Genomic DNA, 56,432 nt, shown 5'->3' on the forward strand with positions numbered 1-56,432 from the left:
CGTTGGCCTTCGCGAACGCCGTGCGGATGGTGTCGAGCAGCCCGGTGTAGGTCGCCGGGTTCGAACGGCGCGAACCGCGGATCGGCGCCTGGTCGACGACCACGACGTTGTCGAACTTCGGCACGTTGCCGTGGATGAGCGACGACTTGCCCGACCCCGCCACGCCGGTGACGACGGTGAGCACGCCGAGCGGCAGGTCGACGTCGACCCCGGTGAGGTTGTGCTGACGGGCGTCACGGATCTGCAGGTGGCCGGATGCCTCGCGCACGGTCTCGCGCAAGGTGGCGCGATGATCGAGGTGGCGCCCGGTGAGCGTGCCGGAGGCACGGAGCCCCGCGACGTCGCCTTCGAAGCAGATCGTGCCGCCGGCGCGGCCGGCACCGGGGCCGAGGTCGACGACGTGATCGGCGATCTCGATGACCTCGGGCTTGTGCTCGACGACGAGCACCGTGTTGCCCTTGTCGCGCAAGCGGATGAGCAGTTCGTTCATGCGCTGGATGTCGTGCGGGTGCAGGCCGACCGTCGGCTCGTCGAAGACGTAGGTGATGTCGGTCAGGCTCGAGCCGAGGTGCCGGATCATCTTCACGCGCTGCCCCTCGCCGCCCGAGAGGGTGCCGGAGGTTCGGTCGAGGCTGAGGTAGCCGAGGCCGATCTCGACGAAGGAGTCGATCGTCTCCTTGAGGGTCTCGACGAGCGGGCCGATCGCCGGATCGTGCAGGTCGTCGAGCCACACGGCCAGGTCGGAGATCTGCATCGCCGCTGCATCCGCGATGTTGATGCCCTTGATCTTCGACGCCAGTGCCGCCTGGTTGAGTCGCGAGCCGCCGCACTCGGGGCACGCGGTGAAGGTGACGGCGCGGTCGACGAAGGCCCGGATGTGCGGCTGCATCGCGTCGCGGTCTTTGGAGAGCAGGCTCTTCTGCACCTTGTTCACGAGCCCCTCGTAGCTCATGTTGATGCCCTGCACCTTGACCTTGACGCCCTCTTTGTAGAGGAAGTCGTGCAGTTCTTGCTCGGTGTAGTCGCGGATCTTCTTCTCGGCGTCGAGGAAGCCGCTCGCTGAGTAGATGCGCACCATCCAGCCGTCGGCGGTGTAGCCGGGAATGGTGATCGCGCCCTCGGCGAGGGACTTCTCGCGGTCGAAGAGCTGGTCGAGGTCGATGTCGTTCACCTCGCCCATGCCCTCGCACCGCGGGCACATGCCCGCCGGCACGTTGAAGCTGAAGTGGAAGCTCGGGCCGACGTAGGGCTGGCCGAGTCGCGAGAAGATGATGCGCAGCATCGCGTGGGCGTCGGTCGCGGTGCCGACGGTCGAGCGGGAGTTCGCGCCCATGCGCTCTTGATCGACGATGATCGCGGCCGAGATGTTGCGCAGGCTGTCGACCTCGGGCCGCGACGGCGAGGCCATGAAGGACTGCAGGAAGGCCGAGTAGGTCTCATTGATGAGGCGCTGCGACTCGGCGGCGATCGTGCCGAACACGAGGCTCGACTTGCCGGACCCCGAGACGCCCGTGAAGACCGAGAGGCGGCGCTTGGGGATGTCGAGCGAGACGTTCTGCAGGTTGTTCTCGCGTGCACCGCGCACCTCGATGAGGTCGTGCGCGTCGGCGATGTGGTCGGTCGTGGCGTGGTCGGTCATGGGCTGTTCGGTCGCGGTCATTCGGCAGCTCCCCTCGGCGCGGGCCGGCGCGCCCGCAACTCACGATTCTGACACGGGGGTGCGACATCCGGGCGAGCGGATGTCGGGCGCTCGAGATCTTACGGAGCGGGGAACGTCGCCCGCGATCGGGCCCGGGTGCCGGGCCGCGCGTCTACGCTGGGCACATGCCCGAGACGAGCGGCCCCGCGCGCGGGTGGGTGCTGCCCGCGGCTGCGGGTGTGGCTTCGGTCGCCCTCGGGGTCGGCGTCGGCGAGCTCGCAGCGGCCGTACTCGCCCCGGCATCGAGCCCGTTCGTGGTCGTCGGCGCGCTGCTCATCGATATCGCGCCGTCGTGGGCGAAGGACGCCGCGATCGGTCTGTTCGGCACGGCCGACAAGGCGGCCCTGCTCGTGGGCATCGGTCTCGTGCTGCTCGCCGTCGCGGGCGCCGCAGGAGTGCTCGAGGCGCGGCGGCCGCCACTCGGACGCGTGCTCATCGCCCTCGTCGGCGTGGTCGGCGCCGTCGCCGCCTCAACCCGTGCGAACTCCTCGATGCTCGCGATCGCGCCGTCGGCACTCGCGGCGATCGCCGCGGTGGTGACGCTGATGTTCCTGCTCCGGCGGCTCTCTGCGGTGAGCGACGACGCCGACGCCGACGATGCCGACAACGCGGGCATCGACCGGCGCCGCTTCCTCGGGTGGGCGGGCGGCGCGGTGGTGCTCGGGGCCCTCACGGCGGCCGGCGGGTACGCGCTGCAGGCCGGCACGCGCGCCGTGACGGCGGTGCGCGATGCGATCACGCTGCCGAAGGCCGTCACCACGGCCACCGTGCCCCCGGGCGCCGAGCTCGGCATCGACGGCCTCGCCCCGGTGATCACCCCGAACGGGGAGTTCTACCGCATCGATACCGCACTCGCGGTGCCCGCGGTGGATCCGGCAACGTGGAGCCTGCGCATCCACGGCATGGTCGACCGCGAGGTCACCCTCACCTGGGACGAGCTGCTCGCCCTCCCCCTCGACGAGAGCATCACGACCCTCGCGTGCGTCTCGAACGAGGTCGGCGGCGAGCTCATCGGCAACGCGGTGTGGCTCGGGTACCCCGTTCGCGAGCTGCTCGCGCGAGCTGCGCCCACCGCCGACGCCGACATGGTGCTCTCCCGCAGCGTCGACGGGTTCACGGCGTCGACGCCGCTCGCGGTGCTCACCGACGATCGCGACGCGATCCTCGCGGTCGGCATGAACGGCGAGCCGCTGCCCGCCGAGCACGGCTTCCCGGTGCGCATGGTCGTGCCCGGGCTCTACGGCTACGTCTCGGCGACGAAGTGGGTCGTCGATCTCGAGGTGACGCGGTTCGACGCGGCATCCGCCTATTGGACCGACCGCGGCTGGAGCGAGCGCGGCCCCATCAAGCTCTCCTCGCGCATCGACGTGCCCCGCCAAGGGCAGGCGGTCGACGCCGGCGCCGCGATGATCGCCGGCGTCGCCTGGCACCAGCACGTCGGCGTCGAGGGCGTCGAGGTGCAGGTCGACGACGGCGACTGGCGGGCCGCCGAACTCGCGACCGCGATCTCGGACGACACCTGGGTGCAGTGGCGATACCAGTGGGCGGATGCCGCTGCGGGCAGGCACACCGTGCGCGTGCGTGCCATCGGCGCCGACGGCGAGGTGCAGACCTCCGCACGTCAGGGCGTCGTGCCCGACGGCGCCACGGGCCTGCACGAGCGCACGGTCGAGGTGCGCTGAGCGGTCGCCGCGGCCGCCTGGCTGTCCGGCACGCCCACCCGGCCTGGCCGCCCGGCCCGGTCACCCGGCGCGCCCGCCCGGCCCGACAGCGGCGCCAGCGCCGAGTCGTCCTCCACAACCCAATCGCACGGCGAGTTCGCCACCACGAGCTGGCGCCACCCCTGCGATGGTCCAGGCGCGTGCTGCAGTTGGTGTCCGTCCGCAGAACGTCGGTACTTCGGTACTTCGGTACCGGATTTTCCCGCGAACGTTGTCTCCGACGCGGCACACGGAACCACCGACACGATCAGGAGGAGCGCCATCACCGAGAAGCCGATCAAAGTCGACGCGCAGACCGATCGTCTCGTGTCGGAGCTCGCGTACTTGCTCGGTTGCACGAAGAAGTCCGTGGTGCGCGATGCCGTCGCCGACCTCGCCGAGGCCAGCCGCGGCGGTGACGGGTGGAAGGCAGGCGAGCGCCCGAGATTCGACCGGCTGCCACTGCTCGAGCGACTATCGCTCCGTCGCCGCCGACTCATCCGCGAGTTCGCCGAGCTCGGCGCTTCGAACATCAGAGTCCTCGGCCCGCTGGCGTTCGGAGAGCATGCCGACGAGATCGAGCTCCTCGCCGACACCGATCTGCTCCGGGGAAGCGCGTCGGTGCCCGAACTGCAGGCGGTCGCGGTCAGGCTCCTCGCGGCGATGTCGACCGTCATCTCGACGACGGAACTCGCTCTGTTCAGCCCCGAGCGTCTGCGCCGATTGATGGAGGAGTCCCGGCCACTCTGACCGATCCATCCGCTTGGCGGCGCTCGAACAACTCGATGTTCGCTCGGATCGTTGCTTTACTGTGTGCGGCTATGTACTGTGATCTACATGGTAGCCAGCCCTCCCGAGCAGTCGGGCAAGTTCGAGCAGGACCTGCGCAAGGGTGTGCTCGTGCTCGCCGTGCTCTCGCAGCTGCGCACGCCGCAATACGGCTACTCGCTGCGCCAAGGACTCGCCGAGCGTGGCATGCCGATCGAGGAGGGCACCCTCTACCCGTTGCTTCGACGCCTCGAGGCGCAGGGGCTGCTCGCCTCGGAATGGCGCATCGACGACGGACCGCCCCGCCGCTACTACACGCTCAGTGACGGCGGAACTGAAACCTACCGGCATCTGGCCGCGGCCTGGGGCTCACTGGCCTCGGTCGTCGACCGCCTGTTGAACGAGGAGATCTGAGATGGATCCGAGCAGCATCATCGAGAGCTACGTGGGCGACGTCACCGGGCGACTGCCGCGGCGGCAGCGAGCCGATGTCGGCTTCGAGCTCCGCTCCCTGCTGCGCGAGGAGCTCGCGGGCCGGGCAGAAGACGTCGGACGCCCAGCAGATGAGGCGATGGTGATGGAACTGCTCGCCGCATTCGGCCGCCCTCAAGACGTGGCCGATCGCTACCGGCCGGCGGGCTTCACCGTCATCCGCCCGGCCGACGCGCCCGGCTTCGCCTGGATCGCCCTCGGCGGCGTCGCCCTGCAGTGGGCGATCACCCTGCCGGCGGTGTACCTCGGCCCGGCCGCGAGTGATTTGGCGGCCGCAACCGGATCGACAGACTGGTTGACGCTGCTCGCCGGCTGGTGGCTCTCCTGGGGACTCGGTTCGTTCTGGTGGCCCGGGTTCCTGATCAGCGTCACCCTGATCGCCGCAATGATCCGCCATCGTCGCGATGCAACCGCGGTTGCCGACGCGGATGCCGGTACGGACTCAAGCGCCGGCACGGGCTCCGGCACACGTCCGATCGCACGCTCCGTGCTCGACCGCGACCGCGTCAACCGGCTCGGACTCGTGCTCGCCCTGGCGTTCTGGATGCTCGGCGCGAGCGTCCTGATCGCACTCCCATGGCTCGCGGTGCTCGCCCCCGGCCTTCCGCAACCGGTCCTCGACGCCTTCGTGTTCGATCCCGAGTTCCTGCAGTGGCGAGCGCCGTGGGTGCTCGTGATCTGGGCTGTGAGTTTCGCAGTCGTGTTCGCAGTACTCATCGCCGGGCGGTACAGCCGCGCCACGCGGCTGATCTCGCTGGTGAGCGACGTCGCGTTGCTGGCCCTGCTCGCCTGGTGCCTCGCGGCCGGCCCGGTCTTCGCGGCACCGACGACCGACGACGTCGTTCGTGTGTGCCTCATCGGCATCATGGTGATCACGGTGATCGGCATCGTCATCACGCTGCGGCGCGGGGTCTTGCCGATGCGCGCGCCGGCCGCACGAGCCTGACCGCCGGCGCGCTCAGTCGGGCAACTCCTCGGCTACGGGGAAGCGCAGGGCGAGGGCGGCACCGATCTCGTAGTGCCGGATCAGGAACGCCCGTTCGTCGAGCTTCTTGCGACGCAGCCACGAGGTGACCTCGTCGTTCGACTTGCTCGCGTTGCACGAGCCGCACGCCGGCACGACGTTGCCGAGCGTGTAGCGGCCACCGCGCGAGATCGGCTGCACGCAGTCGCGCTGCAGCGGTCGATCGCTCGCTCCGCAGTACGCGCATCCCTGCCACTCGATCATGAGCTCGGCCCACTGCTCGTCGCTGAGGTCGTGCGTATTGAGCGCCATGCGGCGCTTCCGCCGCCTCGCGTACACGGCCGTACGGCTCCGACTCACCGCCATGGCGCCAGACTAGCTCGCGCGGCGGTGCGCGCCGGGTCGCCGCGCCCGGTCAGCGTCGCGGTGTGCGTGGCGGCGGGGTGCGGCGCTCGCCGGTCGCCTCGAAGGCAGCCGCGAGCGCGAGCAGTGCGGTGTCGTCGTAGGCGCGTCCGGCGAAGGTGAGGCCGACGGGCATGCCGATGTCACGCATCGTGCCCATGGGCACCGTGACGGTCGGGATGCCGAGGTGCCGGGGCACGAGATTGCCGTTCGCGACCCACACGCCGTTGCGCCAGCCGAGGGCGGCGGATGCCTCGTTCACGTCCATGTCGGCGGGGCCGACGTCGGCGACGGCGGGGAAGACCACGGCGTCGAGGCCGAGCGCGTCCATCCACTGCTCGAGGTCGACGCGGCGGGTCTCCTCCAGACCGCGGATACCCGACTCCAGGTACGGGATGTCGGTGAGCGCGGCACCCGGGTGCGAGCGAGCCCACCCGGGGTACTCGGCGATCTCGTCTTCGAAGCCGGTGTAGCGATCGGGCAGCGCACCCTCGGGGTGCGGGAAGATCCGCGCGCCGTCGACGTCGGCGAGTGCGTGCAGAGCCGGGTCGCCGTTGGCGGCGAGGAAGTCGTTCCACGCCCATGCCGAGAGATCGACGATCTCGTGGTGCAGGTACTCGGCGCTCACGAGGCCCCGCGTCGCGATCGTCGGCGCACCCGCGCGATCGCCCTCGTAGTTCGAGACGACGGGGAAGTCGACGAACACGACCTCGGCGCCGGCGGCCTCGAGGTCGCGGCGAGCCGCCTCCCAGAGCTCGATGACGGATTCACGGGTGTCGATGCGCTGCCCGGTCGAGCCGCCGATGCCGGGCGTGAGCCCGGGCTCCGCGGTGCCGGCCTCGTGGTCGGCGTTCACGTACATGCGCGGCACCCCGAAGCGCTTGCCGCGGAGCGAGCTGCGTGCGCTCGCGGCATCCGTCGCTTGAAGCGCACTGTACGACGACGGGCGAACCGCGGATGCCGCGGGGATCTCGACCCACGGCTGCACCCGCCAGAAGTCGCCGCGCGTCTCGGGGTCGTCGGCGACGATGACGTCGAGCACCTCGAGCAGGTCGGCCATGGTTCGGGTGTGCGGCACGACGACGTCCATCGTGGGCACGAGCGGCCAGTTTCCACGCACCGAGATGACCCCGCGCGAGGGCGTGTAGGCGCAGAGCGCGTTGTTCGACGCGGGCGCGCGGCCGCTCGACCAGGTCTCCTCACCGAGGCCGAACGCGGCGAACGAGGCGGCGGTCGCGGTGCCAGAGCCGTTCGACGATCCCGAGCCGAACGCGGCCGTGAGGTACTCGGCGTTGTAGGGGCTCTCTGCGCGACCGTAGACACCGCGCTGCATGCCGCCGTTGGCCATGGGCGGCATGTTCGTGAGGCCGAGGAGCACGGCGCCACCGGCGCGCAGCCGCTCGATCGCGAACGCGTCGTGCTGCGCGATGAGGTGCTCGAACGCAGGCGAACCGGCGGCGGCGGTGAGTCCGCGGGCGAGGTAACTGTCTTTGGCGGTGTACGGGATTCCGTCGAGCGGGCCGAGTGTCTCGCCGGCGGCGCGACGCTCGTCGGAGGCGCGAGCCGCGTCGAGCGCGTCGGGGTTCATCACGACGAGGGCGTTGAGCGCGGTCGACGTGCCTGGCCGGTCGTACGCCTCGATGCGGGCGAGGTATGCGTCGACGAGCTCGACGCTCGTGACGACATTCGTCTCGAGTGCCGCACGCAACTCGGCGATCGACGCTTCGACGACGTCGTACGCCTTCCCCGCCGGCCGAGAAGACCGCGACGAAGGAGCGGTCGTATCGAGACCCTCCCCTTGGTCTCGATACGCTCGCTGGCGCTCGCTACTCGACCGGCGGGGGGCGTCGCTACTCGACCGGCGGGGCTCGTCGCCCCTCGACCGGCTCACGATGCCACCGCCGGCTGCTGCTGCGTGATGCAGTGGATGCCGCCGCCGCGCGCGAAGATCGCCCGCGAGTCGACGGTCACGGCACGACGGCCGGGGTAGGCCGCTTCGAGGATCTCGCGCGCCGCGGCATCCGCTCGCTCTTCGCCGAAGCCGCACGCGATCACGCCGTCGTTGACGACGAGGTGGTTGACGTAGCTCCAGTCGACGAAGCCCTCGTCGTCGCGCAGCGTCTCGGGCGCGGGAAGGTCGACGATGTTCCAGCTGCGGCCCGCGGCATCCGTCGTCTGGGCGAGCAGCGAACGAAGCTCGCGCGTGACCTCGAAGTCGGGGTGCTCGGGGTTGCGCTGCTCGTGCAGCAGCAGGGTGCCGGGCGACGGGATGGTCGCCACGATGTCGACGTGTCCGTTGGTGCCGAAGTCGTCGTAGTCACGTGTGAGGCCGCGCGGCAGCCAGATCGCGTGCGTCGCTCCGATCGTGCGCGCGAACTCGGCCTCGACGCGCGCCCGGTCGGCGAAGGGGTTGCGGCGGGGATCGAGCTGCACCGTCTCGGTGAGGAGCACGGTGCCCTCGCCGTCGACGTGGATGCCGCCGCCCTCGTTCACGAGCACCGAACTCACGAGCTCGGCACCGACCCGGCCGGCGACGAAGCGGGCGATCTCGGCCGACTTCGTCCACTCGGCCCACTCGGGCGCGCCCCAGCCGTTGAAGATCCAGTCGACGGCGCCGAGCATGCCCGGCCGCTCGTCGTCGACGACGAAGGTGGGGCCGAAGTCGCGCATCCAGAACTCGTCGAGCGGCGCGATCTCGAGCTCGATCTCGGAGTTCAGCATGCGGCGCGCGCGCTCGACCTCGCTCGGGTCGACGACCATCGTCACGGGCTCGAACTCGGCGACGGCGTTGGCGACGGCGGTCCACGCCGCGTAGCCCTCTTCGCGTTCGGCGGCCTCGGCGCCGAGGGTCAGCCCCTCGCACGGGAACGCCATCCAGGTGCGTTCGTGCGGTGCGGTCTCTGCGGGCATGCGCCAGGTCATGCGGGAACCTCCAGGTTGCGGTGAGCGGATGCCGCGGCATCCGTCGTCTCATCATGGCCCGCGGATGTTCCGAGGTCACGGGCTTCGACCGTCGCAGACGGACGTGCCGCCGGGTCGCGGTACGGCCGCGTCGTCAGCCACAGCACTGCGTACAGGCCGCCGGCGACGAGCGGACCCACGATGGCCGAGAGATCGGCGCCGCCGAGCGCCGCGGCGATCGGGCCGACGTAGAGGGTGGTGTTGGCCGAGAGCGCGGCGACCGTCGTCGCGACGAGCATCGCGATGACCCCTGGCCAGAACGCTCCGCCGTGGTACCAGAACGGGCTGCCGCGACGCTCGTCGGTGAGCGCGCGGCCGTCGTAGCGGTTGCGTCGCAGCAGGATGTCGACGGCGTAGATCGAGACGAGCGGGCCGAGCACGGTCACCGCGAGCTCGAGTGAGGCGTTCAGCGTGTCGAGGAAGCTCGGGGCGATGAAGACGAACCAGCCGGCGGCGGCCGTCGCGACAACACCGGTGATGACGACCGTCGCCGCACGCGAGACGCGGAGTCCGAGGCCCTGCGCGTAGAGCCCGGTCGAGTAGGCGACGAGCACGTTGTTCGTGATGCTCGAGAGCACGATCATGGCGAGGAAGACCGGCGTGAACCATCCGGGCACGATCTCGGCGATCGTGAGCTGCGGATCGGTCATGTCGATCGCGGTGCCCGCGATGACGCCGAGCGTGCCGATCACGATCGCGGGAACGAAGCCGCCGAGCGCGGTCCACCAGGCGACGGCGCGCTTGGAGACATCCGCCGGCAGGTAGCGGGCGTAGTCGGCACCGGTGCCCCACGACAGCGGACTGGAGGCCACGATCGCGAAGCCGAGCAGGAGCATCGCCCAGTGCTCGGCGGGCGCGAGCGGCACCGGCTCGTAGCTGAAGTCGGCCGCGCCGAACACGAAGACGGCGAGCACGATGAAGACCACGGCGAGCGCGGCGGAGAAGTACGGTGCGAGCTTCAGGATCGTCGCGTGCCCGTAGACGCCGATGACGAAGCTGAGCCCGGCGACGACGACGAGCACGGCCCACTCCGCGCCCGCCGGCAGTGCGATGCCGAACTGGGCGAGGAGCGCGAGCGCCGCGAGCGTCGCGAAGGCGATGTTGATGATCTCGTAGAAGATGCCGATCGCGACGCCGAGGCCGGCGCCGAAGACGCGGCTGCCGCGCACGCCGAACATCGCGCGCATCACCGCGACGCTCGGCGTGCCCGAGGCCGGGCCGCTGATCGCGAGCAGGCCGACGACCGCCCACCAGAGGTTGCCGAGCACCGTGATGACGAGCGCCTCCCACAGTGAGAGGCCGAGGAGCATGAGCACCCCGCCGATGACGAAGTAGAGGTAGATGACGTTCGCCGACATCCACACCCAGAAGAGCTCGCGCGGGCGGCCGTGGCGCTCGGACGGCGGGATGTAGTCGGCGCCGTGGGTCTCGACGTGGCCGGCGCGGTCGGTCGTGGGGCTCGTGACACCGGTGTGGCCGGCGGTGGGGTGCGGGGTGGCTGGTGGTGCGGCCCGGTTGGCTTCATTGCTCATGTGGGGGTCTCATTTCGTGGCGACCGGGGACTCGATCACTATTGATCAACTGATCAACAACTGCAGCGAATGTACATAGACTGAGGCCACGATGTCAAGACCTCCTCGCAAGAAGGCCGAGCGCAAGAGCCCGGCCGAGCGCTCGGCCGAGATCGCGGATGCCGCGCGATCGCTCGCGCTCGAGCACGGCCTCGCCGCGGTGACGCTGCGCAGCATCGCCGCGCGCATCGACGTGGCACCGGCACTCGTCGCCCACTACGAACCCAACATGGAGGCGCTCATCGCCTCCACGTTCGCCGGCGTCGTCAGCGCCGAGATCGACGAGGTCGTCGCACTGCTCGCCGCGCATCCGACCCCGCGCGAACGCCTCGCACTGCTCCTCTCCACGCTGCTCGATCGCACGCGAGACGACGTCACCGTCGTGTGGGTCGAGGCGTGGGGGCTCGGGCGACGCAACGACGCGCTCGCCGCGAGCGTGCGCCAGCAGATGGATGCCTGGCAGGCCGTCGTGCAGGGCGTCATCGAGGCGGGCGTCGCCGCCGGGGAATTCGAGACGGATGACACGGCATCCGTCGCCTGGCAATTGCTCGGCATGGTCGACGGACTCAACGCGCAGGCCCTCGTGCTCTGGGGCGAGGCCACCGAGCGCGGCTCGCTCATCAGCCACGCCGTCGAGGGCATGCTCGGCATGACGCGCGGGGCGCTGCTCTTCACGGCGCCATCCGCCGGCTGAGCCCTCCATCCGCCGGTCGAGCCCGCTGATGCTCACGATGTCGGCCGCCGCCGATACGGTGAGAGCCTGACGACGGAAGGGGCCCCGATGTACCTGGTCGACGGTTCCGTCGTCACGAGCGCGAGCGACCTGAAGAAGGCGTCCGAGTGCGAGTTCGCCTTCCTCCGGGCGCTCGACGCGAAACTCGGCCGCATCGAGAAGGTGCCAGACCCCGAAGACGCGATGCTCGAGCGCTCGGGCCGGCTCGGCGACCAGCACGAACTCCGGGTGCTCGAGTCCTATCGAGCCGAGCTCGGCGCCGGCGTCGTCGAGATCGAACGCCCCGACGTGCGCGACCCCGCTGCGGTCGCTGCCGCCGTCGAGGCCACCCAGGCGGCGTTCGCCGCCGGAGCGCCCGTCGTCTTCCAGGCGACGTTCGCCGACGAGGGGTTCATCGGCTTCGCCGACTTCATCGTGCGCCAGCCCGACGGCCGCTACCTCGTGCAAGACTCCAAGCTCGCACGCCGGGCACGGGTCACCGCGCTGCTGCAACTCGCCGCCTACGCCGAACAGCTCCAGCGCACCCGCGTGCCCTGCGCCGACACGGTCGAACTGCTGCTCGGCGACGGCTCGACGAGCGTGCACCGTCTCGACGACATCGCCCCCGTCTACCGCCTGCGCCGCGAGCGGCTCGAGCAGATCGTGGCCGACCGACTGGCCGAGACCGGCCCTGTCGTGTGGGGCGATCCGCGCTACGCCCTCGACGGGCGCTGCCCGACGTGCGATCTCGAGGTGCAGGGGCACCGCGACGTGCTGCTCGTCGCGGGGCTCCGGGTCACCCAGCGCGCCGCCCTGTTCGACGCGGGCATCACGACGATCGATGCGCTCGCGGCATCCGTCGGGCCGGTACCCGGCGTACTCGACGCGACCATCGAGAACCTCCGCGTGCAGGCGCGACTGCAGCTCGAGGCCGAGGCGGCCGAGCGGGCCGCGGATGCCGCGGGGCTCCGCTCCCCCGACGACCCGCCGCTGCCCCCGCCCGTCGTCGTGCGCGACGCGGCATCGCTCGCCGCGATTCCCGAGCCCGATGCCGGCGACCTCTTCTTCGACTTCGAGGGCGATCCGCTCTACACCGAGGGCGCGGCCGACGACTGGGGGCTCGACTACCTCTTCGGCATGGTCGACACCGCCGAGCAGTTCACGCCGCTGTGGGCGCACTCCTTCGCCGAAGAACGGGTGGCGCTCGAGCGGTTCCTCGCGCTCGTGGCGCTGCGCCGAGCCGCTCACCCGAACATGCACATCTACCACTACGCGAGCTACGAGCGCACCCACCTGCTCACGATGGCGGCCCGCCACGGCGTCGGTGAGGCCGCGGTCGATCAGCTACTCGCCGACGGCGTGTTCGTCGACCTCTACCCCGTCGTGAAACGTGCCGTGCGAGTCGGCAGCCGTTCGTACTCGATCAAGAAGCTCGAACCTCTCTACATGGGCACCGAACTGCGCGAGGCCGACGTGAAGTCGGGCGGCGACTCGATCCTCGAGTACGTTCGCGCCCGAGAACTCGCCGCCACGGGCGGCACCGATCCCGCCACCGGCCTCACCGGCGCGGCCGCGGCACAGCACGTGCTCGACGATCTCGCCGACTACAACCGCTACGACTGCGTATCGACTCTGCGCCTGCGCGACTGGCTGCAGGGCCTCGCCCGCGACGCCGGCGTCGAGCCCGTGCCCGAGTCGTTGCTCGTGCAAGCCGCGAAGGCCGCGGGCAAGGTCTACGAGCCCTCGCCCCTGGCACTGCATCTGCAGGGCATCGCCGGGCCGCCCGACGACCCCGATCGCGACGCAGACCACACGGCGCTGGCCCTTGCGGCCGCGGCCATCGACTACCACGACCGCGAGGCGAAGAGCTTCTGGTGGTCGCACTTCTTCCGGGTCGAGCAGCCGCTCGAGGCATGGGAAGACCATCGAGACGTGCTCGTCGTCGACCCCGAAGCATCCGCCGTCACCCAGCGCTGGTACCGCGAAGACCACCACCGCGTCGACCGGCGCGAAGTGACGCTGCACGGGCGCATCGCGCCGGGCTCGCGGTTCAGCGTCGGCTCCGAGTTGTTCGCGCTCTACGAGCCGCCGGCGCCGTTCGCGCGGCAGGGCCTGCGGCCGGGCTCGCGCGGGCAGAACTCGGTTCGGGTGCTCGAGGTGCTCGACGACGGCCTCGTCGTCGAAGAGCGCGCCATCGCCGGCGCGACCTGGCACGAGCTGCCGATGGCGGTGGTACCCGGCACGCCGCCGCCGGCGGGCCGCCAGCAGGGCGCGATCTTCGAGTGGGCCGAGGGAGTCGCCCGGGCATATCCGGCCTGGCCGAAGAACCCGGCCATCGATGTGCTGCGACGAGTGCCGCCGCGCACCCGTGGCGGGGTGCCGCTCGCGCCGCTGTCCGCCGATCACGACTACGTCGCGGCGGTCGTCGCTTCGGCGCGAACCCTCGACGGCTCCTACCTCGCCGTGCAGGGGCCTCCCGGCACCGGCAAGACCTATCTCGCCTCGCACGTCATCGCCGAGCTCGTCGGCCACCACGCCTGGAAGGTCGGCGTCGTCGCCCAGTCCCACGCCGTCGTCGAGAACGTGCTCGACACGGTCATCGGCGCGGGGCTCGACCCCGAACTCGTCGCCAAGGCACCGAAAGACGCCAGCGAGGCGAGCGCCCATGCCTACACGGCGATCGCGAAGAACGGGGTGGCCGAGTTCACGGCGGCGCACCAGTCATCGGGTTTCGTGATCGGCGGCACCGCGTGGGACTTCTCCAACACCGACCGGGTAGCCCGCGGCTCGCTCGACCTGCTCGTCATCGACGAGGCCGGCCAGTTCTCGCTCGCCTCGACCATCGCCACCGCGGTGGCCGCCCGCAACCTGCTGCTGCTCGGCGACCCGCAGCAGCTGCCGCAGGTGAGCCAGGGCAACCACCCAGAGCCCATCGACACCTCGGCGCTGGGCTGGATCGCCGACGGCCACGACGTGCTGCCAGCCGAGTTCGGGTACTTTCTCGCCGAGAGCCGACGCATGCACCCCGCCGTGGCGCGACCGGTCTCGGAGCTGTCGTACGAGGGCGAGCTGCACTCGCACCCGGTGGCATCCGAGCGCCGACTCGAGGGCGTCGCGCCCGGGCTGACGGCGCTGCCGATCGAGCACGCCGGCAACACCACGGCCTCGACCGAAGAGGCGTCCGCCGTCGTGGAGCTGGCGTTGTCACTGCTCGGGCGCGACTGGATCGAGGGGCCGGGCGCAGCCGAGTCGGCGGATGCCGCGGCATCCGCTCGCTCGCGACCGCTCGCCCAGAGCGACCTCATCGTCGTGACGCCGTACAACGCGCAGCTTACCGTCGTGCGCGCCGCGCTCGACGCCGCCGGACTCACCGAAGTGCCCGTCGGCACGGTCGACAAGTTCCAGGGCCAAGAGGCGGTCGTCGCGATCGTCTCGCTCGCTGCATCGTCGGCTGCTGCTGCGCCGCGCGGCGTCGAGTTCCTGCTGCTCAAGAACCGACTGAACGTCGCGATCTCACGGGCGAAGTGGGCGGCGTACCTGCTCTACTCGCCCGGCCTCCTCGACGCACTGCCGTACACGCCCGAGGGCGTTGCGCAGCTCAGTGCGTTCATCCGACTCGTCGGCGTGCGCTGAGCCGCGGCAGGCATCGAAGCGACCACGTGCAGAGACGTCAGGCATCCGAGAGCTTCGCCGCGATGCCGTCGATACGGCGCTGCCGCGTCTCGGCGGCTTTCGCGCCTTCGACCGCCGTGACGTGCGCCTTCTTCGCGCTCGGCGACAGCCGATCGAACGCGGAGCGAGCCCCTGGCGCCCTGTCGAGTGCGGTCGCGAGATCGGCGGGCACCTCGACCGTGCGCGGCGCCGTGTCGACCTCGAGGTCGACGACGATCGGGTCGCCGCCGCCGATGCCGGTCGCCGCCCGCTTGTCGGAGCTGAACGAGATCATGAACTTGCCGCCCATGACCGCGACCGTGCTGCGGTACTCGTAGCCGTTGACGTTGACGGTGACGGGCGGCTTCTTTCCCGCGCCGAGCGCCTCGATCACCTCGGGTGGCACCTCGATGCCCGTGTTGTTGCCGGTCTGGGTCATCGTCGTCTCGAACCGCATGGCGTCGAGTCTGGCACCGCGGCCTGGTTGCTGGGAATACTGCACAGGGTACCTACGTAGGTTATGGGTATGACTTCCCCTGCATCCGATCTGAACCCTGCCCGCGTCACGATGTACGGCGCGGAGTGGTGCATCGACTGCCGCCGCTCGAAGGCGCTGCTCGACCGCCGCGGCGTCGAGTACGACTACGTCGACCTCGAGACCGTGCTCGACGGCGCCGACCGCGCGAAGGCGATCAGCGGTCGCACGCAGATCCCCGTGGTGGTCTTCCCCGACGGCACGCACTTCACCGAGCCGAGCGACGCCGAGCTCGCGGCGAAGCTCGACGAGGCCATCGCGGCGTAGCAACCGCCCGTACCGGCGTCGCAACCGCCCGCGCCGAAGACGATCCTCGGATGAGATGCGTGAGCGAACGCGCTCCCGCCGTCAGCATCGCGTAACAAACGAGCGACGGTCCCCGCGTCGGGCGTACAACTGAGGCATGCCTCCGACCACCGGCGCGATCACAGGTCTCCGACGGGCCCCATGGCGCCGCCGTGTCGCGGTGGGTGCCCGATGACGCTGACCAGGCTGCTGCCGACCCTTCGACGTTCGATCCCCGATCCGATCGACCCCGATGCCTGGCCCGCAGCGACCAGCGCGACCATCACCGACGTCGAGGTCGGCGGCGTCTCGTTGCTTCGTCTCGTCGAACTGTGCGGCACGCCCGCCGTGCATCTCGGCGTCGCGGTCGTGCGCGGCACCGGCGGACACCCGGCCGCGTCGGCGGGCAGCACGGGCGTCGCGGTAGCGCGAGTGGTCGAGGCATCCGCCGACCGCAACGAGCGCACCGTCACGATCGACGCCGAACTCGTGTCGCTCCAACCCACCTGGATCGAAGCCAGGCTCATCGGGCGGGCCTCGGTGGCTCGCGCCGTGCCGACCACGATCCGATCGGCGAGCGGATGCCTCGCGCCCGTGCAGATCGACCTGCCGGCCGATCTCGAGGCGGGCGACCTGCTCGCGCTCCCCTATGCCGCCGTCACCGACGAGGCGGGCGTCGCTCGCCCGATCAGCGGCTGGCTCGCGCCGATCGTCGAAACCGCACAGCAGACACGCACGCTCTGAGCGTTCCAGAGCGTGCGTGGCTGCTGAGTGGTTGACGCCTGGGCAGCGTCAAGCCGTGCGCGGGTTCAGTCGTCGGATGATGGGGCGAACGCGAGCGCGGCGGCGAGGCTGCGACCCCGAGGGGTGCCATCACGTCGGGTGCCATCACGTCGGGCGCCTTCGCGCACGCGGCCCGCGCGCCCGCCGGTGACGCGAGCGGCAACGCGCACGCCGTCACGATCGAACGCGCGCGTCGCGCCATCCGTCACCTCGTGCCCTGCCGGATCGCCCCCGGCACGATCGGTTCCGCCATCCACCCCATCGCCGTCATCTGCTCCGTCGACGGCCGGTGCACGCCGGCCCCACACCGCGAACAGCACGAGCCCGACCGTGAGGAACACCGTGCCGCCGATGAGTGCCGCGGCGATGCCGCGCGCCTCGCCGCCGCTCACGGCGACGGCCGCGAAGACGGTCGTGAGGCCCGCGACGCCGATCGAGCCGCCTAGCTGCTGCATGCCCTGCAAGAGGCTCGACGCCTGGCCGGCCTCGTCGGAGGGCGCCTGCGCCATGACGATCGAGGTGATCGGCGCGAAGGTCAGGCCGGCGCCGAAGCCGAGCACGATCGCCGGACCGAGGATGCCGGAGAGGAACGTGCTCGCGGTGCCGAGCTGCGCCATCCAGAGCATGCCGCCGGCGAGCAGTGCGAGCCCCGTGACCGCGACGACCCGCTCGCCGAGCCGTGCCACGAAGCGCGGCGTCAGCTGGTTGACGATGAGCATGCTGCCGACGAAGGGCAGGAGCGCGAGCCCCGTGCCGAGCGGGTCGAACCCGAGCACGTTCTGCGTGAACAGCGTGGCGAAGTAGAAGAACCCGAACATTCCGGCCGGCACGAAGAGCATCACCCAGAACGGCACGGCCGTGCGCGGGGCGCGGAAGTAGGCGAGCTGCACGACCGGGCTCGCATGACGTCGTTCGATGAGCACGAGTGCGACGAGCGAGGCCGCTGCGACCGCGAACGCGATGAGGGTGCGCGGGTCGAGCCAGCCGGATTCCGCGGCGACGGTGAAGCCGTAGACGAGGGCCACCATCGCGAGGGTCGAGGTGAAGGCGCCGCCGATGTCGAGCCGCGCCCGGCTGCGCTCGGTCTCGCGCAGGAACGCGACGGCCCCGGCGATGATCACGAACCCGATCGGCACGTTGACGAACATCACCCACTCCCAGCCGAGGCTCGTCGTGAGCACCCCGCCGAGGATCAGGCCGATCGCGCCGCCGGAGCCGGCCGCGAGAACGAACAGCGCCATCGCCCGGTTGCGCTGCGCTCCCGGAACGGTGTTCGCGAGCAGCAGCACGAGCGTGGACGGAGCTGCGAGCGCTGCGCCGACGCCCTGCAGCACACGTGCCGCGACGAGCATCTCGGGGTTCACGGCGAAACCGCCGAGAGCGGATGCCGCGATGAAGATCACGGTGCCGATGATGAGCGCGCGCCGCGCCCCGACCATCTGGCCGATGCGCCCACTCAAGAGGATGAGTCCGGCGAATGCGAGCGCGTAGGCCGTCACGACCCACGAGAGGTTGGTCGGGCTGAACCCGAGCTCGTCGCGGATGTGCGGCAATGCGACGTTCACGATGCTCGCGTCGACCACGAGCATGAGCTGGGTGATGAAGACGACGATGAGGCCGAGCAGGGTGCGCCCGGCCAGGCGTGCTGCGGTCGAGCCGGCGGCGGAGGCCGCAGGGCGGCGGGATGCCCCGTCGACGACATGGGCGATGGCGGGGACGGCGGCGGTCGCGGTGCGGGTGGATGTCTCGGTGCGGGTGGATGTCTCGGTGCGGGTGGATGTCTCGGAGACGGTCGCGGGTGGCGCTTCGCTCATTGCTGGTGCTCCTGGTCTCACTGGGTTAGGCTGATATCCGGAGAGAGTCTCCCCTTGTCCACCTGACAATACGGAGACAGTCTCCGCTTTGTCAAGGCGAGCCGCCGTGCGCGGCCCCGCAGGAGGAACCGTGAGCATCGAAGCCGCCGCGCCGACGCGGCCAATGCGCGCAGACGCGCGCCGCAATTACGAAGCCATCGTGCGGGTAGCCGGCGACGCCTTCGCCGAACACGGCACGCACGCCTCGCTCGACGACATCGCGTGCCGCGCCGGCGTCGGCCCCGGCACGCTCTACCGGCACTTCCCCAACCGCGACTGCCTGCTCGAGGCCGCGCTCGTCGAGAGCCGGCACGCCCTGAACGAGCTCAGCGAGCAGCTGCTCGCCGACGACGATGCCGGCGCCGCACTCGACACCTGGATGCTCGCGCTGGCGCGTCACGCCAATACGTGGGACGGCCTGCCCGACTCCATCGCGCAGTCGATCAACAACGAGCAGTCACCGCTCGGCGCCTCGTGCAGCACCCTCGTCGGCGCGACCGATAAGCTCCTCGCCCGGGCTCGCGAAGAGCGCGCGGTGACAGCGGATGTCTCGGCCCGCGACCTCTTCGTGATGGCCGGGTCGCTGGCATGGGCCGCGTCGCGGCCGCGCCGTGACGCCGACGCCCGCGCCGAGGCATCCGACGACCTTCCGCGCCTGCTCGGCCTGCTCATGCGCGGGCTCCGCTAGGGAGCCTCGCGCTCACCCCTGATTCGCAGCAGACACGTCGACGCAGACGATTCCCGTGTTTCCGTCGTGGTCGGCGATCACCGTGAGCGAGGGCGCGTCGCTGTCGTCGACGACGGTCCCGCCCGCAGCGAGAGCGGCGGCGATCCGTTGCTCGGCCACCTCGGGCGCCACATAGACCTCGACGTGGAACCGCTGACGCGGGACCTCGTGCTCGTTGGCGTCCCCGAACCACAGGTTCGGCACCCGCCCTGTGGCGTCCCGAATTTCGTCGCTGGGGGAACCGCGGCCCTGGGACTCCGCACTCCCGGTCAGGAGGGCCGCCCACACTGGGGCGATCGTCGCGGAGTCGGCCGTGTCGAGGCCGAGCTCGATGTGGCTGACCGAGGCCGGGTCAGCGGCGACCTCGTGGTCGGCGGCGATCTCGGTGATCCGTCGCGCGAGGTCGACGTCGCGCTGGGTCACCCATTCGACGACGTGTTCGGTACCCTCGTCGTCGCGGTAGATGGCGTCGTCGGTGATCAACTTGAAATCGACGTACCCATTGCCGATCGACACGCGCGGGTGGTGGCCGAGCGCGTCGCCCGCCTCGCCCACCGCGACGACGAACCGTGCGCCGGCGCCGAAGTCGTCGACCAGGTAGCGGGCGTGCAATCCCTGAGCCAGCTTGCGCCACTCGGCCAGGTTGGCCGCGGCGATCTGTTCGCCCTTCAGCATGTCCATGAATGCGGAGCTTATCTCGCGTTCAGCTGCAGCGACAGGAGAGAATCCACCCCGAGCATCGCACCGGCGCGGCGACTACCCCAGCGCCGGGATGACCTCGGCCGCGAACAGCTCGAGGCCCGAGCGATCGTAGGCCGCCTCGGGGAAGTAGTGGATCGAGTAACCCAGGCCGAGCTCGCGGCGCTCGGCGAGCTTCGCGGCGACCTGCGACGGCGTGCCGACTGCCCCGCTCGGCCCGTGGTAGGCAGACATGTAGGCGGCGGTCTTCTCGGGTCCGAGGAACGGCGCGACGCGCGCCTCGACGGCCGCGAGGCGTCGCGCGACGTCGGCGTCATCCGAGCCGACGATGGTGTGGAACTCCGACGACCGGGTGATCGCATCGAAGTCGGTGCCGAGGTTCTCGCAGTGGCCGCGCAGCACCTCGCTCTTGTGTGCGAACTCCTCGGCCGAGCCGGCGAAGTTCGTGTACGACGCGTACTTCGCGGCGATGCGCAACGTGACCTTCTCGCCGCCGCCGGCGATCCAGATCGGGATGCCGCCCGCCTGCAGCGGCTGCGGCTGCACGATCGCCCCGTCGACCTGGTAGTACTTGCCGTCGAGCGTGGCGGAGCCCGTGGTCCAGGCCTGGTGCATGATCTCGACACCCTCGCGCAGGCGCCCGAGCCGCTCGGGAATCTCGGGGAAGCCGTAGCCGTAGGCCCGCCATTCGTGCTCGTACCAGCCGCCACCGATGCCCATCTCGACCCGGCCGCCCGAGACGAGGTCGATCGTCGCCGCGACCTTCGCGAGGTAGGCGGGATTGCGGTAGCTCATGCACGTGCACATCTGGCCGAGTCGCACGCGCGAGGTCGACGCGGCGAAGGCGGCCATGAGGCTCCACGCCTCGTGCGTCGCCTCGGTCGCCGAGGGCACCGGCGTGGTGTGGAAGTGGTCGTAGACCCAGATCGATTCCCAGGGCGAGTCGGGCGCATCGGCCGACTCGGCGAGCGAGTGCATCGTCTGCCACTGCTCAGCCGGCTCGATGCCGACGAGGTCGTAGCGCCAACCCTGGGGAACGAACATTCCGAATCGCATTGGTTCAGCATACGGGCGGCGGGGCAAAAATCGAATCGATTCGTGCGACCGCATCGAGTGGCCGGATCCCAGCCGGCACCACAGCCGCCCACAGCCGCCCACAGCCGCGCCAGACCCGCACCGCAGCCCGATCTCAGCGCCAGCCCTGAGGCGACCTCATCTTTGCGGCCCTAGCCTCGACCGCATGAGCGCACCCCAGCACTGCGAATTCTCGGCCGCCGACTTCCGCGCGATCGTCATCGAGACGACCGACACCCGACTCATCCACGTCTCCGGCTCCGGCCGCTGCGCGAGCCCGGGCTGGAAGCTCGAACTCGTCGCCGCGAACCCCGGCGTCGTGCCCCATGCCAGGAGCCTCTGGCTCGAGCTGCGGGAGACTCCGCCGCGGACGCCGGTCCCGTACCAGCCCACCGACCAGCCCACCGACGCGTCGGTCGAAGCGATCATCGAGGACGCCCACGCCGAAGAGGTCGTGATCCGGTTCCGGTGGCGCGAGGGCTTCGTGCTCCCGCTTCGGGAGCACGTGGGCGCTCGGCGCTGACCGGTTCGAGCGAGCGGATGCCGCGGCTCGCCTGCGGCCGCGGCATCCGTCGTCTGCGCCAGGCGCCGGCTCGGCCTACGCCAGCGCGAACCTGAGCTCGGCCATCGCCGGCCCCGTCCACACCGTGCCGTCGAGATCGTCGCTGCGCACGGTGACGACCTTGCCGCCTTTCGACATCACGAGCAGCGCGAGCTGGGGCAGCAGGTCGCCGGCGCGCGTTCCGTCATCGAGCTGGTCGCCGACCCCCTGGCCGCTCGAGAACTGGATCGCCCCCGACTCGCGGTCGAGCGTGCCGTTCACCGAGGTCGTGAAGTCGAACCACAACACCTCGACCTGGCCCTCGGCGGCTTCGCGTCCGATCGCAGCGAGGTCGTGTTCGACCCGGCCGGCGGCGCCCTCGGTCAGACCCCGCAGCGCGGCATCCGCCTCGGCGATGTTCAGGGCCGCCAGTTGCTCGCGCACCGCGTCGTCGATGTCGGCGGGGCCCAGGCGATCAGGTGCGCCGGCGACACCGACGATGCGGCGACCGTTGCGCACCCGATCGATGAAGAGGCTGAGCAGCGGCTCTGCGGCGAAGACGAGCAGGGGCACCCGGTCGTCGGGGTCTCGCTGCATCAACTCGTGGCGCACGGCGTCGGCCACGCGCTTGGCGTACAACTCGAAGAAGCCCTTCCTGCGCTCATCGCCCTGCACGCCGCGGTCGCCGTGCTTGCCACCGCGCGGCTTGTCGTCGTCGGACGGATCGCGGTTGATCGCATCGTCGAGGCTCTTGTCGTGCGCAGCGTCGATGTCGAACTTCACCGCGCGTTCCGTGGGCGTCGCGTGCCAGAGCGCCCACTCGTTGGCCGAGAGCGTGAGCGCGAAGGCCTCCTGGTCTTGGCTCGGCGCACGCAGCAGCTGGCCGAGGGTGAAGTGCGAGCCGACGTGCACGGCGTCGTCGAGGCGGTTGGGCAGCACGAACAATTCGCTGAAGCCCGGCGAGACGAAGATCGCCAGCGAGCGGCCCAGCGACCCCCAGAGGGCGGAATCGCCGACGACGCGGTCGCGCTCGGCGCGGATCGCGGCCACATCCGCGGCTGGGAGCTCGACGCCCTTCAACCGCTCGAGCGCCTCATCGAACGCGCTCTTCACGGCGACCTCGGCGCGTTCTCGCTCACTCACCACCGGCGACGTCGACACGTAGACCGTGATCGCCGGATGGTGCGGACCGGCCAGAGCGGCGAAGTCGGCTGCGGTGGGCAATTCGTAGTGAATCGTCATCGTTTCCTCCCGAGGAATCGAGTCGTGCGACAGCGACGTCGCTCGCTCCCCAGCCTATGAACCGCGACGCGCGAGCGACACCCCCATTCAGGCGAACCACAGGCGCACGCCGCTCGAAGATGCGACACGTCGCCTCCCCATGCGAGACGGCGAAAACACGCCCTCATGCGTGGGATGGGAGGGCGCGTCTTCGCCCGCTCACGCGCGCGGGACGTTCCCAGATGATTCCCCGGAATACGGCACCCCACGCGCCGGTTGCCGAAAGGGATGACTTCTTCACCGCGCCTCTCCGTGCTCGACCTGATTCCGGTGCGCAGCGGCCAGACGAGCTCGGGTGCGCTCGCGGCATCCGTTCGCCTGGCGCAGCTGGCCGACCGACTCGGCTTCACCCGCTACTGGTTCGCCGAGCACCACAACATGCCGTCGGTCGCCTCGACGACGCCGCCGGTGCTGATCGCCGCGATCGCAGCGAAGACCGAGCGCATCAGGGTCGGTTCGGGCGGCGTGATGCTGCCGAACCACGCGCCGCTCGTCGTCGCCGAGCAGTTCGCGGCACTCGAGGCGCTCGCGCCCGGCCGCATCGACCTCGGCATCGGCCGGGCACCCGGCAGCGACCCGGTGATCACGCAACTGCTGCGCATCTCGGGTCCGACGGCCGACGTCGACCGCTTCCCCGACCACATCGCCGACATCCTCTCGCTGCTCTCCCCCGACGGCGCCACGCTGAGGCTCACGAGCGGGCGCGAGTACGCGATCACGGCGACGCCGGCGGCGACGGATGTCCCGACGCTCTGGCTGCTCGGATCGAGCGACTACTCGGCGAAGCTCGCCGCATCGCTCGGCCTGCCGTACGTGTTCGCGAACCACTTCTCGGGCGAGGGCCTCGAGCGCGCGCTCGAGCTCTATCGCACCGAGTACCAGCCGAGCGAGGCGCACCCGGCACCCGAGACGTTCCTCACGGTGAACGCCTCGGTCGCGCCGACCGTCGAAGAAGCACGGGCGCGTGCGCTGCCGCAACTCCACTCGATGGCGCGGCTGCGTACGAACCGGCCGATGCGGCCGCTCGAGACCGTCGAGGAGGCGCTCGCCGCGCCGACCGACTCGGTGGGCGACGAGATCATCGCCTCGATGGAACAGCGCTGGATCATCGCCGATCCGTCGAGCGCCGCGGCCGAACTTCGCACGCTGGCTTCACGGCACGGCATCGACGAGGTCATGCTCGCGCCGATCGGCGGCTCGTACGACAGCGAGCCGAGCGACGCCACCCCCGGACGCGAGCGGACGCTCGAGCTGCTCGCGGGCGAGCTGTTCGCCGCGCCGGCCGAGTAGCGAGCGCCAGCGAGCGTATCGAGAACCGGCGCTGGGGTCTCGATGCGCTCCTTCGTCACTGCTCGACCGACCTCGAGACCCGCCGGTCGAGTAGCGAGCGCCAGCGAGCGTATCGAGACCCGCCGGCGCGGCTCGGGCAGCGAGGCGTGCGGCGTCAACCTCGCGTTTGCCGACGGGACACCTGCACCTTCTAGCGTGCGATCGACATCCACGATCGAAGGAACGACCCATGTGCGACCACAACGCGCCCGACGCCGCGCAGCCCCATGACGCCGACGCCGAACTCGCTCGGCTCGGCTTCTCTCGCCGCGACATGCTGCGCACCGCAGGACTCGTGCTCGCGGCGGGTGCGCTCGCCGGCACCGTCGACATGATCGGGGCGCCGACGGCATCGGCCGTCCCATCCGGCACCGCGGGCGGAGCCGGTGACCCGCAGCTCGACTGGCTCGTGGGCGACCACCACGTGCACACCCAGTTCAGCCACGATGCGAAGTACCGGCTCGCGCACCAGCTCGACGCCGCCGAACGGTACGGCGTCGACTGGCTCGCGTTCACCGAGCACAGCAACTTCGCGCATGCCGAGCGGGGCGTCTTCTCCGAGCTCGAGCAGATCCAGCATGAACGCGACGCTCGCGAGCTGCTGATCTTCCAGGGCCTCGAGTGGTACATCCCGGCCGCAGAGCACGGTTCGGTGCTGATCGCCCCCGGGCCGGATTCCGCCCGTGTGCTGCGCGCCTTCGAACTGGCGTGGGACGGCAAGCTCAACCGCTGGGAGCGACCGGCGAATGCGGCGCAGCAGGCGGAGTGGGAGCGCAGGGCAGCCGAGGCGATCGCGTGGCTCGGCGCACAGAAGCGCGAGGGCGTGATCGAAGACGTCGTCGTGCTCGCGAATCATCCGCTGCGCCTCGGCATCGATTCCCCGCACGAGCTGCGCGCCTGGCGCGACGCCGACCCCTCCATCATGATCGGCATGGAGGGATCGCCCGGTGCGCAGGGCTCCGCGATCGCTCGCAACGTCAACCCGGGCGACCAGCGCGGCGAGTACACGAACGCGCCTCGCGCCGACAGTTGGCCCGGCTTCCCAGCCGACGCCTACCGTCCGTACGGCGGATTCGACTGGGCCACCGCCACCGTCGGCGGCCTCTGGGACGCGCTGCTCGCCGAAGGCAAGCCGTTCTGGATCACGGCGAACTCCGACAACCACCTCACCGTGAAGGACACCTGGGCCATCGGCCCCTACCCCGATGGCGAGCCCTACGCCAGCCTGCCGAACGAGTTCGACCGCTGGTCGGTGCTCGGCAAGCGACCCGACCCCGTCGACACGGGCCAGCCCCAGGGCGGCAGCGACTTCTGGCCGGGCCAGTTCTCACGACTGCACACGGGTGTCACCACGCGCAGTTATGCCGGCGTGCTCGAGGCGATGCGACTCGGGCGGATGTGGGTGGACCACGGCCACCTGCTGCAGGGGCTCGACGTGCGCGTCCGGGCGACGATGCCGGGCCGCGGCAAGGGTCGCGGCAATGGCAACGGCAACGGATGGGGCAACGCCGCGGGAGCCGGCGCGACGCTCGGCGGCCGCGTGATCGCGCGGCGCGGACAGGACGTCGAGGTGAGCATCACCGTGACCACGACGGACTACGCGAACGCCGCCGGCATCGTGCCCCTGCTTGCGCACGTCGACGTCATCGCCGGCCCGATCACCGGCGCCTCTGCCGACCCCGACGCGATCCGGGCGCCCGAGACGCGTGTGGTGCGCCAGTTCGACACCACTGGCCGGCGCGGCACGTTCACGCTGACGCAGACCTTCGAGAACGTCGAGCGGCCGTTCTACGTGCGGCTCCGCGGCAGCGACGGCAAGCGTCTGGGCGTCGGCTACCACGGGTCAGCGGTCGACCCCGCCGGCCCGCAGCGGCACGGCGACGGCGAGGGCGACCCCTGGCAGGACACCTGGTTCTACGCGAACCCGGTGTTCGTCGACGTGCGCTGAGACAGCTCGCTCAGGCGGCGAGGCCGAGCCGGCGCAGGTCGTCGCTCGATGCGCGGTACTCGTCGCCGTCGGCGATCGTGAGTTCGCGCGGCACGCGTGCGCCGTTCTGCACCTTGGCGTCGCGCCCGATGTTGGCGTACGGGCCGACGACGGCGTTGCGGCCGACGACGGCACGGCGGCCGATGTGCGCGTTCACGCCCACGACGGCGCGCTCGGCGACGATCGCGTCGCCTTCCACCCAGCCGCCCGGGCCGATCTGGGCGCCCCGCTGCACTTCAGCACCGGGGTCGACGTAGGCCGTCGGGTCGACGAACGCGCTCGGGTCGACCTTGGCCGTCGTGGCGACGAGGCCCCGGCCGTTCACGTGCTTGCGATAGCGACGCGTGATCCCGGCTTCGTCCTCGAACTCGACATAACTGATGCCCACGTTCTCCTCCTTCCGGGGTGGTGACTCCACACCCGAACACTGGTACAACACTGCAGCTGACCGGGGAATTCCCGAGGTCGCGGCTGGAGCGCTCAGCACCCGATCGGCTCGTGAGGTTAGGCTTTCCTCATCACCACAACGGATGCCGCGTCGCGGGCCGTCCGCCGACCGAAACCCCGCCCAGGCCCAGCCATGCCCCCTGCACCGCTCCTCGAGCTCGACCGCGTGAGCATCCGTCACGAGGGCGCTGATCGGGCCACCCCGATCGACGTGTCGTTCACGGTCGCGCGGGGCGAGGTCGTGCTGATCCTCGGCCCGAGCGGATGCGGCAAATCGACCCTCACCCTCGCGCTCGACGGGCTCATTCCGCACGCCGTGCCCGCGCTGCTCGACGGCACGGTGCTCGTCGCGGGGCTCGACACGGGCGAACACCCGGTCGGCGCCCTGAGCGAGCACGTGGCCATGGTCTTCCAGGATCCCGACGCGCAGATCGTGACCGGCACGGTGCTCGACGAGGTGTGCTTCGCACCCGAGAATCAGCTCGTCGAGGCATCCGAAGTGCTCGAGCGTGCCGAGCGGGCCCTGAAACTCGTCGGCCTCTGGGACCGCCGCGCCGACAACCCCGACACCCTCTCGGGCGGCGGGCGGCAGCGGCTCGCCGTCGCGTGCGCGCTCGCGATGGCGGCGCCGGTGCTGGTGCTCGACGAACCGACCGCGAACCTCGATCCGGCCGGCATCGACGAGGTCTACGCGGTGCTGCGGGAGCTTGCGAGCGACCGCGATCACGCGGTGGTGCTCGTCGAGCACAACCTCGACGCGGCCGTCGACATCGTCGACCGCGTGATCGTGCTCGACGCCGACGGCCGGCTCGTGATCGACGGGCCCGCCCGCGAGACACTGCGCGAGCGTGCCGACGAACTCGCCGAGCTCGGCGTCTGGTTGCCCGTGTCGACGCTCGCCGCGATGCGGCTGCGGGACGCCGGCGTCGTACTCGAACCGCTGCCGCTCACACCCGCCGAGCTCGGCGCCGCCCTCGACGCCCTGCCGATGCTGCCGGCGCCGCTCAGCGATTCGTCGCCCGTGCGCTCGACGGCGCTGTCGCCGAAGCCGACGGTCGGTTCGCCCGCGGCGGCTGGCGGCCCGGTCGGCGGCTCTGACGGGAGCTCCACACGTCCGGCCATCCGTGCTCATGGCCTCTCGGTTCGGCGCGGCGGTCGGCGCGGCCCGATCGTCGTCGACGGCGTCGACCTCGAGGTGGCCGCGGGAGACTTCCTCGCCATCGTCGGCACGAACGGAGCCGGCAAGACCTCGCTGCTGCAGGCGCTGGCCGGCGTGATTCCCGCGCCTCGCGGCACCGTGGAGGTGCTCGGCGTCGACCCCTCGCGCTGCGATGCCCGCGAACGGGCCCGACGCATCGGCTTCGTCTTCCAGAATCCCGAGCACCAGTTCATCGCGCCGACCGTCGCCGAGGAACTCGCGCAGGGTCTGCGCCTGCAGGGCATTCCCGACGCCGACGCCGAACCGCGGGTCGATGCGATGCTGCGACGATTCGGGCTGGAGTCGCTCCGCGAACAGCATCCGTTCCTCCTCTCCGGCGGGCAGAAGCGCCGGCTCTCGGTGGGCACCGCGCTCATCGCGGGCGCACCGCTGCTCGCGCTCGACGAACCCACCTTCGGGCAGGACCGCGCCCGCGCATCGGAACTCCTCGACATGCTGCGCGCCCTCAACGACGACGGCACCACCGTGCTCGTCGTGACCCACGACCTGCAACTCGTCGCCGACTACGCGAGCCACATCGCCGTGATGCACGACGGCCGGCTCCTCGACGTCGGACCGGCAGCAGCGGTGCTCGCCGGGCCGCTCGTCGAGCAGGCCGGGCTCCGGCACCCGCCGCTCGCGCGGGCGACGCGCGGACTCGAGCGGCATCCGTCGTGGCATGGGGTGAGCCGGATGTCGCAACTGCCCGTCTCCTCTGCGGTGACCTCGTGAGCACGGGCGAGGGCGTGCTCCCGGTCGGCGGCGAGGGCGTGACGCTCGACGGCCACGACTCCCGCAGTGGCACCCCCGCGACATCCCGCCTCCTCGATCCGTTCGCCGAGCACCGGTCGCGGCGGCCGACGCGCTTCCTGTACGCCCTGAACCCGCTCGCGAAGCTCGCCGCGCCGCTGCCCGTGATCGTGCTGGTGATGTTCAGCCGCGGCATCGCGGTGCCGCTCGCGTTCATCGTGTTCGCGGCGGTGGTGCTGCTCATCGGGGCCCGGCTGCCGTGGCGCGCGGTCGCCGCGCTGCTTCTCGGCACACCCGTCGCGGCGCTCGTGCTCGGCGTGACCTTCGGCGTGTGGGTCGATCCGTCGAGCGTGGCGGGCGAGCCCGCGGCATCCGTCACGCTCGTCGCGATCGGCGACTGGCGCTTCTCGCTCGCCGCCTACCTCGTGGGACTCGCGACGGCGCTGCGCATCCTCGCCATCCTGCTGCTCTCCCTCATCGCAGGCGTCACCTCGACGGGGCCCGAGTTCGTGCGTTCGATGGTGCAGAACCTGCGGGTGCCGTACCGCCTCGGCTACACGGCACTCGCGGCATTGCGCTTCGTGCCCCGATTCGGCCACGAGCTCGAGATCATCCGGGCCGCCCATCGAGTGCGCGGCACGGATGTCGGACGCGGACCGATCTCGGCCGTGCGACGTGCGCTCGGCTACACTGTGCCGCTGCTCGCCTCGGCGATCCGCCACGCGGAGCGGGTCGCCCTCGCGATGGACGCCCGCGCCTTCGGCGCGCACCGCACCCGCACCGAGCGGCACCTCTCGCCGTGGCGGGTGCGCGACACGGTGTTCACGGCGTGCTTCCTCGCGGCGAGCGCGGTCGTCGCCTGGCTCACGTGGGGCCGCTGAACGCCGCCGGCCCGCCCGCACGCATCGCACCCACACCGCCCGCATCAGGCAATAGGCCGCTGCTCAGGACGCAATTCGTCGTTTCGTCCTGAATGGCGGCCTATTGCCTGAATCCCTGGGGCCGCTCCGCAGAGCGGCGGGAGCGGGCCGAGACGGCGTGCCGCGGGCGGGAACGACGAAGGGCCGGACGGCATGCCGTCCGGCCCTTCGAGCAGTGCGCTACTTCGCCGCTGCGGTGTCCTCGATCTCGACGAGGAACACGAGGGTCTGTCCGCCGAGCGCGTGCGCCGCGGCATCCGTGCCGTACGCGTACTCCGGCGGAATCGTCACGATCAGCTTCGTGCCGACCTTCTGCCCGACGAGCGCCGCGCCGAAGCCCTGGATGACGCCGTCGGTCGTGAAGGTCGCCGGCTCGCCGCCGTAGCTCTGGTCGAAGATCTCGCCGGTGTTCCAGCTCGTGCCCTGGTACTGCACGGTAACGCTGTCGCCGGCCTGCACCTCGGCTCCGTCGCCCTCTTCGAGCACTTTGAGCTGCAGCTCGGTCGACGGCTCGCCCGACGGCAGCGTGACCGTCGGAGCTTCGCCCTCGGCGCCGAACTTCACTTCGGGCGGGTTCTCGGTCCATTCGGCGGGCTTCAGGGGCTGCTGCACCTCGACGACGTCGATCACGATGACGACGGTCTCATTGGGGGCGACGCCGATGGTCTCGTTGCCGGTCTCGCCGTAGAGCGTCGACGCGGGGGCCACGGTCACGGTGCGCGAGCCGACGGGCACGCAGTCGATGCCCGCGAGGAACGACTCGAACACGCTCTCGTCGCCGGCCGTGATGGTCGTGGGCTGCGAGAACAGTGATTCGCCGCTCGTGCCCGAGAACGCGGTGACGACGACGTTCATGGGGTCGCCTGCGATGGTCTCGTCGCCGTCGCCCTCGATCGCGACGGTGCGTTCGAGCTTCTCAGCCTCGAGCGGCGTCGTGAACGTCGCGGTCGGCGACGCCGCGAACTCGCCCTCGACGGTGACGCCGTCGCTGAGCTCGCCGGGCTTCACGTCCATGCACGCTGCAGCGTCGGGGGTCTCGGATGCCTCAGGTGCTGGGCTGCCGGCGCAACCGGCGAGGAGCAGGGCTGCCGCGGAGGCGAGCGCGAAGGGCGCGGCGCGGCGCAGGGCGCGATTCATGGGGAGGTGTCTCGATTCGGTCGTGTGCGGAGTGCCTCCAGTCTGCACGGTTCTGCTTTCGATTGCCTGAGACGGTGTTCGCGAGGCTGGTTCGGGGCCGGCCTGTCGCGCCGGCGGCCGATCGAACCACGGCGGCGATTCGCTGCATGACCGCCGAAGTTCCCTCGATCCGGCCCGATCAGCGCGAGAATAGGCAGATGGGGGACAAGGCTGGGGAACCTGACCTCGCTGGAGGATTCGCCGACGCGGCGGCATCCTTCACCGAGCTCGACGACGCGCTCTGGAATCCCGTCTCGACCGCGGCGGTGGCGCGGGCGCACCCGCGATTCGACGAGCTCGTGTTCGACGCGTGCTGCGGCGATGGGGCGTCGGCACTGCCGACCGCAGAACTCGTGGGCGTCGGCGGGGTCGTCGACGCGGTCGATCTCGCCGAACCGCTCGTCGAGATCGCGCGCGAGCGAGCAGGCGAGCGGATGCCGCAACTGCGCCTGCACACGGCGGATGTCACGAGTTGGGAGCCCACGGGCTACGACCTCGTGCAGTGCGTGCTCGGCATCTTCTTCTTCCCCGACGTCGACGCCGGCACCCGGCACCTGATCGAACGAGCTCGCCCGGGCGGTCGGGTCGCCATCACGGTGTGGGCGCGCGGGGCATGGGAACCGCTGCCCGAACTGCTCGCCGCGGCGCTGCCCGACGGCGACGCAGGGCTCGATGAGCACGCACCCCGCTCCGCCGGGCTCGAGCAGACCGGGACCCCAGGAAGCCTCGCCCACTGGTTGACCGATCTCGGTCTCGTGGGCGTGCGCGCCGAAGCCGTGCAGCGGCGCCTCGAACTCACGCCCGATCTCGCCTGGACCCTCGTGCTCGGCACCGCGCTCCACAGGCTCCTCGCCGACCTCTCCGACGAGGAGATCGCCGGCGTGCGCGAGCGCTACCTCGCGGCCCTCGCCGAGCGCGACGTGACGTCGGTCGATGCGACCACGCTCATCGCGGTCGGTCGGCGCCCGGCCGCGCCGCCCCCGCCCGTCGAGTAGCCCGGACGACGGAAGCCCCGCCGGTCGAGTAGCGCTCGACGAAGGAGGACGCGTATCGAGACCAGCACGCAGGGTCTCGATACGCTCGCCGGCGCTCGCTACTCGACCGGCGGGTGGTGGCGCTCGCAACTCGACCGGCGGGTGGGCGCCCTACTCGACCGGCAGCGCGGTGGCGACCGGGCGCGAGTCGTCGTTCGACCACTGGCTCCACGACCCGGGGTAGAGCGCTGCACCGATGCCCGCGATCGCGAGCGCCGCGACTTCGTGCGCCGCGGTCACGCCGGATCCGCAGTACGCAGCGACCGGTACTCCGGGCTCGGCGCCGAGGGCCGCGAACCGCTCGCGCAGCGCGCCAGCCGAGAGGAATCGGCCGTCGGCGTCGAGGTTGTCACCGCTCGGCGCCGAGCGTGCACCCGGGATGTGTCCGGCGCGCGGGTCGATCGGCTCGACCTCACCCCGGTAGCGTTCCGCGGCGCGCGCGTCGAGCAGCACTCCGTCGGCGGGAATCGCCGCAGCCGCGTCGCTGTCGATGACCGGCATCGAGCCGAAGTGCGCGGTAGCGTCGCCGGGCTCGGGCGTGACGTCACCGGTCTCGAGCGGATGCCCCGCGGCGATCCATGCCGCGAGGCCGCCGTCGAGCATGCGCACGTCATCGACACCGGCATGCCGCAGCAGCCACCATGCCCGCGCGGATGACTGATTGCCGAGGTCGTCCATGACGACGACCGTGTCGGCGTCGTGCAGGCCCCAGCGCTGCATCGCCCGCGTGAAGGCGGCTTCCGACGGCAGCGGATGCCGCCCCTCCCCCGTCGCTCCATGGTCGGCGAGCTCGTCGTCGAGGTCGACGTAGACCGCGCCCGGGATGTGGCCCGCGCGATACGCCCCGGATCCATCGGGCGCGGCGAGTGACCATCGCACGTCGAGCACGACAGTGTTGAGCCCTGCGGAGCGGCGTTCGGCGAGTTCGTGCGCGTCGATGAGAATCGGCATGCCTCCATCCAAGCTCACCCGCCGGTCGAGTCGGCCCGCCAGAGCCGTATCGAGACCATCCACCGCCGACGGGTCTCGATACGCTCGCTGCGCTCACTACTCGACCGACGAGGGCGCCCCGATTCGCAGCATCCGTGTCTCCGTTGCATAACGACGGCTTGCGGATGCCTCGCAACGCAACGTATCTTCGAGAGAGTCGAAATAGTGACCGAATGGTCGGTCATGAATCGCACCCACTCAGTGACGAGAACCCGCCAGGGCTCAAAGGAGAGTTCACCCATGCACCGTGCGCAACGCCGTCTGCTCGTTCCCGCCGCGGTCGCGGCATCCATCGCCCTCGCACTCACCGGCTGCGGCGCGTCGAACTTCGGCGGCGACTCCGGTGGCGACGGCGCCGCCGAAGAGGGCCCGATCAAGATCGGCGCCGTGCTCGACATCACGGGTGTCGGCGCGAACCTCGGCGTGCCCGAGCAGAACACGCTCAACATGCTCGCCGAGCAGCTCAACGCCGACGGCGGCATCGACGGCCGCGAGGTCGAGCTAATCATCAAAGACAACCAGTCGACCGAAGACGGCGCCGCGAAGGCGACGACGCAGCTGATCGAGAACGACGACGTCGACCTCATCATCGGGTCCTCCCGCACCGGCCCGTCGCTCGCGATGCGCCCGCTCGTCGAGGCCGCCCAGGTGCCGACCATCTCGGTCGCTGCGAACGCCGCGATCGTCGACGGGTCCGAGTGGGTCTTCAAGACCGCGCAGAACGACCTCGTCGTGCTCGAGCGCATCCTCGACGACGCCGAATCGAAGGGCTACACGAAGGTCGCCCTCGTGCGCGACGCGACGGGCTTCGGCGAGGGCATCGCCGACATCATCACCGAACTCGGCGCCGAGCGAGGCATCACCCTCACCGCGACCGAGTCGTTCGAGCCGAGCGCGACCGACTTCACCGCGCAGATGACGAACATCCGCAGCGCCGACGCCGATGCGGTCATCATCTGGGGCATCACCCCGTCGGCCGGTCTCGCGCAGGCCGCCTACGTGCAGCTCGGTGTGGGCAAGCCGGTCTACCAGTCGCACGGTGTCGCGAACGACGCGTTCTTCGAGGCCGCCGGGCCCGCCGCCGAGGGCGTCATCGCGCCGATGGGCCGCCTGCTCGTCGCCGACCAGCTCGCCGACGACGACCCCCAGAAAGAGGTCATCGACCAGTTCATCGCCGACTACTCCGCGGAGTTCGGCAGCTCCCCCTCGAGCTTCGCCGGGCACGCGTTCGACGCGTGGCTCGTCGGCACGCAGGCCATCGAGGCCGCGGGCACCGAGCCCGAGGCGCTGCGAGACGCGATCGAGGCGACCACCGACCTCGTCGGCATCTCGGGCATCTTCACGATGACGCCCGACAACCACTCGGGGCTCACGGCCGACGCACTGATCATGGCGCTCGCCGAGGGCGGCCGCTGGACCCTGTACGAAGAGTGAGCGGCATCCGTTGACCGACTTCCTCCAGCTGACGGCGGCAGGGCTCTCACAGGGATCTGTGTACGCCCTGCTCGCCGTCGGCCTCATCGCCACCTACACGGTGCGGCACGTCGTGAACATCGCCCAGGGCGACTACGCGACGCTCGCCGGCCTCGGCAGCATCTCGCTCGTCACGGCCGGCCTTCCGCTCCCCGTCGCCATCCTCATCGCGCTCGTCTCGGTGACCCTCGCCTCGGTGATCATCGAACGGCTCGTGATCGCGCGCGTCAAGAACCTCACGACGCTCGTCTCGATCATCCTGACGCTCGGCGTCTCGACGCTCCTGCAGGCGATCATGCTGCTCGTCTGGGGCGCAGAGGGTCGGCGCCTGCCGGCCTTCCCCGGCAACGACCTCAACCTCGGCGGCGTCAGCATCCGCTCGCAGGAGCTCTGGATGCTCGGCGCCCTCGTCGTGGTCGGCGGCGGCGTGCTGCTCTTCTACGAGAAGACCCGCTGGGGCAAGGCGCTCCGCGCGAGTGCCGAGCAGCCGGTCGCCGCTCGCATCGTGGGCATCTCGCCGGCCGTGGCATCCGTCATCGCCTTCGCGATCGCCGGGTTCGTGGGTGCGGCCGCCGGTGTCGTCAGCTCGCCGATCTACCTCTCGATCTGGTCGGGCGGCCTGCTGCTCGGCCTCAAGGGCTTCGTGGCGGCGGTGCTCGGCGGGCTCGTCTCGTTCCGCGCGGCGATCGTCGGCGCACTGCTGCTCGGCGTGATCGAGTCGTACGTCGCCGGCTACGTGGCATCCGGATGGAAGGACGCCGTGGCGTTCTTCATCCTCATCATCGTGCTCATCATCCGACCGGCCGGCCTCGTGCTGCGCCCGAACGCCGTGAGGGTCTGAGATGTCACTGCTGAACAACGCCCCCATCGGGTCGAAGACCGGCTTCTGGCCCAACAACCGCGGCACCATCATCGGCGTCGCCGCGTTCGCGGTGATCATCGCGATCGTGCCGTTCACGGCGAGCTCGTCGATGATGAACATCGCCGTCTTCTCGATGATCTTCGCGCTGCCCGCGATCGGCTTGTCACTCCTCATGGGCCTTGCCGGGCAGGTCTCGCTCGGCCAGGCGGCATTCTTCGCCATCGGTGCGTACACGCACGCGATCCTGCTGCAGAAGTTCGAGCTGCCGGGCCTCGTCGCCGCGGTCGGCGGCGTCGTCGCGGCGATGCTCGCGGCCCTGCTCGTGGGCCTGCCGATGCTGCGCCTGCGCGGCCACTACCTCGCGCTCGCGACGCTGGGCCTCGGCTTCATCGTCATGATCGCGGTGCGCGAATGGGACTTCACCGGCCGCACGACGGGCATCTACGGCTACGGCCGGCCCGAGGTCTTCGGCATCCCGATCGACAACAACGGCCTCTTCTTCTGGTTCGTCGCACCGTTCGTGCTCATCGGCCTCGTGCTCGCCCTGAACCTCACCCGCTCTCGCGCGGGCCGAGCGCTCTCGTCGGTCAACGACTCCGAGCTCGCGGCCGAATCGCTCGGCGTGAACACCTACGCCCTGCGCGTCAAGGTCTTCACGCTCTCAGCGGGCTTCGCCGGACTCGGCGGCGTGTTCTACGCCTACCAGGTGCAGATCGTCTCGCCGCAGGTCGCGGAGTTCCACGTCTCGGTCGAGCTGCTGCTGATGGTCGTCATCGGCGGACTCGGCTCGGTGTGGGGTGCGGTCGCCGGTGCGTTCATCGTCGAGCTGCTCTCCGAGGGCCTGCGCGATTTGATCCCAGCCATCATCCCCGGCGCGACAGGCGAAGTGCAGCTCATCGGCTACGGCCTCGTGCTGATCCTCGTGATCATCCTGCTGCCGGGCGGGCTCTACCAGGTCGTGAAGACGGCGTGGGCGGCGGTCCGCAGGCGAATGGCCAAGCGAGCGGATGCCGCGGCGCGGCCGGCGCCCGACGGCACTGCCGACGCGGGTGCGGGCGACGTGCCGACGCGTGCGTTCGGCGGGCTGCCTGGAGAGAGCGCCGCTGGCGCCGGCACCGAGGGTCTCGACGAGGTGTCGGATGCAGCGGCATCCGCCCCTCGCGTCCCCGCCGTCTCGACTCCGGTCGCTGCCGGCGAGCCGATCCTCGAGGTCACCGGCCTCACGAAGCGCTACGGCGGCGTGGTCGCCGTCGACGACGTGAGTTTCACGGTGCCCGCCGGGCGCATCATGGGCCTCATCGGCCCGAACGGCGCCGGCAAGACGACGTGCTTCAACATGATCACGGGCGCGATCGCACCGACGTCGGGCACGGTGCGGTTCCTCGGCCAAGAGATTCAGGGCAAGAAGCCGCACGTCGGCGCCGACGCCGGACTCACCCGCACGTTCCAGAACCTGCAGGTGTTCTCGTCGACCGACGTCGTCGGCAACGTCTACATGGGCCGCTACCGCAAGGGCCGGGCCGGCATCCTGCGCGGCATGCTCGGGCTGCAGGGCCGCGAGCAGTACACGCACGAAGCAGTCGCCCGCGACATCCTCGACTCGATGCGGCTCGGCGACGTCGCCGGCCTCGCCGCCGGCGACCTGCCGTTCGGTCGCCAGCGCATGATGGAGGTCTGCCGGGCGCTCGCCGCCGAGCCCGCGCTGCTGCTGCTCGACGAGCCGATGGCCGGCCTGTCGGGTCACGAGCGCGAACTGCTCGCAACACTGTTGCGGGCGCTGCGCGACGCCGGCCTCACGATCGTGCTGGTCGAGCACGATGTCGCGCAGGTCATGGCGCTCGCCGACACCGTCGCGGTGCTCGACGACGGCGTGCTCATCGCGCACGGCGACCCCGAGTCGGTGCGCAACGACCCCGCGGTCATCGTCGCCTACCTCGGTACCGATGCCGAAGAGGCCGAGGCCGAGCTGAAAGAGCTGGAGGAGCACTCATGACCCTCTCCGTCGAAGGCCTCGATGCGGGCTACGGCAAGCTCGCGATCCTGCATGGCGTGAGCCTGTCGGTCGCGCCGGGTGAGATCGTCACCGTCGTCGGCTCGAACGGCGCCGGCAAGACCACGCTGCTGCGCGCGCTCAACGGGCTGATCAGGCCGACCGCCGGCACGGTCACGCTCGACGGCGCCGACATCACCGGCAAGGCGACCGAGAAGATGGCTGCCCTCGGGCTCACCCACGTGCCCGAGAACCGGCTGTGCTTCCCGACCCTTTCGGTGCGCGACAACCTCATGCTCGGGGCGTGGAGCCGTGGCGGCAAGGGCGACCTCGCCGCGGTGCTCGAGCTCTTCCCGAGGCTGCAGCCGCGACTCGGTCAGGCGGCCGGCACTCTCTCGGGTGGTGAGCAGCAGATGGTCGCAATCGGCCGTGGCCTCATGGCCTCGCCCAAGGCGATCCTGCTCGACGAGCCCTCGATCGGGCTCGCCCCGAAGGTCGTCGCCGAGATCATGAAGGTGCTCACCGAGCTGCGCGGTCGCGGCATGGCCGTGCTCCTCGTCGAGCAGAACGTACGTGCATCGTTCGGCATCGCCGACCGCGCCGTCGTGATGCAGCGCGGCCGCGTCGTGCTTGAGGGCACGCCGGCCGAGCTCGTCGAACTGCCCGAGGTGCGCAACGCGTACCTCGGAGGTGCGGCGGCCTGACCAGCGGCTCAGGTCAGTGACGGATGCCGCGGGAAGGTCCCGCCCGCGGCATCTATCGCCGGGTCGTCAGGTGCCGCAGGAGTTCGTCGCCGCTCCGGCAGACTTGCGAGCGGTGCATCGCTGCCGCACAGGGCTCGTGTGAGATGCGCCTCATGTGAGGCAAATCTCACATGAGAGATCCGGCACGCTTCGCACGTGCCGACACTCTCATCGGTGTTCCATCACCACGCCGCGAGAATTCCGGACCCATTCCACTCGATGCCGATGCCGATGCCGATTGCAGTCACATGGCTGGTCGAGCTCAGGAGGCCCCCCTACGAGGCGGCCGCGTCCGCGGTCGCGCGGTGCCCGATGCCCGAAGCCGCGCCCCGGGCGGCGACCACCCCGAGCACCGAGATGCCCGCGAACACGAGCATGAGCAGCTGCGCCGATCGAACGAGGTCGGGGGCAGCGAGGTTCACGAGCACACCGGCGAGCGCCGCGCTGAGGGCGCTCGCGATGATGAAGACGGTGCTCACGGCGGCCGCGGCCTTGGCGCCCTCCTCTTCTCCGTCGGTGCTGCCGAGCGCCGCCACCGTCAGGTGCGGGAATCCGAGACCGATGCCGGCACCCGCAATGAACAGGGTGATGAACCAGAGAATGATGACCGTGGTCGACGGGCCCTCGTGCTGCAGCATGCCGTAGGCGACCAGTCCCGCCGCCACGAGCAGCGGTCCGGCGATGATGAGCCCGCGCTGAGCGGCATCCGCCGACACATTCGCCGTGAACATCTGCGTCACCGACCAGCCGAGCGAGAGTGCCGCGCCGAGCAAGCCGGCGACGAGCGGGCTGAGGCCACCGATCTCCTGCCCGAAGAGCGGGATGAACGCCTCGGTGCCGATGCCGAACGCGAGCACCGCGACCGAGGCATAGACCCAGCGAAGCGATGATCCCGGAGCGAACGTGACCTTCGGCAGGATGCCGCTGCGCCCGCGCCGCTCGTGACGGAGGAACCAGACACCGAGTGCGACACCGACGATCAGCGCCAGAGCGGTCGCGACCCCCGTCGGAACGACGCTCGCAACGCTCACCGCGGCGACGCCGGTCGTGAGCAGCACGAGCGAGCCCCATGGCACCGACTCGCTCGAGCGACCGCGGGTCGTTCGCGGCATCGATCGGACGACGAGGATGCAGATGAGCCCCGCCACGATCGCCAAGACGACGAATGCCGCACGCCACGCGTCGAGTTGCCCGAAGAGTCCGCCGACGACGGGCCCGACGATGTTGCCGACGCCCCACATCGCCGACACCAGCGCTGCGCCGCGGGCCCAGAGCCGCTCGGGCAGGGCGCGTTGAATGAGCGCGTAGCCGAGTCCGGCGAGCAGTCCGCCGCCGAGCCCCTGCACGGCGCGCCCGGCAAGCAAGGCGGGCATCCACGGACTGGCCGCGCACAGGACAGATCCGAGAGCGAAGAGCCCGAGGGCGAGAAGGTAGGCGCGCACCGCTCCCTGCTGGGTGAGGATCCTGCTGACGAGCATCGCGCTGACGACGGAGGCCAGGAGGAACGTCGTCATGGTCCAGGCGTAGAACTCGGCCCCACCGATCTCGCCGACGATCGTGGGGAGCAGGCTCGTGGTCAAGTAGACATTGCTCGCCTCCACCAGCACGCCGCCTGCGAGCACCGCCGCAATCGGCGCGTATTGGCGGCCGAGCAGCTCTCGCCAGGTGCCGGTGACCTCCACTGCCTGCTGGGTCTGCGCCATGCCGTGGTCCTCTCGCTGCTTCGGATGAATGTCGGAGCGCGTGAAGCGCCGGTCGGCCGCCTCCTCGACGACACTGTCGCCACCGTATTACTTCAAGTGAACTTGAGGTCAAGGTGCTCGCAGGATCGGTTCCTCCCCGGGTCGAATGCGAGCGTTCCGCCTGCGGCATCCGTCGCCCCTACGATTCCGCTGCGGGCATACAACTCGCGGAAGACGCGTCATCCCTGCCCGGTAAACTGACAGGACGGTGCGAGCGCGAGGAGGGTGAATGATCGCCAGCCTCGCTGCCTTCGCAGTCGTCGCGCTCGTCACGCCGCTGCTCACGCGCTGGCTCGGCCGGCGCGTCTTCGCCGTCATCGCCCTGCTGCCCGCCGCGATCTTCGTGCTGCTGCTCACGTGGCTGCCCACCGTGCTCGCCGGCACCCCTGTCGTCGAGATCGTTCCGTGGATTCCCGCGCTCGACATCTCGCTGAGCTTCCGGGTCGACGCGCTCGCGCTGCTGCTCGCGCTCATCGTCACGGGCATCGGCGCTCTGGTGCTGCTCTACTGCATGCACTACTTCGACGACGACGAGCCCGCGCTCGGCCGGTTCGCAGCGCTCCTCCTCGCCTTCGCCGGCGTCATGTTCGGCCTCGTCACCGCCGACGACGTGTTCATCCTGTTCACGTTCTGGGAGGCCACGAGCGTGCTCTCGTACCTCCTCATCGGCCACTACACGGGCCGCAAAGAGAGCCGCGGTGCCGCGCTGCAGGCGCTCACCGTCACCACGTTCGGCGGGCTCGCGATGCTCGTCGGCCTCGTCATCCTCGCCGTCAACGGAGGCACGACGAACCTCTCCGAGCTCATCGCGAACCCCGTCACCGGGGCCGCAGGCGAGTGGGCGATCGCGCTCGTGCTCGTCGGTGCGATCTCGAAGAGTGCGCTCGTGCCGTTCCACTTCTGGCTGCCGGCCGCGATGGCGGCGCCGACGCCCGTCAGCGCGTACCTGCACGCGGCCGCGATGGTGAAGGCGGGCGTCTACCTCATCGCCCGCCTCGCGCCCGGCTACGCGGAGCTCGAGGCGTGGCATCCGATCGTCATCGGCCTCGGCGCCCTCACGATGCTCGCCGGCGGCTGGCGCGCGCTGCGCCAGTACGACATCAAGCTGCTGCTCGCGTACGGCACGGTGAGCCAGCTCGGCTTCCTCGTGATGGTGACGGGCTTCGGCACCCGCGACGCGGCCCTCGCGGGCGTCGCCCTGCTGCTCGCGCACGCGCTCTTCAAGGCGGCCCTCTTCCTCGTCGTCGGCATCGTCGACCACGCGGCGGGCACCCGCGACTGGCGCAAACTCTCGGGGGTCGGCCGCCGCATGCCGGTGATCGCGACGATCGCGTTCATCGCCGCCGCGTCGATGGCCGGGGTGCCGCCGCTCATCGGCTTCGTCGCGAAAGAGGCCGTGTTCACCGCCTTCCTCGACGCGGTCGCGGCCGGCGACGGCTGGGCGTGGGTCGCGCTCATCGGCGCGGTCGCCGGGTCGGCGCTGACCGTGGCGTACACCGTGCGGTTCATCTGGGGCGCCTTCTTCTCCAAGACGTATGTCGCGGCGACCCCGCTGCACACCGGCAGCCGGGCCATCGGGGTGGCACCGGGCATCCTCGCGGCGGCGAGCATCGCTGCCGCGTTCGCGATTCCGTTCATCGAACCGCTTCTTGCCGCCTACGCCGACGACCTGCCGGGCGGCCACGAGTACCACCTCGCGCTCTGGCACGGCCTCGAACCGGCGCTCGCGTTCTCGGCACTCGTCTTCGCGCTCGGCGCGCTGCTCGTCTGGGGCCGGCAACGAGTCGCGCGCATGCAGGCTTCGGTGGCACCGATGCTCGACTCGGCGCGCGGCTACCTCGGCATCGTGTCGGTCGTCGACCGGGTCGCCGCCTCGATCACCACGGCGATCCAGCACAGCGGGTTGCCCGGCTACCTCGCGATCATCATGGTCGTGTTCATCGGCGGGCTCGGCGCGACATCGATCATGAACACCTCGTGGCCGAGCGGCATCCGCCTCTTCGACTACCCGGCGCAGCCGTTCCTCGCGCTCGTCATGGCGATCGCGGCAGTCGCCGCGGCGACGGTGCGCCAGCGCATGACGGCCGTGCTGCTCGTGAGCGTCACGGGCTACGGCCTGGTGCTGCTGTTCGGCATGGCGGGTGCACCAGACCTCGCCCTCACGCAGGCGCTCGTCGAAACGATCGTGCTCGTCGTCTTCGTGCTCGTGCTGCGCCGCCTGCCGAAGCAGATCGCGCAACGCAACCCGCCGGTGCACAAGCTCGCGCGCGGCATCATCGGCGCGCTCGCCGGAGTCGTCATGGCCGTGCTCGGCCTCGTCGCCCTCGGCGCGCGCATCCGCCCGACGATCGCCGACGGCCTGCCCGCTCTCGCCCTCGAGGCGCACGGCAAGAACATCGTGAACGTGATGCTCGTCGACATCCGCGCGTGGGACACCCTCGGCGAGATCTCGGTGCTCGTCGCGGTCGCGACGGGCGTCGCGAGCCTCATCTTCGTGTCGGGCCGCACGGGCGGCGCCCCACGCCTCGATGCCGTCGACGAAGGCGTCGACCGGCGCGACCGCCTGCGCCCCGTGCCCGAGCCGGCGTGGAGCATCCGGGCGCCGCGCACGAGCCTCGCCGACACCGATGGCGAGTCGGATGCCGCGGGCGAGGCCGCCGAGACCCGACAGACGTGGCTCCTGGCCGGTCGCACCATCTCGCCGCGCAACCGCTCGATTCTGATCGAGGTGCTCGTGCGACTGCTCTTCCACCCCGCGATCATCGTGTCGGTGTACCTCCTCTTCGTCGGCCACAACGCGCCCGGCGGCGGCTTCGCGGGTGGGCTGCTCGCCGGTCTCGCGCTCGTCGCGCGCTACCTCGCCGGCGGCCGGTACGAGCTCGGCGAGGCGGCACCGATCGACGCCGGCCGGCTGCTCGGCACCGGCCTGCTGCTCGCCGCCGGCACTGCAGCCGGCTCACTGCTCTTCGGCGGCGCGGTGTTCGAGTCGGCCTGGTTCGAGGCCGAGGTGCCGCTGCTCGGCACGATCTCGATCGGCACCTCGACGCTCTTCGACATCGGCGTGTACCTCGTGGTCGTCGGCCTCGTGCTCGACATCCTGCGTTCACTCGGCGGGGAGGTCGACCGTCAAGAGGAACGCCAGTCCGACGACGACAGCGGCTTCACGACCGGTGACGGCGAAGACCCGGCCGAGCACGACGAGGGGCAGGAGTACGCCGACGGCGCCGAGTACGACGGCGGTGCACGGCGCCCGAGGAACGGCCGCGCGGCAGCAGGTCTCGATACGGTCACTGGCGCTCCCTCCTCGACCGGCGAGGAGGCCCGCACATGACCGCCTCACTGACCCTCGTCGTGCTCATGGCCGTACTGTTCGGAGCGGGCGTCTCGATCATGCTCGAACGCAGCCTCACGCGCGTGCTCATCGGCTTCCTGCTCGTCGGCAATGCCGTGAACATCCTGATCTTCCTGATGAGTGGCGCCCCAGGCCTCGCCCCACTGCTCGATGACGGCGTCGACGCCGAGACGATCTCAGACCCGCTCCCCCAGGTGTTCGTGCTCACCGCGATCGTCATCAACCTCGGCATCACCGCGTTCATGCTCGCCCTGATCTACCGTTCGTGGTGGCTCGCCCAGCTCGGCGAGAAGGGCGACCTCGTCGACGACGACGCCGACGTCGTCGAAGACGCCGAAGAGACGGCCGATCTGATCCGCAGTTCCGCCGCCGACGATCAAGCGGTGCAAGACCTCATCGAGGCGAGCGACGAAGAGCCCGATGAAGACTTCGACGGAGATCTCGACGAAGACCTCGAAGAGGCACTCGAGCTCGAGGCATCCGCTCGCGACAGGGACGACGAAGGAGGCACGCCGTGATCGCTGTCCTCGTACCCCTCGTCGTGCTGCTGCCCTTGCTGGGGGCGGCCACCGCCCTGATCCTCGGCCGGCGCCGCCGCGCGCAGATGGCCGTGAGCCTCAGCGTGCTCTCCGCGGTCGCCGTGATCGCCGCGGTGCTGCTCGTCGCCGTCGACACCACCGGGCAGCCGGCCGTGGTGCACCTCGGCGGGTGGGATGCCCCGTGGGGCATCAATCTCGTCGTCGACCGGCTGTCGGCGATCATGCTCATCATCTCGGCGATCATGCTGCTCGTCGTGCTCGTGTACTCGGTCGGCCAGGGCATCGCCGACCAGCACCGCGAGACCCCGGTGTCGATCTTCCACCCGAGCTACCTGATCCTGTCGGCGGGCGTCTTCAACGCGTTCATCGCGGGCGACCTGTTCAACCTCTACGTGGGCTTCGAGATCCTGCTCTCGGCGAGTTACGTGCTGCTGACGCTCGGCGGCACCGGCGAGCGCATCCGCGCGGGCGTGACGTACATCATCGTGAGCCTCGTCTCGTCGCTGTTCTTCCTGAGTGCGATCGCGCTCATCTACGGCGCGACCGGCACCGTGAACATCGCACAGCTCTCGGTGCGCCTGGCGGAACTGCCCGGCGACGTGCAGCTCATGCTGCACCTGCTGCTGCTCGTCGCCTTCGGCATCAAGGCCGCGGTGTTCCCCCTCTCGTTCTGGCTGCCCGATTCGTACCCGACGGCGCCCGCACCGGTGACGGCGGTGTTCGCCGGATTGCTCACGAAGGTCGGGGTCTACGCGATCATCCGCACCGAGACGGTGATGTTCGTCGAGAGCGATGTGTCGGTGCTGTTGATGGTGGTCGGCGGGCTCACGATGCTCATCGGCATCCTCGGTGCGCTCACCCAGGCCGACATCAAGCGGTTGCTCTCCTTCACGCTCGTGAGTCACATCGGCTACATGATCTTCGGCATCGCACTCGGTTCGCAGCTCGGCTACGCCGCGACGATCTACTACGTCGTGCACCACATCACGGTGCAGACGACCCTCTTCCTCACGACGGGTCTCATCGAGCGGTTCGGCGGCGCGACCTCCATCAACCGGCTCGCGGGACTGCTGAAGGCCTCGCCCCTGCTCGGCGTGCTGTTCTTCATCCCTGCGCTGAATCTCGGCGGCATCCCACCCTTCTCCGGCTTCCTCGGCAAGACCGGGCTCTTCCTCGCCGGCGCAGAAGGCGCGGCGGATGCCCCGGGCACGGCCTGGCTCGTGTGGGTCGTGATCGGCGCTGGCGCGCTCACCTCGCTCATCACGTTGTACGCCCTCACGCGCTTCTGGAACATGGCGTTCTGGCGCGGGCGCTCCGAGCTCGAGGGCTACGAGTCGGTGCTGCTCGGTTCGGTGCTCGAAGCGCCCGACGGCGCGACGGTGACGGCGACCCGCACCACCCCGGTGCTCATGGTCGTCGCGACGAGTGCCCTCGTGATGCTCACGATCTGCCTGACGGTCTTCGCGGGCCCGATGTTCGACCTCACCGGCCGCGCGGCCGCCAACCTCCTCGACGCCGGCGTCTACGTCTCGGCCGTGTTCCCAGGAGGCATCCGATGACGCATGCTGCTGCCGATGTCTCCCGCTGGCGTTCCGTCTGGCGCCAGTTGCCGCTGCTCGTGGCGCTGGTCTTCCTCTGGATCTTCCTCTGGGACCAGGTCACCGTGCTCACCGTGGTCACCGGCGTGCTGCTCGCGATCGGCGTGACGCGGTTGCTGTACCTGCCGCCGGTGCTGCTGAGCGGTCGTTTCAACGTCTGGCGCGGCCTGCTGCTCGGCCTCCGCATGATGTGGGATGTCTCGATCGCGTCGCTGCAGGTCGCGGTGCTCGCGATCAACCCGCGGTGGAAGCCGATGAACTCGATCATCGCGGTGCAGCTGCTCACCCGATCCGACCTCGTCACGACCCTCACCGCCGAGGCGATCTCGGTCGTGCCCGGCACCGTGGTGGTCGACATCGACCGCGAGCGCGGGCTGCTCTACCTGCACGCGCTCGGCACCCGCACCGAGGCCGACATCGACCGGACGCGAAGCGGCGTGCTCGGCACCGAGGAGCGCATCGTGCTCGCCATCGGCACGCGGGAGCAGGCGGCATCCGTGCGCGAGGCCCGCCGCCAACGCCGCGAACACGCGAGAGGAGCCCGGGCATGACCTTTCTCGAGATCACCAGCATCATCGCCGGCGTGATGTTCGGCATCGGCGCGGTCGCCGCCGTGTACCGAATCATCCGTGGGCCGTCGATTCTCGATCGGGCCCTCGCGACCGACGTGCTGCTCGCCATCGCGATCTGCGCGCTCGGCGCCGAGATGGCGATCAACCGGCACACCGACACGCTGGTGGTCATGCTGGTGCTCGCGATGTTCGCGGTCGTCGGCTCGATCTCGATCGCACGGTTCATGGCGAAGCAGGATGCCTCGTGAGTGCCGCTGAGATCGCCGTGGGTCTGCTGATCCTGGTCAGCGCCTTCCTCTCGATGGCCGCGGGCATCGGCATCGTCCGCTTCCCCGATGTGCTGACGCGGCTGCACGCGGCGACGAAGCCGCAGGTGCTCGGTCTCGCCACGGTGCTGGTCGCGATCGTCGTGCAGGTGCCGACGTGGGGCGTGCTCACCACCGTCGTGCTCGTGATGACGTTCCAGCTGCTCACCCAGCCGATGACGGCGCACATGCTCGGGCGTTCGGCCTATCGCAGCGACCACGTGCGCCGCGACCTGCTCATCGAAGACGACCTCGACCGCGACATCGCCGATCACGACCAGCACTGACAGCCGGTGCTCGGATAGCGTTCAAGGGTGAACAGAGAACCGTCGGTGAAGCACGCGTCACTCGATACCCGCCCGTTGCTCGCACCCGTTCGTCGTGCCGAGGTTCGCGAATACGACGTGCTGAACGGATTCCGCCGACCCGGCCCCGGCACCCCACTCGTCGGGGTCATCGTGATGATCTTCCTCCTCGGGATGGCAATCGTGCTCGTCGCGCTGCTCATCGCATTCGTCTTGATGCTCGTGCTCGGTGCATTCGCCGAGATGCCGGGGTTCGCGGTGCCGTTCGAAGCGATCATGCCCGTCGCCGTGGTCGGTGCGGCAGTGCTCGTCGCGCTCATCGCGTTCTCCTCGGCGAAGGCCAAGGGCGTCAGCGACGAGATGCGGTACCGGGTGAGTCGATTCGCCGCCGCGAACGAGCTCGAGTTCGTGCCGAAGCTCGCCGACCCGGAGCTGCCCGGCATGATCTTCTCCCTCGGCGGCGAACGCGTGGCGAGCGAGATCGTGCGGCTGAAGCAGCCGCGCCCCGTCGAGATCGCGAACTACCGCTACACGATCACGAGCACGAAAACGCACGAGACCTTCGGCTGGTCGTACATCGCGATCACCCTCGGCCGGCAGTTGCCGCACATCGTGCTCGACTCGCGTGACAACAACTCGAAGCTGCTCGGCTCGAACCTGCCGGTGCCGCTCGCGCTCTCGCAGCAGTTGTCGCTCGAGGGCGACTTCGACCGCCACTTCACGCTGCACTGCCCCGACGGCTACGAGGCCGACGCGCTCTATCTGTTCACCCCCGACATCATGGCTCGCTTCATCGACACGAGTTCCAAGTTCGACGTCGAGATCGTCGACGATCGGGTGTTCCTCTATTCGCACATCTCTCGGCCCTTCTCGAGCGCCGACCCCGAGATGTGGCACTGGGTCTTCACGACCGTCGATGCGCTGAACGAGAAGTTCGACCAGTGGGAGCGCTGGCGCGACGAGCGCCTGGGCGAGAGCACCTCGAGCACCTCGAGCGCCTCGAGCGCTTCGAGTGCTTCGAGTGCCTCGGCGCAGGCGGAAACGCCGATGCGAGGTTCGAAGATCCCGAAGGGCGTCGCTCCTCAGGGCAGACGCCTTCGACACCGCATCCCGCTGCTCGCGGTGCTGCCGATCGTCGCCATGGTTGGCGTCTGGTTCCTCATCCCACTGCTCGAACGCTGACCGCCGCGGCGCCCCTCCGCCCGTCTCGGCCACTCGCCGGTCGAGGAGCGACGAAGGAGCGTATCGAGACCCCCAGCCGAGATCTCGATACGCTCGCTGGCGCGCGCTCCTCGATCGGCGTCAGGCGCGGCCGGTGAACGCCGGCTTGCGCTTCTCCTGGAACGCGGCGAAGCCCTCGCGGTAGTCGGAAGTGTCGCAGAGCGCGGCCTGAGCCCGGTTCTCCTCGGCCATCGACGCCCAGAGGCCGAGTCGGTCGTCACGGAGCGCGGCGACGAGCCGCTTCGACGCGACGAACGCCTGGGTGGCACCGGATGCCGCGGCGCGAGCCGCAGCGCGGGTGGTATCCGTCACCTCGTCGGCGGGGAACACCTGCGAGAACAGGCCGGCTGCGACCGCCTCGGCGCCCGACATGAGCCGGCCGGTCACGATGAGATCCATGGTGCGGTGCGCGCCGAGACGTTCGACGAAGAGCGCGTGGCCGCCCGAGTCGAGCGTCGCCCCGAGGTTCGCGAACGGCGAGCCGATCTTCGCGGAGTCGGCGACGTAGACGATGTCGCTGGCGATGAGCAGGCCGAGGCCGACGCCGAGGCACGCACCGTGCGCGACGGCGAACGTCGGCGCCGGGAATCCGGCCATGCGCTGCAGCAACGGCTCGACGAGGCCGCCGAGGTAGCCGAGCACGTCGTCTTCACGAGGGTCGACCCCCGAGATGTCGCGGCCCGCGCAGAATGCGCGCCCCTCACCGCGCAGCACGAGCGCCCGCACCTCGCCGAGCTGCGACATCCGCTCGGCCTCCGTGTAGGCCGCCGACAGCTCGGCGATCGCCGCCGGGTCGAGTGCGTTGAGCCTGTCGGGCGCGTTCAGCACGACCTCGGCGACGCCGTCGTGCACGCTCAGTTCGATCATGATGCTCCGTTCACCGGGTCGCCGTCGACCCGTTCGCAGGGTACCGGCGTCACACGTCGTAGTCGACGACGACGCGGTCGGACTTCGGGTGGGACTGGCAGGTGAGCACGTACCCGCGCTCGAGCTCATCGGGTTCGAGCGCGTAGTTCTCGGTCATCGCGACGTCGCCCGTGACGAGTCGCGCACGGCAGGTGCCGCAGACGCCGCCGGCGCACGCGAATGGCACGTCGGGTCGCACGCGGAGCGCCGCGTTGAGGATCGACTCGTTCGCCGAGACCGGGCTCTCGACCGTCGACGACTGGCCGTCGAGCGTGAACTCGATTGCGACCGTCGGCTCGCCGCGCTCGACGACGATGGGGCGACCGCGCTCGCCTTCGACGCGGTCGGCGGTGTCGGTCGTGAACAGTTCGTAGCGCACGTGCTTGACGGGCACGGATGCCTCGGCGAGCGTGTCGCGCGCGAGCTGCACGAGATCGAACGGACCGCACAGGAACCATTCGTCGACCGTCGCCGGCGGAATCAGCACCTCGAGCATGCGCTCGAGCTTCTCGGCGTCGATGCGTCCGGAGAGGAGCGGTGCGGTGCGCTGCTCGCGAGAGAGCACATGGTGCAGGGCGAGCCGGGCGGGGTAGCGATCCTTCAGCTCGGCGAGCTCTTCGAGGAACATCACGTCGCGGGTCGACCGGTTCGTGTAGACGAGCGTGAAGCGCGCCGTCGCCGAGCGCGCGAGCACCGTGTGCGCGAGCGCCATGAGCGGGGTGATGCCCGAGCCCGCCGCGATGCCGACGATGTGCTTGCCGTCGAGGTCGTCGAGTGTCGAGGTGAAGGTGCCCTCTGGGCTCATCACGTCGAGGGTGTCGCCGGCCTTGAGCTGCTCGTTCGCCCAGCTCGAGAAGCGACCGCCGAGATCGCGCTTGATCGCGACCGAGACGCTGCCCCGGGTCGGCGGCCGGCAGATCGAGTAGCTGCGTCGCAGTTCCTTGCCGTTGAGCGTCGCGCGGATGGCGACGTACTGGCCGGGCAGGTAGCTGTAGTCGTCGGCGAGCTCGTCGGGAACGTCGAAGGTGACCTCGACCGCGTCGTCGGTGAGCGGTCGCACCTCGGCGACCGTGAGCTCGTGGAATCGCGCGCGACGTCGCTTCTGCACGCCTTTGGTGGACGGAGACTCGCCGCCGACGGCGCTCTTCAGGAACGCGGACGCCATCGCCTCATCAGCAGACGCCGGTCGGGTAGCGCCCGACGAAGGAGGGCGCGTATCGAGATTCGTTTGCGGGGTCTCGATACGCTCGCTGGCGCTCGCGAGATCTCGATACGGCGCTGACGCGCCTACTCGATCCGCTGCTCGACCGACCGACCCGAGGTTGCGCGCGGCCATCAGAGCACCTTGAAGTAGTCGAAGGGCTCGAGGCAGTCGCGGCACTCGTAGAGCGCCTTGCACGACGTCGAGCCGAAGCGGGCGAGCTCGCGGGTGTTCAGCGAGTTGCAGCGCGGGCACTTCACCACGAGCTGCAACCGCACCGGCCCCGAGCCGCGGGCAGCGGCGTTGCCGGTCGGCGCCTGGATGCCGTAGCGACGCAGCTTCTCCTTACCCGCCTCGCTCATCCAGTCGGTGGTCCACGCGGGGGCGAGCACGAGGTCGACACGCACCTCGTCATACCCGGCGTGGGTGAGCGCGAGCAGCACATCGTCGCGCATGGCGTCGAGCGCGGGGCATCCGCTGTACGTGGGGGTCAACTGCACGCGCACGGCACCGTCGTCGCCGACCTCGACCGCGCGCAGCACGCCGAGGTCTTCGATCGTCAGCACGGGGATCTCGGGGTCGGTCACGGTCGCGGCGACCTCCCACGCGCGACGTGCAGCCGGGTCGGCCGGCACCGGCCGGGCGACGGATGCCTCGCGGCCGGCGCTTTCGCGCGTGGCGCGTGCCTCGGCGAGCGCGGTCACCACGACGCCCCCGGGTGCGCGCGGGCGAGCACCTGCATCTCGGCGAGGAGCGGACCGAGGTGCTCGGTGTGGCGCCCTTCGCGACCGCGGCCGGCGGCGACGAACGCCATGCGGCCCGACGGCAGTTCGAGCTCCGCCTCGGCGAGCACCGCCGCGACGACCGCGTCGAACGGCTCGCGAAGGGTCGACGGCAGCACGGAGACGCCGCTCGCGGCGAGCCGCTCGACGAGCTCGTCGTCGGCGAACAGCTCATCGATGTACGGCCAGGTGTCGGTGATCGCGGCGATCATGCGGCGACGCGATTCGTCGGTGCCGCCGGCGAGCCGCAGCACCCACTGCGTGGCGTGGTCGCGGTGGTAGTCGACCTCTTTCAGCGACTTCGCGGCGATCGCCGCGAGCGTCGGGTCGGTCGAGTCCGCGAGCTGCGTGTACAGCTCGACCAGGTACGCGGATGCCACGAGCTGCCGTGCGATCGTGTGTGCGAAGTCGCCGTTCGGCTGTTCGAAGAGCCAGGCGTTGCGCCACTCGGGCTCGTCGCGCCAGTAGGCGAGGTCGTCTTCGCTGCGACCGGACGCGGTGCCCGCGTAGTGCAGCAACGAGCGGGCGTGGCCGATGAGGTCGAGCGCGATGTTGCCGAGGGCGACGTCTTCTTCGAGTTCGGGCGCGCGCGCGATCCACATGCCGAGCTGCTGGGCGAGCACGAGGGCGTCGTCGCCCAGGCGCAGCGCGTACTCCGCTGCATCCGCCGACGCCACCTGGCCCTCGCCGCCCGCGAACGCACCGGTGAACTCCTCGGCGAGCTTCAGCTCGTCGACGGAGACGTGACCGTGGGCATCGTCCGCCGATCGAGTAGCCGACGCAGGAGGCGTATCGAGATCCTCGTGCGGGGTCTCGATACGCGGCTTCGCCGCTACTCGACCGGCGTGCTGCTCGCTCACAGGTGCTTCACCCCTTCGCTCTTCGTGTAGTACACGGCGTGCCGGTAATTCTTGCCGGCCGGGCTCTCGAAGAAGGCGCCCTTCGCGTCGGGGTCGCTCGTCGTGATGGCGTCGGCGGGCACGACCCAGATCGAGATGCCCTCGCCCCGTCGCGTGTAGAGGTCACGCGCGTTGCGCACGGCCATGTCGGGATCGGGCGCGTGGAGCGAGCCCACGTGCACGTGCGAGAGTCCGCGGTTCGCTCGCACGAACACCTCCCAGAGGGGCCAGGCTTCGGTGCCGGTTTCGCCGGGGGTGCTCATCTCGACTCCTTGGTCTCGATACGCTCGCTGGCGCTCGTTACTCGACCGGCGTCGGCGCGCATCACGCCACCGCCCCGGCGGCTGCGAGCGCCTGCTCGGCCTGCTTGCGTGCGTACTCGGCCGCAGCCTCGCGCACCCACGCACCGTCTTCGTGTGCCTCGCGCCGACGGCGGATGCGCTCCGCGTTCGCGGGGCCACGGCCGGCGAGCACCTCGTTGAACTCGGTCCAGTCGATCTCGCTCATGTCGTACTGCTTGGTCTCTTCGTTCCACGCGAGGTTCGGGTCGGGCAGGGTGACGCCGAGCACCTCGGCCTGCGGCACGAGCATGCCGACGAAGCGCTGCCGCAACTCGTCGTTCGAGAAGCGCTTGATGTTCCACGCCATCGACTGCGCCGAGTTCGGCGACTCGTCGTCGGGCGGCCCGAACATCATGAGCGACGGCCAGTACCAGCGGTTCACGGCGTCTTGCGCCATCTCGCGCTGCGCCTCGGTGCCCTGCATGAGTTCGAGGAGGATCTCGAAGCCCTGCCGCTGGTGGAAGGACTCCTCTTTGCAGATGCGCACCATCGCGCGCCCGTACGGGCCGTACGAGGCGCGGCACAACGGCACCTGGTTGCAGATGGCAGCGCCGTCGACGAGCCAGCCGATCGCACCCATGTCGGCCCACGTCGGGGTGAGGTAGTTGAAGATCGACGAATAACGTGCTTTGCCAGCAATGAGCTGGGCTGTCATCTCTTCGCGCGAGATGCCGAGGGTCTGCGCCGCCGAGTAGAGGTAGAGCCCGTGGCCCGCCTCGTCTTGCACCTTCGCCATGAGGATCGCCTTGCGCTTCAGGCTCGGCGCGCGTGAGATCCAGTTCGACTCGGGCTGCATGCCGATGATCTCGGAGTGCGCGTGCTGGCTGATCTGGCGGATCAGCGTCTTGCGGTACGCGTCGGGCATCCAGTCGCGCGGCTCGATGCGCGAATCCTTGGCGATGAGGTCGTCGAACAGCGCTTGCTCGGTCTCGTTCTCGACCACGCTGAGGTCAGCGGGAGAGGTCATCGTCGACTCCTGTGTCGTCTGCGGTTCGCACTGGCATTCGGGCGCATGTCTTCGCCCGGCATTACTAACCGATCGTTCAGTTAGTATATAGTCATCTCGAGCGCCGCAGCAACGGCGTGCGAACTCGCATGAACTCGATGAGGAGCTTCAGATGACGGATGCCCCGACCGCCGCCGCGCCGAACCGCGCCATGATGCAGCGAGATCTCGCCTCCGCCGCCCTCGGCATGGTCGTCGAACGAGACGAACCCGGCCTCGCCGTCGTGTCGATGCTCGTGCGCGACGACATGACCAACGGGTTCCGCATCACCCACGGCGGCCTGGTCTTCACGCTGGCCGACACGGCCTTCGCCATCGCCTGCAACGAAGACGACACGATCACCGTCGCGGCGGGCGCCGACATCACTTTCCTGAAGTCCACGGTCGCGGGCCAGACGCTCACGGCGACCGCGGTTCGCCGCACCCGAAGCGGCCGCACGGGCCTCTACGACGTCTCGGTCGTCGACGAGCGCGGCGAACCCGTCGCCGAGTTCCGCGGCCGTTCGATCTCCACCAACCGATCGCCGGTCGAGTAGGCGCGCAGCGCCGTATCGAGACCCTCACCCTCCGGAGCACCCAGTGTCGACGACGACCTCCTCCCCCACCGTCTCGGGTCTGACCCCCGCATCCCCCGACGAGCTCGATCCCGAAGAGCGGATGTCCCGTGCCGAGGTCGAGGCCCTGCAGCTGGAGCGTCTGCAGCAGACCGTGCGGCACGCCTACGAGCACGTGCCGCTGTACACGAAGAAGTTCGACGACGCCGGCGTGCACCCCAGCGACATCCGCTCGCTGTCGGATGTCGCGAAGCTGCCCTTCACGACGAAGGAGGACCTGCGCCAGACCTACCCGTTCGGCATGTTCGCCGTGCCGATGGAGCAGGTCGCGCGCATCCACGCCTCGAGCGGCACCACCGGTCGGCCCACGGTCGTCGGGTACACGAAGGGCGACCTCGACCGCTGGGCGACGCTCATCGCGCGGTCGCTGCGGGCGAGCGGCATCCGGCCCGGCATGAAGGTGCACAACGCCTACGGCTACGGGCTCTTCACGGGCGGGCTCGGCGCGCACGCCGGCATCGAGAAGCTCGGAGCGACCGTCATTCCGATGTCGGGCGGGCAGACCGCGCGGCAGGTGCAGCTCATCGTCGACTTCGAGCCCGATGCGATCCTCTGCACGCCGAGCTACCTGCTGACGATCGCCGACTGCATGGTCGAGCAGGGCATCGACCCCCGTTCGACGTCGCTGAAGGTGGCCGTGCTCGGCGCCGAACCGTGGACGAACGAGATGCGCCACGAACTCGAGCAGCGCCTCGGCATCGACGCGCTCGACATCTACGGCCTGAGCGAGGTCATGGGGCCGGGCGTCGGCAACGAGTGCCTCGAGACGAAAGACGGGCCGCACCTCTGGGAAGACCACTTCCTCCCCGAGATCATCGACGGCGAGACCGGCGCGCAGCTGGCCGACGGCGAGATGGGCGAACTCGTGTTCACGTCGCTCACGAAAGAGGCGTTCCCCGTCATCCGCTACCGCACCCGCGACCTCACGCGTCTGCTTCCCGGCACCGCGCGGCCCGGCATGCGCCGCATCGAGAAGATCACCGGACGCAACGACGACATGATCATCCTGCGCGGCGTGAACCTCTTCCCGACCCAGATCGAGGAGATCGTGCTCGGCATCGAGCAGCTCACGCCGCACTTCATCCTCGAGCTCACCCGCACGGGCACGATGGACGACCTGACCGTGCGCATCGAGCGGCACCCCGACCTCGACGTCGACGTCTGCCGGGCCGCCACGGTCGTGCTCGCCAAGCGCATCAAGGAGGGCATCGGGTCGACCGTCGCCGTGTGCCTCGAGGAGCCGGGCGCCCTGCCGCGCAGCGAGGGCAAGTACAAGCGCGTCTACGACCTGCGCGCAACTGAGCGTTGAGCGGGTCGCCGGTTGAGCGGGTCGCCGAAGTGACGCGAATCGAGGCTCATCGGCGAGAGAACGTCGATTCGCGTCACTTCGCGGTTGCGCGGGTCGAGGATGGGAGACTGAGGGCGATGTCTGAGAACGGATCACTTCGACGCGGGCGCCCTGGCTACGACCAGCAGGGCATCCTCGAAGTCGCCGTCGCCGCCTTCAATCAGTACGGCTACGACGCGACCTCCATGGGCGTGCTCGCCGACCGCCTCGGTCTCTCGAAGTCGGCGATCTACCACCACTTCGCGTCGAAGGACGAGATCCTCGAACGCGCGCTCGACGATGCGTTGAGCGCGCTCGAAGGCGTTCTGCGCGAAGCGGATGCCGCGGGCGGGCGGGCCTCCGACCGAGTCGACCAGGTGCTGCGCGGCGCCGTGCACGTGCTCGTCTCGAAGCTCGCGAACGTGACGCTGCTGCTGCGGGTGCGCGGCAACACCGAGGTCGAACGCCGCGCCCTGGCTCGCCGTCGCGCCTTCGACAAGGCGGTCACCGCCCTCGTCGAGGAAGCGCAGACCGAGGGCACACTGCGCTCGGACATCGATGCGAGCGTCGTCTCGCGTCTGCTGTTCGGCATGATCAACTCGATCGTCGAGTGGTACCGCCCCGGCGGCCGCGAGGACGCCGACAAGCTCGCCGACGACGTCATCGCAGTGGCACTCGACGGCCTGCGCATGCCGACCTCGAATCGCGTCGACGAGCTGCTCGGCTGAACACCCCGCCGGTCGAGTAGCGACCGACGAAGGAGGCCGCGTATCGAGACCCAGGCAGGGGAACGCCTCACTCCGCTCCCTGGCGCCACCGCTCACGGGCACTGCCTCCTCAGCGGTCGAGCTGCAGACGCGACCAGCTCAGTGCGCACAGCGCTCCGAACGCGAGCGGCACGCTCGGCACGATGGCGAGGCTCGCAACCGGCACCGCGCCGGGGTCGATCGCCCAGAGCGCGGGCGCGACGAGCGGCACCCAGGCGCCGATGCCGATCACGGCCATGACCTGGGCGACGACGATCAGGCCGACCGTGGCCGCGATCCCGGGCAGCAGCCCGCGCCCGAGGGTGGCGACCCACGCCGCGGGCACGGCGACGAGCGCGGTCAGCACCACGAGCACGGGAACCCGCACGAGTTCGATGACGCCCGAGGCATCCGTCGCGGCGTAGCCGAACGCGAGACCGAGCGCCGCGACGGCCGCGGTGAGCACCACCGCGACGCCGACCGACCACGCGAGGTACACGACGAGCTTCGCGGCGGCGATCGTCGAGCGGCGCACCGGCAGTGCGAAGAGGTTGCCGACCGTGCCGTCGGCGAATTCGCGACCGAACAGCCAGCTGAGCGCGACACCGAAGGCGAGCAGGCCACCGGCTGCCGTGATCTGCGCGACCACCCCGACGAGCCCTGCCCAGCCGCCGAGGCCGGCGAGCGGGCCGAGCTTGGCGAGCACCTGCGCATCGCCCGACGCCGCGCCGAAGAGCATGCCGAGCGCGAGCAGGCCGACGCCGATCACGAGGATGACGGTGATCGAGAGCATGACCCGCGACGCCGCAGCCTTGCGCGCCTCGATCGCGACAGCCGTGCCGAAGAGGGTGCTCATGCGGCCCCCTCCCTGTGCTGGTCGTCGGCGTGCAGCATCGCGAAGAAGGCGCGCTCGAGATCGACGCCCGCCGGGTCGAGCGAACCGATCGCGCGCCCGGCGTTGACGACGGTGATGCGGTCGGCGATGCGCGCGACCTCGTCGAGGTGGTGGCTCGAGACGAGGATGCCGGCCCCGGCCCTCGCCCGTCGGAGCATGGCCTCGCGGAGCAGGATCACCCCTGCCGGATCGAGCGCGTTCGTCGGCTCGTCGAGCACGATGAGCGCCGGGTCGTGCTGCAGCGCCGCGGCGAGGCCGATGCGCTGACGATTGCCGAGCGAGAGGCGGCTTGCCCGAACGCCCGCATACCGGGCCAAGTCGAACTCGATGATCGCCCGGTCGACGAGCTCGCCGGCCGCGCGGCGATCGATGCCGTGCAGGCGTGCGGCGACGATGAGGTTCGACCTGCCGTCGAGTTCGGCGTAGGCGAGCGGATGCTCCACCAGCTGCCCCACTCGAGCCCAGACCGACGCCGGGGCATCCGC

50 protein-coding genes and 1 pseudogene (2 of these 51 running past the window's edge) are annotated in these 56,432 nt (G+C 70.2%); 29 read left to right on the plus strand and 22 right to left on the minus strand.

Features of this window, described 5'->3' with window-relative positions; all coding sequences use genetic code 11:
* On the minus strand, positions 1 to 1,660 hold the 5' portion of the coding sequence (locus AC6CH0_RS02640; protein ID WP_498098135.1) for an ATP-binding cassette domain-containing protein. The gene continues 653 nt to the left of window position 1, outside the view; the window shows 1,660 of its 2,313 coding nt (coding positions 1–1,660); the start codon lies at positions 1,658 to 1,660; its stop codon lies beyond the left edge, outside the window.
* Between the two features lie 164 nt (positions 1,661 to 1,824).
* Between AC6CH0_RS02640 and AC6CH0_RS02645 the strand changes: the two genes are divergently transcribed.
* From AC6CH0_RS02645 to AC6CH0_RS02660, 4 genes are all read left to right on the plus strand, one after another.
* Entirely contained in the window at positions 1,825 to 3,381 is a 1,557-nt protein-coding gene (locus tag AC6CH0_RS02645; protein ID WP_498098136.1) for a molybdopterin-dependent oxidoreductase, read from the plus strand.
* A gap of 345 nt (positions 3,382 to 3,726) precedes the next feature.
* Entirely contained in the window at positions 3,727 to 4,149 is a 423-nt protein-coding gene (locus AC6CH0_RS02650) for a hypothetical protein (protein ID WP_498098138.1), read from the plus strand.
* 87 nt (positions 4,150 to 4,236) lie between these two features.
* Positions 4,237 to 4,581 carry a PadR family transcriptional regulator gene (locus AC6CH0_RS02655; RefSeq protein WP_498098139.1) on the plus strand — a complete coding sequence of 115 codons (345 nt, stop codon included), beginning with the start codon at positions 4,237 to 4,239 and terminating at the stop codon, positions 4,579 to 4,581.
* A gap of 1 nt (position 4,582) precedes the next feature.
* Positions 4,583 to 5,605 (plus strand): hypothetical protein, encoded by a 1,023-nt coding sequence (locus AC6CH0_RS02660; RefSeq protein ID WP_498098140.1) that lies wholly within the window; start codon positions 4,583 to 4,585, stop codon positions 5,603 to 5,605.
* A 12-nt stretch (positions 5,606 to 5,617) separates the two neighbouring features.
* Here the strand turns inward: AC6CH0_RS02660 and AC6CH0_RS02665 are convergent, their stop codons facing one another.
* The 4 genes and pseudogenes from AC6CH0_RS02665 to AC6CH0_RS02680 all read right to left on the minus strand — a co-directional run bounded on the left by AC6CH0_RS02665 (position 5,618) and on the right by AC6CH0_RS02680 (position 10,518).
* Complete coding sequence (locus tag AC6CH0_RS02665) at positions 5,618 to 5,935, minus strand: HNH endonuclease (RefSeq protein WP_498098142.1); 318 nt, start codon at positions 5,933 to 5,935, stop codon at positions 5,618 to 5,620.
* 103 nt (positions 5,936 to 6,038) lie between these two features.
* Positions 6,039 to 7,763: pseudogene (locus AC6CH0_RS02670) on the minus strand (amidase); the annotation flags it as partial.
* Between the two features lie 149 nt (positions 7,764 to 7,912).
* Positions 7,913 to 8,947 (minus strand): agmatine deiminase family protein, encoded by a 1,035-nt coding sequence (locus AC6CH0_RS02675; RefSeq protein ID WP_498098144.1) that lies wholly within the window; start codon positions 8,945 to 8,947, stop codon positions 7,913 to 7,915.
* Positions 8,944 to 10,518 (minus strand): purine-cytosine permease family protein, encoded by a 1,575-nt coding sequence (locus tag AC6CH0_RS02680; RefSeq protein ID WP_498098146.1) that lies wholly within the window; start codon positions 10,516 to 10,518, stop codon positions 8,944 to 8,946. Before AC6CH0_RS02680 ends, AC6CH0_RS02675 begins: the two co-directional genes overlap by 4 nt.
* Before the next feature lie 91 nt (positions 10,519 to 10,609).
* Between AC6CH0_RS02680 and AC6CH0_RS02685 the strand changes: the two genes are divergently transcribed.
* Positions 10,610 to 11,251 carry a TetR/AcrR family transcriptional regulator gene (locus tag AC6CH0_RS02685; RefSeq protein ID WP_498098148.1) on the plus strand — a complete coding sequence of 214 codons (642 nt, stop codon included), beginning with the start codon at positions 10,610 to 10,612 and terminating at the stop codon, positions 11,249 to 11,251.
* An 87-nt stretch (positions 11,252 to 11,338) separates the two neighbouring features.
* Positions 11,339 to 14,902: a TM0106 family RecB-like putative nuclease gene (locus tag AC6CH0_RS02690; RefSeq protein ID WP_498098150.1), complete on the plus strand. Its 3,564-nt coding sequence runs from the start codon at positions 11,339 to 11,341 to the stop codon at positions 14,900 to 14,902.
* A 37-nt stretch (positions 14,903 to 14,939) separates the two neighbouring features.
* Here the strand turns inward: AC6CH0_RS02690 and AC6CH0_RS02695 are convergent, their stop codons facing one another.
* Positions 14,940 to 15,377, minus strand: coding sequence for a YdeI/OmpD-associated family protein (locus tag AC6CH0_RS02695; protein ID WP_498098151.1), 438 nt, complete (start codon positions 15,375 to 15,377; stop codon positions 14,940 to 14,942).
* A gap of 69 nt (positions 15,378 to 15,446) precedes the next feature.
* Here AC6CH0_RS02695 and AC6CH0_RS02700 point away from each other — a divergent pair, with 69 nt between their 5' ends.
* Complete coding sequence (locus AC6CH0_RS02700; protein WP_498098152.1) at positions 15,447 to 15,722, plus strand: glutaredoxin family protein; 276 nt, start codon at positions 15,447 to 15,449, stop codon at positions 15,720 to 15,722.
* Between the two features lie 210 nt (positions 15,723 to 15,932).
* The gene (locus AC6CH0_RS02705) at positions 15,933 to 16,484 is read left to right on the plus strand and encodes a hypothetical protein (RefSeq protein ID WP_498098153.1); all 552 of its coding nucleotides are present in this window, start codon (positions 15,933 to 15,935) and stop codon (positions 16,482 to 16,484) included.
* Positions 16,485 to 16,549: 65 nt separating this feature from the next.
* On the opposite strand, the gene AC6CH0_RS02710 is transcribed toward AC6CH0_RS02705, so the two are convergent.
* Positions 16,550 to 18,337 (minus strand): MFS transporter, encoded by a 1,788-nt coding sequence (locus AC6CH0_RS02710; protein ID WP_498098154.1) that lies wholly within the window; start codon positions 18,335 to 18,337, stop codon positions 16,550 to 16,552.
* Between the two features lie 130 nt (positions 18,338 to 18,467).
* On the opposite strand from AC6CH0_RS02710, the gene AC6CH0_RS02715 reads away from it, so the two are divergent.
* Entirely contained in the window at positions 18,468 to 19,064 is a 597-nt protein-coding gene (locus AC6CH0_RS02715) for a TetR/AcrR family transcriptional regulator (protein WP_498098155.1), read from the plus strand.
* Between the two features lie 12 nt (positions 19,065 to 19,076).
* On the opposite strand, the gene AC6CH0_RS02720 is transcribed toward AC6CH0_RS02715, so the two are convergent.
* The gene (locus AC6CH0_RS02720; protein ID WP_498098156.1) at positions 19,077 to 19,784 is read right to left on the minus strand and encodes a 4a-hydroxytetrahydrobiopterin dehydratase; all 708 of its coding nucleotides are present in this window, start codon (positions 19,782 to 19,784) and stop codon (positions 19,077 to 19,079) included.
* 75 nt (positions 19,785 to 19,859) lie between these two features.
* On the minus strand, positions 19,860 to 20,858 hold the full coding sequence (locus tag AC6CH0_RS02725) for an LLM class F420-dependent oxidoreductase (protein WP_498098157.1): 999 nt from the start codon (positions 20,856 to 20,858) through the stop codon (positions 19,860 to 19,862).
* Positions 20,859 to 21,042: 184 nt separating this feature from the next.
* Between AC6CH0_RS02725 and AC6CH0_RS02730 the strand changes: the two genes are divergently transcribed.
* Positions 21,043 to 21,399: a hypothetical protein gene (locus AC6CH0_RS02730; RefSeq protein ID WP_498098158.1), complete on the plus strand. Its 357-nt coding sequence runs from the start codon at positions 21,043 to 21,045 to the stop codon at positions 21,397 to 21,399.
* A gap of 75 nt (positions 21,400 to 21,474) precedes the next feature.
* Here AC6CH0_RS02730 and AC6CH0_RS02735 read toward each other — a convergent pair whose 3' ends face one another.
* The gene (locus tag AC6CH0_RS02735) at positions 21,475 to 22,659 is read right to left on the minus strand and encodes a baeRF3 domain-containing protein (protein WP_498098159.1); all 1,185 of its coding nucleotides are present in this window, start codon (positions 22,657 to 22,659) and stop codon (positions 21,475 to 21,477) included.
* Positions 22,660 to 22,926: 267 nt separating this feature from the next.
* Here AC6CH0_RS02735 and AC6CH0_RS02740 point away from each other — a divergent pair, with 267 nt between their 5' ends.
* Both AC6CH0_RS02740 and AC6CH0_RS02745 read left to right on the plus strand, forming a co-directional pair.
* Positions 22,927 to 23,988, plus strand: coding sequence for an LLM class flavin-dependent oxidoreductase (locus AC6CH0_RS02740; RefSeq protein WP_498098160.1), 1,062 nt, complete (start codon positions 22,927 to 22,929; stop codon positions 23,986 to 23,988).
* Positions 23,989 to 24,217: 229 nt separating this feature from the next.
* Positions 24,218 to 25,975, plus strand: a complete 1,758-nt coding sequence (locus AC6CH0_RS02745; protein ID WP_498098161.1) for a PHP domain-containing protein — start codon at positions 24,218 to 24,220, stop codon at positions 25,973 to 25,975.
* 10 nt (positions 25,976 to 25,985) lie between these two features.
* Here AC6CH0_RS02745 and AC6CH0_RS02750 read toward each other — a convergent pair whose 3' ends face one another.
* Positions 25,986 to 26,402, minus strand: a complete 417-nt coding sequence (locus tag AC6CH0_RS02750) for a transferase (RefSeq protein ID WP_498098162.1) — start codon at positions 26,400 to 26,402, stop codon at positions 25,986 to 25,988.
* Between the two features lie 192 nt (positions 26,403 to 26,594).
* Here AC6CH0_RS02750 and AC6CH0_RS02755 point away from each other — a divergent pair, with 192 nt between their 5' ends.
* Entirely contained in the window at positions 26,595 to 28,391 is a 1,797-nt protein-coding gene (locus tag AC6CH0_RS02755; protein ID WP_498098163.1) for an ABC transporter ATP-binding protein, read from the plus strand.
* A gap of 137 nt (positions 28,392 to 28,528) precedes the next feature.
* A complete protein-coding gene (locus AC6CH0_RS02760) occupies positions 28,529 to 29,290 on the plus strand; it encodes an energy-coupling factor transporter transmembrane component T family protein (protein ID WP_498100992.1) in 762 nt (253 codons plus the stop codon).
* Positions 29,291 to 29,509: 219 nt separating this feature from the next.
* Here AC6CH0_RS02760 and AC6CH0_RS02765 read toward each other — a convergent pair whose 3' ends face one another.
* Positions 29,510 to 30,466, minus strand: a complete 957-nt coding sequence (locus tag AC6CH0_RS02765; RefSeq protein WP_498098164.1) for an FKBP-type peptidyl-prolyl cis-trans isomerase — start codon at positions 30,464 to 30,466, stop codon at positions 29,510 to 29,512.
* A gap of 197 nt (positions 30,467 to 30,663) precedes the next feature.
* Here AC6CH0_RS02765 and AC6CH0_RS02770 point away from each other — a divergent pair, with 197 nt between their 5' ends.
* Positions 30,664 to 31,500, plus strand: a complete 837-nt coding sequence (locus AC6CH0_RS02770; protein ID WP_498098165.1) for a class I SAM-dependent methyltransferase — start codon at positions 30,664 to 30,666, stop codon at positions 31,498 to 31,500.
* A gap of 150 nt (positions 31,501 to 31,650) precedes the next feature.
* Here AC6CH0_RS02770 and AC6CH0_RS02775 read toward each other — a convergent pair whose 3' ends face one another.
* Positions 31,651 to 32,490 (minus strand): sulfurtransferase, encoded by an 840-nt coding sequence (locus AC6CH0_RS02775; protein WP_498098166.1) that lies wholly within the window; start codon positions 32,488 to 32,490, stop codon positions 31,651 to 31,653.
* A 279-nt stretch (positions 32,491 to 32,769) separates the two neighbouring features.
* Here AC6CH0_RS02775 and AC6CH0_RS02780 point away from each other — a divergent pair, with 279 nt between their 5' ends.
* Genes AC6CH0_RS02780 through AC6CH0_RS02795 form a run of 4 tightly spaced genes read left to right on the plus strand, consistent with a single transcriptional unit; the run spans position 32,770 to position 37,558 of the window.
* Complete coding sequence (locus tag AC6CH0_RS02780; protein ID WP_498098167.1) at positions 32,770 to 33,963, plus strand: ABC transporter substrate-binding protein; 1,194 nt, start codon at positions 32,770 to 32,772, stop codon at positions 33,961 to 33,963.
* Positions 33,964 to 33,973: 10 nt separating this feature from the next.
* Positions 33,974 to 34,843, plus strand: a complete 870-nt coding sequence (locus AC6CH0_RS02785) for a branched-chain amino acid ABC transporter permease (protein ID WP_498098168.1) — start codon at positions 33,974 to 33,976, stop codon at positions 34,841 to 34,843.
* 1 nt (position 34,844) lies between these two features.
* Entirely contained in the window at positions 34,845 to 36,857 is a 2,013-nt protein-coding gene (locus AC6CH0_RS02790) for a branched-chain amino acid ABC transporter ATP-binding protein/permease (RefSeq protein WP_498098169.1), read from the plus strand.
* Positions 36,854 to 37,558: an ABC transporter ATP-binding protein gene (locus tag AC6CH0_RS02795; protein WP_498098170.1), complete on the plus strand. Its 705-nt coding sequence runs from the start codon at positions 36,854 to 36,856 to the stop codon at positions 37,556 to 37,558. The genes AC6CH0_RS02790 and AC6CH0_RS02795 overlap by 4 nt, the downstream gene beginning before the upstream one ends.
* Positions 37,559 to 37,872: 314 nt before the next feature.
* Here the strand turns inward: AC6CH0_RS02795 and AC6CH0_RS02800 are convergent, their stop codons facing one another.
* The gene (locus tag AC6CH0_RS02800; protein ID WP_498098171.1) at positions 37,873 to 39,300 is read right to left on the minus strand and encodes an MFS transporter; all 1,428 of its coding nucleotides are present in this window, start codon (positions 39,298 to 39,300) and stop codon (positions 37,873 to 37,875) included.
* A 268-nt stretch (positions 39,301 to 39,568) separates the two neighbouring features.
* On the opposite strand from AC6CH0_RS02800, the gene AC6CH0_RS02805 reads away from it, so the two are divergent.
* Genes AC6CH0_RS02805 through AC6CH0_RS02835 form a run of 7 tightly spaced genes read left to right on the plus strand, consistent with a single transcriptional unit; the run spans position 39,569 to position 47,192 of the window.
* A complete protein-coding gene (locus tag AC6CH0_RS02805) occupies positions 39,569 to 42,670 on the plus strand; it encodes a Na+/H+ antiporter subunit A (protein WP_498098172.1) in 3,102 nt (1,033 codons plus the stop codon).
* Positions 42,667 to 43,209 carry a sodium:proton antiporter gene (locus tag AC6CH0_RS02810; RefSeq protein WP_498098173.1) on the plus strand — a complete coding sequence of 181 codons (543 nt, stop codon included), beginning with the start codon at positions 42,667 to 42,669 and terminating at the stop codon, positions 43,207 to 43,209. The genes AC6CH0_RS02805 and AC6CH0_RS02810 overlap by 4 nt, the downstream gene beginning before the upstream one ends.
* Positions 43,209 to 44,789 (plus strand): Na+/H+ antiporter subunit D, encoded by a 1,581-nt coding sequence (locus AC6CH0_RS02815; RefSeq protein ID WP_498100994.1) that lies wholly within the window; start codon positions 43,209 to 43,211, stop codon positions 44,787 to 44,789. Before AC6CH0_RS02810 ends, AC6CH0_RS02815 begins: the two co-directional genes overlap by 1 nt.
* Positions 44,786 to 45,379, plus strand: a complete 594-nt coding sequence (locus AC6CH0_RS02820; RefSeq protein ID WP_498098174.1) for a Na+/H+ antiporter subunit E — start codon at positions 44,786 to 44,788, stop codon at positions 45,377 to 45,379. Before AC6CH0_RS02815 ends, AC6CH0_RS02820 begins: the two co-directional genes overlap by 4 nt.
* A complete protein-coding gene (locus AC6CH0_RS02825; RefSeq protein WP_498098175.1) occupies positions 45,376 to 45,648 on the plus strand; it encodes an MrpF/PhaF family protein in 273 nt (90 codons plus the stop codon). Before AC6CH0_RS02820 ends, AC6CH0_RS02825 begins: the two co-directional genes overlap by 4 nt.
* Positions 45,645 to 45,992, plus strand: a complete 348-nt coding sequence (gene mnhG / locus AC6CH0_RS02830) for a monovalent cation/H(+) antiporter subunit G (RefSeq protein ID WP_498098176.1) — start codon at positions 45,645 to 45,647, stop codon at positions 45,990 to 45,992. Before AC6CH0_RS02825 ends, mnhG begins: the two co-directional genes overlap by 4 nt.
* Positions 45,993 to 46,019: 27 nt before the next feature.
* Entirely contained in the window at positions 46,020 to 47,192 is a 1,173-nt protein-coding gene (locus AC6CH0_RS02835) for a hypothetical protein (protein WP_498098177.1), read from the plus strand.
* Positions 47,193 to 47,312: 120 nt separating this feature from the next.
* Here AC6CH0_RS02835 and AC6CH0_RS02840 read toward each other — a convergent pair whose 3' ends face one another.
* From AC6CH0_RS02840 to paaA, 6 genes are all read right to left on the minus strand, one after another.
* Complete coding sequence (locus tag AC6CH0_RS02840; protein ID WP_498098178.1) at positions 47,313 to 48,098, minus strand: enoyl-CoA hydratase/isomerase family protein; 786 nt, start codon at positions 48,096 to 48,098, stop codon at positions 47,313 to 47,315.
* A 49-nt stretch (positions 48,099 to 48,147) separates the two neighbouring features.
* A complete protein-coding gene (gene paaE / locus AC6CH0_RS02845; RefSeq protein WP_498098179.1) occupies positions 48,148 to 49,302 on the minus strand; it encodes a 1,2-phenylacetyl-CoA epoxidase subunit PaaE in 1,155 nt (384 codons plus the stop codon).
* Positions 49,303 to 49,472: 170 nt separating this feature from the next.
* The gene (paaD, locus tag AC6CH0_RS02850) at positions 49,473 to 49,973 is read right to left on the minus strand and encodes a 1,2-phenylacetyl-CoA epoxidase subunit PaaD (RefSeq protein ID WP_498100996.1); all 501 of its coding nucleotides are present in this window, start codon (positions 49,971 to 49,973) and stop codon (positions 49,473 to 49,475) included.
* A 65-nt stretch (positions 49,974 to 50,038) separates the two neighbouring features.
* Positions 50,039 to 50,848 carry a 1,2-phenylacetyl-CoA epoxidase subunit PaaC gene (gene paaC / locus AC6CH0_RS02855; protein ID WP_498100998.1) on the minus strand — a complete coding sequence of 270 codons (810 nt, stop codon included), beginning with the start codon at positions 50,846 to 50,848 and terminating at the stop codon, positions 50,039 to 50,041.
* A 128-nt stretch (positions 50,849 to 50,976) separates the two neighbouring features.
* Positions 50,977 to 51,282, minus strand: coding sequence for a 1,2-phenylacetyl-CoA epoxidase subunit PaaB (gene paaB, locus AC6CH0_RS02860; protein WP_498098180.1), 306 nt, complete (start codon positions 51,280 to 51,282; stop codon positions 50,977 to 50,979).
* A 61-nt stretch (positions 51,283 to 51,343) separates the two neighbouring features.
* Positions 51,344 to 52,327 carry a 1,2-phenylacetyl-CoA epoxidase subunit PaaA gene (gene paaA, locus AC6CH0_RS02865; protein ID WP_498098181.1) on the minus strand — a complete coding sequence of 328 codons (984 nt, stop codon included), beginning with the start codon at positions 52,325 to 52,327 and terminating at the stop codon, positions 51,344 to 51,346.
* 151 nt (positions 52,328 to 52,478) lie between these two features.
* Between paaA and paaI the strand changes: the two genes are divergently transcribed.
* The 3 genes from paaI to AC6CH0_RS02880 all read left to right on the plus strand — a co-directional run bounded on the left by paaI (position 52,479) and on the right by AC6CH0_RS02880 (position 55,034).
* A complete protein-coding gene (gene paaI, locus AC6CH0_RS02870; protein WP_498098182.1) occupies positions 52,479 to 52,901 on the plus strand; it encodes a hydroxyphenylacetyl-CoA thioesterase PaaI in 423 nt (140 codons plus the stop codon).
* A gap of 43 nt (positions 52,902 to 52,944) precedes the next feature.
* Positions 52,945 to 54,288 (plus strand): phenylacetate--CoA ligase PaaK, encoded by a 1,344-nt coding sequence (gene paaK / locus AC6CH0_RS02875; RefSeq protein ID WP_498098183.1) that lies wholly within the window; start codon positions 52,945 to 52,947, stop codon positions 54,286 to 54,288.
* A gap of 116 nt (positions 54,289 to 54,404) precedes the next feature.
* Positions 54,405 to 55,034: a TetR/AcrR family transcriptional regulator gene (locus tag AC6CH0_RS02880; protein ID WP_498098184.1), complete on the plus strand. Its 630-nt coding sequence runs from the start codon at positions 54,405 to 54,407 to the stop codon at positions 55,032 to 55,034.
* Positions 55,035 to 55,143: 109 nt separating this feature from the next.
* Here AC6CH0_RS02880 and AC6CH0_RS02885 read toward each other — a convergent pair whose 3' ends face one another.
* Together AC6CH0_RS02885 and AC6CH0_RS02890 are read right to left on the minus strand one after the other, a co-directional pair.
* Complete coding sequence (locus AC6CH0_RS02885; RefSeq protein ID WP_498098185.1) at positions 55,144 to 55,908, minus strand: ABC transporter permease; 765 nt, start codon at positions 55,906 to 55,908, stop codon at positions 55,144 to 55,146.
* Positions 55,905 to 56,432 carry the 3' portion of an ABC transporter ATP-binding protein gene (locus AC6CH0_RS02890; protein WP_498098186.1) on the minus strand. Its footprint extends 207 nt past the window's final position, so 528 of the gene's 735 nt are visible here — the last part of the coding sequence; the start codon falls outside the window, past its right edge — the gene reads right to left on this strand; its stop codon occupies positions 55,905 to 55,907. The genes AC6CH0_RS02885 and AC6CH0_RS02890 overlap by 4 nt, the downstream gene beginning before the upstream one ends.

It is taken from the genome of Agromyces sp. GQ35 (genome assembly GCF_059758475.1).

Coding starts and splice junctions, on each gene's coding strand:
- AC6CH0_RS02800 (WP_498098171.1), bottom strand. CDS start 39,300: ATGGCGCAGACCCAGCAGGCAGTGGAGGTCACCGGCACCTGGCGAGAG.
- AC6CH0_RS02770 (WP_498098165.1), top strand. CDS start 30,664: ATGGGGGACAAGGCTGGGGAACCTGACCTCGCTGGAGGATTCGCCGAC.
- AC6CH0_RS02695 (WP_498098151.1), bottom strand. CDS start 15,377: ATGCGGTTCGAGACGACGATGACCCAGACCGGCAACAACACGGGCATC.
- AC6CH0_RS02685 (WP_498098148.1), top strand. CDS start 10,610: ATGTCAAGACCTCCTCGCAAGAAGGCCGAGCGCAAGAGCCCGGCCGAG.
- paaI (WP_498098182.1), top strand. CDS start 52,479: ATGACGGATGCCCCGACCGCCGCCGCGCCGAACCGCGCCATGATGCAG.
- paaB (WP_498098180.1), bottom strand. CDS start 51,282: ATGAGCACCCCCGGCGAAACCGGCACCGAAGCCTGGCCCCTCTGGGAG.
- AC6CH0_RS02820 (WP_498098174.1), top strand. CDS start 44,786: ATGACGCATGCTGCTGCCGATGTCTCCCGCTGGCGTTCCGTCTGGCGC.
- AC6CH0_RS02710 (WP_498098154.1), bottom strand. CDS start 18,337: ATGAGCGAAGCGCCACCCGCGACCGTCTCCGAGACATCCACCCGCACC.
- AC6CH0_RS02885 (WP_498098185.1), bottom strand. CDS start 55,908: ATGAGCACCCTCTTCGGCACGGCTGTCGCGATCGAGGCGCGCAAGGCT.
- AC6CH0_RS02840 (WP_498098178.1), bottom strand. CDS start 48,098: ATGATCGAACTGAGCGTGCACGACGGCGTCGCCGAGGTCGTGCTGAAC.
- AC6CH0_RS02720 (WP_498098156.1), bottom strand. CDS start 19,784: ATGGACATGCTGAAGGGCGAACAGATCGCCGCGGCCAACCTGGCCGAG.
- AC6CH0_RS02675 (WP_498098144.1), bottom strand. CDS start 8,947: ATGACCTGGCGCATGCCCGCAGAGACCGCACCGCACGAACGCACCTGG.
- AC6CH0_RS02775 (WP_498098166.1), bottom strand. CDS start 32,490: ATGCCGATTCTCATCGACGCGCACGAACTCGCCGAACGCCGCTCCGCA.
- AC6CH0_RS02655 (WP_498098139.1), top strand. CDS start 4,237: ATGGTAGCCAGCCCTCCCGAGCAGTCGGGCAAGTTCGAGCAGGACCTG.
- AC6CH0_RS02725 (WP_498098157.1), bottom strand. CDS start 20,858: ATGCGATTCGGAATGTTCGTTCCCCAGGGTTGGCGCTACGACCTCGTC.
- AC6CH0_RS02730 (WP_498098158.1), top strand. CDS start 21,043: ATGAGCGCACCCCAGCACTGCGAATTCTCGGCCGCCGACTTCCGCGCG.
- AC6CH0_RS02825 (WP_498098175.1), top strand. CDS start 45,376: ATGACCTTTCTCGAGATCACCAGCATCATCGCCGGCGTGATGTTCGGC.
- AC6CH0_RS02805 (WP_498098172.1), top strand. CDS start 39,569: ATGATCGCCAGCCTCGCTGCCTTCGCAGTCGTCGCGCTCGTCACGCCG.
- AC6CH0_RS02810 (WP_498098173.1), top strand. CDS start 42,667: ATGACCGCCTCACTGACCCTCGTCGTGCTCATGGCCGTACTGTTCGGA.
- AC6CH0_RS02700 (WP_498098152.1), top strand. CDS start 15,447: ATGACTTCCCCTGCATCCGATCTGAACCCTGCCCGCGTCACGATGTAC.
- AC6CH0_RS02690 (WP_498098150.1), top strand. CDS start 11,339: ATGTACCTGGTCGACGGTTCCGTCGTCACGAGCGCGAGCGACCTGAAG.
- paaE (WP_498098179.1), bottom strand. CDS start 49,302: ATGGCGTCCGCGTTCCTGAAGAGCGCCGTCGGCGGCGAGTCTCCGTCC.
- AC6CH0_RS02680 (WP_498098146.1), bottom strand. CDS start 10,518: ATGAGCAATGAAGCCAACCGGGCCGCACCACCAGCCACCCCGCACCCC.
- AC6CH0_RS02790 (WP_498098169.1), top strand. CDS start 34,845: ATGTCACTGCTGAACAACGCCCCCATCGGGTCGAAGACCGGCTTCTGG.
- AC6CH0_RS02660 (WP_498098140.1), top strand. CDS start 4,583: ATGGATCCGAGCAGCATCATCGAGAGCTACGTGGGCGACGTCACCGGG.
- AC6CH0_RS02735 (WP_498098159.1), bottom strand. CDS start 22,659: ATGACGATTCACTACGAATTGCCCACCGCAGCCGACTTCGCCGCTCTG.
- paaA (WP_498098181.1), bottom strand. CDS start 52,327: ATGACCTCTCCCGCTGACCTCAGCGTGGTCGAGAACGAGACCGAGCAA.
- AC6CH0_RS02795 (WP_498098170.1), top strand. CDS start 36,854: ATGACCCTCTCCGTCGAAGGCCTCGATGCGGGCTACGGCAAGCTCGCG.
- AC6CH0_RS02755 (WP_498098163.1), top strand. CDS start 26,595: ATGCCCCCTGCACCGCTCCTCGAGCTCGACCGCGTGAGCATCCGTCAC.
- AC6CH0_RS02745 (WP_498098161.1), top strand. CDS start 24,218: ATGTGCGACCACAACGCGCCCGACGCCGCGCAGCCCCATGACGCCGAC.
- AC6CH0_RS02705 (WP_498098153.1), top strand. CDS start 15,933: ATGACGCTGACCAGGCTGCTGCCGACCCTTCGACGTTCGATCCCCGAT.
- AC6CH0_RS02765 (WP_498098164.1), bottom strand. CDS start 30,466: ATGAATCGCGCCCTGCGCCGCGCCGCGCCCTTCGCGCTCGCCTCCGCG.
- AC6CH0_RS02645 (WP_498098136.1), top strand. CDS start 1,825: ATGCCCGAGACGAGCGGCCCCGCGCGCGGGTGGGTGCTGCCCGCGGCT.
- AC6CH0_RS02665 (WP_498098142.1), bottom strand. CDS start 5,935: ATGGCGCTCAATACGCACGACCTCAGCGACGAGCAGTGGGCCGAGCTC.
- AC6CH0_RS02880 (WP_498098184.1), top strand. CDS start 54,405: ATGTCTGAGAACGGATCACTTCGACGCGGGCGCCCTGGCTACGACCAG.
- AC6CH0_RS02740 (WP_498098160.1), top strand. CDS start 22,927: ATGACTTCTTCACCGCGCCTCTCCGTGCTCGACCTGATTCCGGTGCGC.
- AC6CH0_RS02780 (WP_498098167.1), top strand. CDS start 32,770: ATGCACCGTGCGCAACGCCGTCTGCTCGTTCCCGCCGCGGTCGCGGCA.